Source organism: Alistipes sp. 56_sp_Nov_56_25 (assembly GCF_001915285.1).
GTDB classification, from domain to species: Bacteria; Bacteroidota; Bacteroidia; order Bacteroidales; family Rikenellaceae; genus Alistipes; species Alistipes shahii.
This window is the reverse complement of sequence record NZ_MNQF01000003.1, coordinates 1-57,671: the sequence shown is the minus strand read 5'-3', so window position 1 is coordinate 57,671 and position 57,671 is coordinate 1. Positions and strand designations below refer to the sequence as shown.

At 57.7% G+C, this 57,671-nt stretch carries 45 protein-coding genes and 3 pseudogenes (1 of these 48 running past the window's edge); 19 read left to right on the top strand and 29 right to left on the bottom strand.

The genetic code is table 11. The features are described 5' to 3' along the window. From BHV64_RS02010 to BHV64_RS01970, 9 genes are all read right to left on the bottom strand, one after another. A protein-coding gene (locus BHV64_RS02010; protein WP_288115528.1) for a glycoside hydrolase family 3 N-terminal domain-containing protein crosses the window boundary here: on the bottom strand, nucleotides 1-719 show its beginning. 1,498 nt of this gene lie to the left of the window's left edge; only the first 719 of its 2,217 coding nucleotides appear in the window; the start codon lies at nucleotides 717-719; the stop codon falls past the left edge of the window. Nucleotides 720-826: 107 nt separating this feature from the next. Continuing rightward, nucleotides 827-2,434 (bottom strand): BACON domain-containing protein, encoded by a 1,608-nt coding sequence (locus BHV64_RS02005; protein WP_138266063.1) that lies wholly within the window; start codon nucleotides 2,432-2,434, stop codon nucleotides 827-829. A gap of 39 nt (nucleotides 2,435-2,473) precedes the next feature. Next, nucleotides 2,474-3,955 (bottom strand): calcineurin-like phosphoesterase C-terminal domain-containing protein, encoded by a 1,482-nt coding sequence (locus BHV64_RS02000; protein WP_217727111.1) that lies wholly within the window; start codon nucleotides 3,953-3,955, stop codon nucleotides 2,474-2,476. A 51-nt stretch (nucleotides 3,956-4,006) separates the two neighbouring features. Then, nucleotides 4,007-4,489, bottom strand: coding sequence for a DUF1735 domain-containing protein (locus tag BHV64_RS01995; protein WP_118406482.1), 483 nt, complete (start codon nucleotides 4,487-4,489; stop codon nucleotides 4,007-4,009). 19 nt (nucleotides 4,490-4,508) lie between these two features. Further along, a complete protein-coding gene (locus BHV64_RS01990) occupies nucleotides 4,509-6,395 on the bottom strand; it encodes a RagB/SusD family nutrient uptake outer membrane protein (RefSeq protein WP_015546555.1) in 1,887 nt (628 codons plus the stop codon). 12 nt (nucleotides 6,396-6,407) lie between these two features. Then, on the bottom strand, nucleotides 6,408-9,431 hold the full coding sequence (locus tag BHV64_RS01985) for a SusC/RagA family TonB-linked outer membrane protein (RefSeq protein ID WP_276770780.1): 3,024 nt from the start codon (nucleotides 9,429-9,431) through the stop codon (nucleotides 6,408-6,410). Then, nucleotides 9,428-9,868 carry an STN domain-containing protein gene (locus BHV64_RS01980; protein ID WP_288115527.1) on the bottom strand — a complete coding sequence of 147 codons (441 nt, stop codon included), beginning with the start codon at nucleotides 9,866-9,868 and terminating at the stop codon, nucleotides 9,428-9,430. The genes BHV64_RS01985 and BHV64_RS01980 overlap by 4 nt, the downstream gene beginning before the upstream one ends. A 43-nt stretch (nucleotides 9,869-9,911) precedes the next feature. Beyond that, nucleotides 9,912-11,135, bottom strand: coding sequence for a FecR family protein (locus BHV64_RS01975; RefSeq protein ID WP_149887518.1), 1,224 nt, complete (start codon nucleotides 11,133-11,135; stop codon nucleotides 9,912-9,914). A gap of 116 nt (nucleotides 11,136-11,251) precedes the next feature. Continuing rightward, complete coding sequence (locus BHV64_RS01970) at nucleotides 11,252-11,836, bottom strand: RNA polymerase sigma factor (RefSeq protein ID WP_229028713.1); 585 nt, start codon at nucleotides 11,834-11,836, stop codon at nucleotides 11,252-11,254. A gap of 160 nt (nucleotides 11,837-11,996) precedes the next feature. On the opposite strand from BHV64_RS01970, the gene BHV64_RS01965 reads away from it, so the two are divergent. From BHV64_RS01965 to pnuC, 6 genes are all read left to right on the top strand, one after another. Then, entirely contained in the window at nucleotides 11,997-12,914 is a 918-nt protein-coding gene (locus BHV64_RS01965; RefSeq protein ID WP_118406485.1) for an endonuclease/exonuclease/phosphatase family protein, read from the top strand. 235 nt (nucleotides 12,915-13,149) lie between these two features. Continuing rightward, nucleotides 13,150-14,250, top strand: coding sequence for a redox-regulated ATPase YchF (gene ychF / locus BHV64_RS01960; protein ID WP_217727110.1), 1,101 nt, complete (start codon nucleotides 13,150-13,152; stop codon nucleotides 14,248-14,250). 41 nt (nucleotides 14,251-14,291) lie between these two features. Continuing rightward, the gene (gene gltX, locus BHV64_RS01955) at nucleotides 14,292-15,827 is read left to right on the top strand and encodes a glutamate--tRNA ligase (protein WP_022062594.1); all 1,536 of its coding nucleotides are present in this window, start codon (nucleotides 14,292-14,294) and stop codon (nucleotides 15,825-15,827) included. Nucleotides 15,828-15,973: 146 nt separating this feature from the next. Continuing rightward, a complete protein-coding gene (locus BHV64_RS01950) occupies nucleotides 15,974-17,029 on the top strand; it encodes an aldose epimerase family protein (RefSeq protein WP_015546551.1) in 1,056 nt (351 codons plus the stop codon). A 320-nt stretch (nucleotides 17,030-17,349) separates the two neighbouring features. Further along, nucleotides 17,350-19,638 carry a TonB-dependent receptor gene (locus BHV64_RS01945; protein ID WP_217727108.1) on the top strand — a complete coding sequence of 763 codons (2,289 nt, stop codon included), beginning with the start codon at nucleotides 17,350-17,352 and terminating at the stop codon, nucleotides 19,636-19,638. 189 nt (nucleotides 19,639-19,827) lie between these two features. Next, on the top strand, nucleotides 19,828-20,442 hold the full coding sequence (gene pnuC, locus BHV64_RS01940; RefSeq protein ID WP_015546549.1) for a nicotinamide riboside transporter PnuC: 615 nt from the start codon (nucleotides 19,828-19,830) through the stop codon (nucleotides 20,440-20,442). Between the two features lie 1,041 nt (nucleotides 20,443-21,483). Here the strand turns inward: pnuC and BHV64_RS01935 are convergent. Both BHV64_RS01935 and BHV64_RS01930 read right to left on the bottom strand, forming a co-directional pair. Beyond that, the gene (locus tag BHV64_RS01935) at nucleotides 21,484-22,122 is read right to left on the bottom strand and encodes a 3-keto-disaccharide hydrolase (protein ID WP_044054731.1); all 639 of its coding nucleotides are present in this window, start codon (nucleotides 22,120-22,122) and stop codon (nucleotides 21,484-21,486) included. Nucleotides 22,123-22,153: 31 nt separating this feature from the next. Next, nucleotides 22,154-22,537, bottom strand: a complete 384-nt coding sequence (locus BHV64_RS01930) for an MmcQ/YjbR family DNA-binding protein (protein ID WP_015546547.1) — start codon at nucleotides 22,535-22,537, stop codon at nucleotides 22,154-22,156. 85 nt (nucleotides 22,538-22,622) lie between these two features. On the opposite strand from BHV64_RS01930, the gene BHV64_RS01925 reads away from it, so the two are divergent. Beyond that, entirely contained in the window at nucleotides 22,623-23,261 is a 639-nt protein-coding gene (locus tag BHV64_RS01925) for a hypothetical protein (protein WP_195579383.1), read from the top strand. Between the two features lie 72 nt (nucleotides 23,262-23,333). Here BHV64_RS01925 and uxuA read toward each other — a convergent pair whose 3' ends face one another. From uxuA to BHV64_RS01885, 8 genes are all read right to left on the bottom strand, one after another. Continuing rightward, entirely contained in the window at nucleotides 23,334-24,512 is a 1,179-nt protein-coding gene (gene uxuA / locus BHV64_RS01920; protein ID WP_015546545.1) for a mannonate dehydratase, read from the bottom strand. Nucleotides 24,513-24,991: 479 nt separating this feature from the next. Then, nucleotides 24,992-25,804, bottom strand: a complete 813-nt coding sequence (locus tag BHV64_RS01915; protein ID WP_149887512.1) for an SDR family oxidoreductase — start codon at nucleotides 25,802-25,804, stop codon at nucleotides 24,992-24,994. A gap of 5 nt (nucleotides 25,805-25,809) precedes the next feature. Continuing rightward, nucleotides 25,810-26,883, bottom strand: coding sequence for a LacI family DNA-binding transcriptional regulator (locus BHV64_RS01910; protein WP_288115525.1), 1,074 nt, complete (start codon nucleotides 26,881-26,883; stop codon nucleotides 25,810-25,812). Between the two features lie 144 nt (nucleotides 26,884-27,027). Continuing rightward, complete coding sequence (locus BHV64_RS01905) at nucleotides 27,028-28,014, bottom strand: diacylglycerol/lipid kinase family protein (RefSeq protein WP_022061413.1); 987 nt, start codon at nucleotides 28,012-28,014, stop codon at nucleotides 27,028-27,030. 7 nt (nucleotides 28,015-28,021) lie between these two features. Further along, nucleotides 28,022-29,479, bottom strand: a complete 1,458-nt coding sequence (locus tag BHV64_RS01900) for an aminoacyl-histidine dipeptidase (RefSeq protein WP_217727840.1) — start codon at nucleotides 29,477-29,479, stop codon at nucleotides 28,022-28,024. Nucleotides 29,480-29,618: 139 nt separating this feature from the next. Then, on the bottom strand, nucleotides 29,619-30,590 hold the full coding sequence (locus BHV64_RS01895; protein ID WP_149887509.1) for a PhoH family protein: 972 nt from the start codon (nucleotides 30,588-30,590) through the stop codon (nucleotides 29,619-29,621). A 7-nt stretch (nucleotides 30,591-30,597) separates the two neighbouring features. After that, complete coding sequence (locus BHV64_RS01890) at nucleotides 30,598-31,194, bottom strand: porin family protein (RefSeq protein WP_217727847.1); 597 nt, start codon at nucleotides 31,192-31,194, stop codon at nucleotides 30,598-30,600. A gap of 11 nt (nucleotides 31,195-31,205) precedes the next feature. After that, nucleotides 31,206-32,357 carry an MFS transporter gene (locus tag BHV64_RS01885; protein ID WP_195285184.1) on the bottom strand — a complete coding sequence of 384 codons (1,152 nt, stop codon included), beginning with the start codon at nucleotides 32,355-32,357 and terminating at the stop codon, nucleotides 31,206-31,208. 441 nt (nucleotides 32,358-32,798) lie between these two features. Here BHV64_RS01885 and BHV64_RS01880 point away from each other — a divergent pair, with 441 nt between their 5' ends. From BHV64_RS01880 to BHV64_RS01870, 4 genes are all read left to right on the top strand, one after another. Then, nucleotides 32,799-34,892: a cation:proton antiporter gene (locus BHV64_RS01880; protein ID WP_015546622.1), complete on the top strand. Its 2,094-nt coding sequence runs from the start codon at nucleotides 32,799-32,801 to the stop codon at nucleotides 34,890-34,892. Nucleotides 34,893-35,125: 233 nt separating this feature from the next. Then, a complete protein-coding gene (der, locus tag BHV64_RS01875) occupies nucleotides 35,126-36,430 on the top strand; it encodes a ribosome biogenesis GTPase Der (RefSeq protein ID WP_195579386.1) in 1,305 nt (434 codons plus the stop codon). Between the two features lie 407 nt (nucleotides 36,431-36,837). Further along, nucleotides 36,838-37,137, top strand: a complete 300-nt coding sequence (locus BHV64_RS13250; protein WP_138265195.1) for a helix-turn-helix domain-containing protein — start codon at nucleotides 36,838-36,840, stop codon at nucleotides 37,135-37,137. Then, nucleotides 37,134-37,481 (top strand): hypothetical protein, encoded by a 348-nt coding sequence (locus BHV64_RS01870; RefSeq protein ID WP_118406282.1) that lies wholly within the window; start codon nucleotides 37,134-37,136, stop codon nucleotides 37,479-37,481. Before BHV64_RS13250 ends, BHV64_RS01870 begins: the two co-directional genes overlap by 4 nt. Nucleotides 37,482-37,642: 161 nt before the next feature. On the opposite strand, the gene BHV64_RS01865 is transcribed toward BHV64_RS01870, so the two are convergent. From BHV64_RS01865 to BHV64_RS01835, 7 genes are all read right to left on the bottom strand, one after another. After that, complete coding sequence (locus BHV64_RS01865; RefSeq protein ID WP_129649641.1) at nucleotides 37,643-38,722, bottom strand: UvrD-helicase domain-containing protein; 1,080 nt, start codon at nucleotides 38,720-38,722, stop codon at nucleotides 37,643-37,645. After that, nucleotides 38,719-40,347: an ATP-dependent nuclease gene (locus BHV64_RS01860; RefSeq protein WP_118406284.1), complete on the bottom strand. Its 1,629-nt coding sequence runs from the start codon at nucleotides 40,345-40,347 to the stop codon at nucleotides 38,719-38,721. Before BHV64_RS01860 ends, BHV64_RS01865 begins: the two co-directional genes overlap by 4 nt. A 134-nt stretch (nucleotides 40,348-40,481) precedes the next feature. Then, entirely contained in the window at nucleotides 40,482-43,619 is a 3,138-nt protein-coding gene (locus BHV64_RS01855; protein WP_217727849.1) for a helicase-related protein, read from the bottom strand. A 201-nt stretch (nucleotides 43,620-43,820) separates the two neighbouring features. Beyond that, on the bottom strand, nucleotides 43,821-45,734 hold the full coding sequence (locus BHV64_RS01850; protein WP_254886425.1) for an N-6 DNA methylase: 1,914 nt from the start codon (nucleotides 45,732-45,734) through the stop codon (nucleotides 43,821-43,823). A 190-nt stretch (nucleotides 45,735-45,924) separates the two neighbouring features. Beyond that, nucleotides 45,925-46,365 (bottom strand): DUF1896 family protein, encoded by a 441-nt coding sequence (locus tag BHV64_RS01845; RefSeq protein ID WP_141418257.1) that lies wholly within the window; start codon nucleotides 46,363-46,365, stop codon nucleotides 45,925-45,927. A 5-nt stretch (nucleotides 46,366-46,370) separates the two neighbouring features. Then, on the bottom strand, nucleotides 46,371-47,273 hold the full coding sequence (locus tag BHV64_RS01840; RefSeq protein ID WP_281520886.1) for a DUF4099 domain-containing protein: 903 nt from the start codon (nucleotides 47,271-47,273) through the stop codon (nucleotides 46,371-46,373). Between the two features lie 132 nt (nucleotides 47,274-47,405). Further along, nucleotides 47,406-47,636, bottom strand: a complete 231-nt coding sequence (locus BHV64_RS01835; RefSeq protein WP_138265192.1) for a hypothetical protein — start codon at nucleotides 47,634-47,636, stop codon at nucleotides 47,406-47,408. Between the two features lie 199 nt (nucleotides 47,637-47,835). Between BHV64_RS01835 and BHV64_RS01830 the strand changes: the two genes are divergently transcribed. After that, nucleotides 47,836-48,816, top strand: a complete 981-nt coding sequence (locus BHV64_RS01830; RefSeq protein ID WP_217727841.1) for an SMODS domain-containing nucleotidyltransferase — start codon at nucleotides 47,836-47,838, stop codon at nucleotides 48,814-48,816. Further along, on the top strand, nucleotides 48,809-49,675 hold the full coding sequence (locus tag BHV64_RS01825; protein ID WP_217727842.1) for an S-4TM family putative pore-forming effector: 867 nt from the start codon (nucleotides 48,809-48,811) through the stop codon (nucleotides 49,673-49,675). The genes BHV64_RS01830 and BHV64_RS01825 overlap by 8 nt, the downstream gene beginning before the upstream one ends. 64 nt (nucleotides 49,676-49,739) lie before the next feature. Here the strand turns inward: BHV64_RS01825 and mobC are convergent. The 3 genes and pseudogenes from mobC to mobA form a co-directional block, all read right to left on the bottom strand. Continuing rightward, nucleotides 49,740-51,749 (bottom strand): annotated as a pseudogene (gene mobC / locus BHV64_RS01820) (conjugal transfer protein MobC). A 21-nt stretch (nucleotides 51,750-51,770) separates the two neighbouring features. After that, the gene (gene mobB / locus BHV64_RS01815) at nucleotides 51,771-53,063 is read right to left on the bottom strand and encodes a conjugal transfer protein MobB (protein ID WP_217727843.1); all 1,293 of its coding nucleotides are present in this window, start codon (nucleotides 53,061-53,063) and stop codon (nucleotides 51,771-51,773) included. Then, a pseudogene (mobA, locus tag BHV64_RS01810) lies at nucleotides 53,048-53,473 on the bottom strand (conjugal transfer protein MobA). The gene mobB and the pseudogene mobA overlap by 16 nt, the downstream one beginning before the upstream one ends. A gap of 581 nt (nucleotides 53,474-54,054) precedes the next feature. Between mobA and BHV64_RS01805 the strand changes: the two are divergent. The 6 genes and pseudogenes from BHV64_RS01805 to BHV64_RS01780 form a co-directional block, all read left to right on the top strand. Then, nucleotides 54,055-54,828 carry a ParA family protein gene (locus BHV64_RS01805; RefSeq protein WP_149886025.1) on the top strand — a complete coding sequence of 258 codons (774 nt, stop codon included), beginning with the start codon at nucleotides 54,055-54,057 and terminating at the stop codon, nucleotides 54,826-54,828. Beyond that, a complete protein-coding gene (locus BHV64_RS01800; RefSeq protein WP_118406290.1) occupies nucleotides 54,821-55,201 on the top strand; it encodes a DUF3408 domain-containing protein in 381 nt (126 codons plus the stop codon). The genes BHV64_RS01805 and BHV64_RS01800 overlap by 8 nt, the downstream gene beginning before the upstream one ends. 2 nt (nucleotides 55,202-55,203) lie before the next feature. After that, nucleotides 55,204-55,941 (top strand): hypothetical protein, encoded by a 738-nt coding sequence (locus tag BHV64_RS01795; protein ID WP_217727845.1) that lies wholly within the window; start codon nucleotides 55,204-55,206, stop codon nucleotides 55,939-55,941. Between the two features lie 188 nt (nucleotides 55,942-56,129). Beyond that, nucleotides 56,130-56,399, top strand: coding sequence for a DUF4134 domain-containing protein (locus tag BHV64_RS01790; RefSeq protein ID WP_278808954.1), 270 nt, complete (start codon nucleotides 56,130-56,132; stop codon nucleotides 56,397-56,399). 3 nt (nucleotides 56,400-56,402) lie between these two features. Further along, nucleotides 56,403-56,717 (top strand): DUF4133 domain-containing protein, encoded by a 315-nt coding sequence (locus BHV64_RS01785; protein ID WP_217727846.1) that lies wholly within the window; start codon nucleotides 56,403-56,405, stop codon nucleotides 56,715-56,717. A 73-nt stretch (nucleotides 56,718-56,790) separates the two neighbouring features. Continuing rightward, nucleotides 56,791-57,537 (top strand): annotated as a pseudogene (locus BHV64_RS01780) (TraG family conjugative transposon ATPase); the annotation flags it as partial. Nucleotides 57,538-57,671 lie beyond the last annotated feature (134 nt).

Here is a 57,671-nt window from a genome sequence, read left to right as displayed (position 1 = left end):
AGCGCCGCCCGGTAAGGCGGCAGGTAGCTGTCGCGGAAAACCCGCTCGGACATATCGACCGCATGGTATTCGCGCCCGGCCTGCGGAGCGCCGTAGGCGGCGAAATGCTTCACGCAGGCAAGAACCGACGAAGGGTCGGACAAGTCGCCCTGATAGCCCCGCACCATCGCTTCGGCGACACGCGCGCCCAGATAGGGGTCTTCGCCCGCGCCCTCGGAGACACGGCCCCACCGGGGGTCGCGCGAAACGTCGCACATCGGCGAAAAGGTCCAATGGATGCCCATGGCCGAGGCTTCGCGAGCCGAAACGCGGGCCAGCGACTCCGCGGCGGCAGGGTCCCACGAGGCGGCGACGGCGAGGTTGATCGGGAAGATCGTCCGGAAACCGTGGATCACGTCGGCGCCGATCAGCAGCGGGATGCCCAGCCGGCTCTCCTCGACGGCGATCCGCTGCAACCGCTCGGTCTCCTCGAAGGACTTGATGTTGAATACGCTGCCGCAGCGCCCTTCGCGGACCAGCCGTTCGACGGAAAGTTCCGTCTTGTCGGGTCCCGTGACGGCGCCGCCTCCGTGCTGCTGGACCAGCTGGCCGATCTTTTCGTCGAGCGTCATGCGTTCGACCAGTTCCGCGGCGCGCCGCCGGTCCTGCGGGGTGACGGGCTGCGCCCCGGCGGGATACAGCACGAGGGCCGCCAATACGGTAAAGATGCTATTTTTCATCGGTAAAAGTTTGAAAAGACATGCGAAGGTAATGAAAATACCGCAAAAAAGGGCTTCGGAACGGAATAAACTCACTCCCGCCCGAAGCCCCCGCGATCGCAGCGGCGTCACTCCTTCACGCAGCGCATACCGTAGGCTGTGGTCATCTTCCGTTCGTAATAGGTCCCCTCGCCCGTGGCGTCGCCCGCCTTCCAGTCGTACATCGGGAGCGGCTTGCCGCCGGCGAGCGTCGACGAACAATAGGCTGCCGAACGCCCCGGATAGTGGATGCGGCCGTTATCGCCCTTGCGGAACATCGTCGACGGGCCGATGAGGGTTCCGCCCGAATTGAGCGCATACCAGCGGCTGTACGTGTCGCCCGAATCCTGGTTCTTGGCGGCGTTGCCGTCCACGTAGGCAAGCAGCGACTGCCATTCGGCCGCCGTCGGCACCCGGTATCCCACCGGGCAGGGATCGTTCAGCCCCTTGCCGCCCTCGGTCCAGCCTTCGGACATCGCTGCGGACGACCGGGTATAGAACGTCGTCGGATTGCCGTTTGCCGTTGCGGCGGTCATCTCCTCACCGCTGATCTGCCAGCCGGCGGTGCGGGAGGCGTTGAAAACCACCTCGCGCGTCATCGCGCCGAAAGCATCGGGATACTCCGCATGCCCCTCGTAATATTTGTTCTTCGAGAGGATCTTCGCGCCGATGAACGGCTCCTTGCGGCCCCACTGATAGAACAGTCCGTAGGAGCGGAAATCCTGCACACAGGCCTTCGGATCGGTCGAATGGTATTCGGCCCCGACATTGCGGTCCTGCCAGGCGATACCGCCGACGGTCACGTCCGAAGGCATCTTGTCCACGACCCAGACCAGCCACGACCAGACAACCGCGCCTTCGGCGTCGAACAGCGCGACCAGCCCGCTGCCCTGCTTCGACTTGGCCGCAGTGCAGGTGATTTCATTCCGGGAAGCGTCGTAGTCAAGCCCCGAAAGCAACTCTGCGTCGGTGGTCCAGACCCAGTCCGCCGCAACGCCCTTCACATACGCGCCGTCGGTGCGCCGCGCCGGAAACGCACGGGTTTCACCCGCCCGGACCACGACCGTATTCGCCCCGGTCGACCGCTGCACGACGGTCACCTGCTGCGGTTCGACGCCCTCCATCTCGGAGAAGACGGTCAGCGTCGCGCTGCGCGGACGCACGCCCTCGCCGTCGTCGGTCAGCAACAGTTTCACGACCGAACTTTTCGTCCCTTCGGACTGCGACACGGCGCACCAGTCGGTCGCGCCCTCGATTTTCCATGCCACGGATGCACGCAGGTTCAGGGCCGGTTCGCTCCCGGCGCCGTAGACGGTTATATCGGCGCCGTCCTCCGCCAGCACGAGGATCGGCTCGAACTTCTCCTGCGTCACGGTCACGGTGTGCTTCTCTTCGCCCGCGGCGTAAAAACGCACCGCGGTCGTGCGCTCCTCGGGCAGGAAACTCTGGTCGACCGTCAGAACGATCTTCTTCGTGTGCGAACCTTCAGCGACGTTGGTGCGGCACCAATCGTCGTCGCAGGAGACCGTCCACGGCGAATCGGCCGTGATTTCAAGGACGCTGCGCCCTCCGAACATATCGAACGTCACGTTATCCTCGAGCAGTGAAAGGTTGGATTCGGCGACCTCGGGATCGTCGCTGCACGCCGCACAGCAAACGGCTGCCGCGACGGTCAGAAAAAGAAAAAGTCTCTTCATCGTTGAAGTTGTATTTAAGGTTTTGTTCGAATGTCGTATTTACCAGGACACGGACGATTCGTAGGTATGCCCGAAACTGTCGGTGACCCGCACCATGCCGCCCCGTTCGCTGCCCGGATCGACCCGGAACATATGCCACGTATTGGTCGGCGTCCCTCCGCGCACACCCGTCGCCAGCACCTCCTCGTAATAGGGATCGGTGCGCTGCGTCCGCTCCATCGCCTCCGCCTGCCCGCCCGAAGCGGGAATCCACTCCACGGCGCTCCAGGCCGTGTCATAACCCCAGACATTGGCATAGACACAGGCCGAATTGGTGCGTCCGGGTGCATAGAGGCGCATCTGCATATCGCGCTTCCCGCCCGCCGGCTTGTAATACCACGAGAGCCGTTCGCCATCGACCTCGACCACGGCATAGCCGCGCGGCGTGCCGTCGCAGTTGACGTCGCCGTTGATGAACAGGTCGCCCGGCGTGCGGGCGATGCAGTGCATGACCTTGCGTCCGTCGTCGTAACGGTAAATGTCATGGTAGTGCTTGTGCCCCCCGAAGGCATGGACCTTATAGGGGCTTATCGCATCGAGGAAACGCTGGAAATTGCGGTGGTTGCGCGCTGCGGTGTTCTTCGTGTGATAGAGAATCGGGCAATGGGACGAGACGACGAGCGTGCTGCCCGCCGGAACGTAGCGCAAATCGGCTTCGATCCAACGGCAAATTTCGTCCGTAAGACCGATCGTATACTCCTCCCCGGCGGTCGGCGCATGGTCGAAAAGGATGTTGTCGAGGAACAGATAATGGATTTTCCCGATGTTCACCGAGTAGTTCGCCGGACCGAAATAGCGTTCGTAGCTCTGCAAGGCGAGCGAATCGGTCAACTCGGCCGGATCGTGATCGTGGTTGCCCGGCAGGCTGAAGGTCGTGAAGCCAAGCGTCTCCAGCCCCTGACGGTACTTCGGGAAAAGCGACATATCGTTCCAGACCAGGTCGCCCAGGCTGACTCCATAAACCTCCGTCGGAAGCCCCTGCACGGTTTTCAGCACATCGGGAACGACATGACCGAGATAGGAATCCACCGACGTGTTATCGGCAGCCAGCTGAATGTCGGCCATAACGATCAGCGAATGGCGGTCGGACGGAGTCTTGCGTCGTGTCAGCGTAAAATCGGCCCGGTTGACGGCCTGTTTGCGGTCGATTTTGCGGTAGAACCGCGGACAGCCCTGCGTGGCGGGAATCTCGCAGTCGGCAGGCACGGAGACAAAGACGAAATTGCGCCGCGCGAGGTCGGAGGCCAGATAGTAAATCCCCCGTTCGTCGGTCGCCGTCACCTCCAGGCCGTCGCTCACCACCACCCCGGCAATGCCATTGCCGGCGCTGTCCTTCACGATTCCCTTCACCGTCATTCCGGCCTTATCGGGAATCTGTCCGGCGGTCGGGCCGTCGTCACCGCCGCCCTCCGAGGAGGAGCAGGCCGCCAGGACAAGGGCGGCGAGGCACACCGACAGAAGCCGCATGTAGAATTTTGACATATTTTTTTGCATTGAGGATGCGGAGGAGGCCGGACCTCCTCCGCATCACGGTTATTTCATCACGACCCGGATGATTACGCTGTTCTTTTCGGGACGCACCTTGCCCTGATCATCGGCCCTGACGGAAAGCGGCAGCACATAGGAGGAATCAATGCCGTCGGCAAGCATCGAAGCGGCATCGAAGCGGATTTCGGCGCGGTCCATGACCCTGTCCCCCGACAAGCGCACTTCGGGGTCGAAGGCGAAATACCTGTCGGGCATCACCTTCAGTTCGAGTCCGCTTTCCACGTTATAGACATCGAGCACGGAGGGGTCGACCACCAGTTTCACGGTGATTCCGTCGTCATTGTAACCGCCCTTGTAAAGATAGAGATCGTAAACGCACGCCTGGCCCGAAGCGGCATCGTATTCGAGGACCTGGAAATCGTTCTTCGGGATGCAGACCATAGTGTCCACCGTCTCGTAGACGACGTAATCGTCGCCGCACCCTACGGCTCCCAGCAGAAGCAGGAGGCATATCGCAAGATTCTTCATCGCAATCGGATTATTAAGGTTAGTAACCGGGATTCTGCACGAGGTTGTAGTTGATATTGATTTCGCTCAACGGAATGGCCATCCAGTAGGTCTTGGGGGATTCGAACGTGCGGACGCCGCTCTCCTTCATCGTGGAGACCCGGTAGAAATCGGCCGCCGTCCTGCCGTCGAGATTCCACGCCTTGGGACGCCGGGACATCGCTTCGCCCGCCTCTTTCCAACGGCGCAGGTCGTGGTAGCGCATGCCCTCCATCAGCAGTTCGATCGAACGCTCCCGGTGCAGCACCTTGCGCAGTTCGTCGCCGGTGGGAATGCCCCCGGCCAAGGCCCACGAATCCTTGAAATCGGGCAGCCCCGAGCGGCGGCGGACCAGATTCAGGTAATTGAGGCTCGCGTCGCTCAACGACCCGTTGTATTCGAAATCGGCCTCGGCATAGCTCAGGTAGAGTTCCGCAAGGCGGATGTAAGGATAGGCGTACTTGCGGTAGGTCCACGACTTGGTGTCGTAGTTGAAGGCCGACTGGCGGTGAATCCACTTCTTGAGAATATAGCCCGTACAGCTCTGGTACTCCTTCGAGGCGTCGAGCACGCTGCCCTGCATCTCGCCGGCGCGGCATTTGAGAATGAACTCCTCGCCGTTGATGGCGTACTTGCCGCGGTCGTAGCCCACCGACGCATAGAAGCGCGGCTCCTTGTAGACATGAAGGTTGACAGTCTCCTTTTCGGCATTATAGGCATAGGGGTCGATATGCATGGTCTCGGGGTCTCGGTCCCACGGCAGGCCGTTGTGCGTGTAGTACATCTCCACGCACTCGAACGTCGGAACGATGTTGATGCAGAAGCCGTCGGTACTGTACGGCAGCTTCAGGCGCGCGCCTCCGTAACGCTGCAAGTGCCCGATGCCGGTCTGGTCGCCCATTGCCCAAAGGTACTCGGTCGTGTTCCAGAGCGGTTCGACGAAGCAGTCGTGGTAGTTGATCTCGCCGCGCTCGGCAGCGGTTGCAGCCGCAGTCGCGTTCGGGCTTTCGTAGAGCCTGTGCCCGTTGTCCTCGGCCAGCGTGATCGCTTCCTGGCAGGCGTCGAGCGCCCACTTCCACTTTTCGGGATTGTAGGTCTGGCTCATCAGCGGCGTGCCGTCGTTGTTGCGGAAACGCGCGTAGAACTCCGTGTTGCCGTTGCAGAGCGGACTGGCGGCATAGAGCAGCAGCCGGGCCTTCATCGCCTTGGCCGCCACCGAGGTGGCGCGCCCCAGGTCGGCATCGGGACGCGTCGGATACCCGTGCAGCAAATCGGCCGCGCGGTCGTAGGTCTCGGCGATGAACGTCACGCATTCGTCGAACGGACTGCGGGCCACATAGACCTGCTCCTCGGGAAGCCCCATGTCCAGCTGCCCCCTGACGAGGATGACCGGGCCGTAGTGAGTCAGCAGCACCCAGTGGTAATAGGCGATCAGAAAATAGGCTTCGCCCTTGAACTCGTCGGCCACGGACGGCGAGATGCCCGGGACTGCGTCGATATTGTCGATCATAATGTAACAGTAGCGGATGCCCTTGTACATGTCGTAGTTCGTGCGCCCGGACGGGGAAGAGGTCGTCGCGTCCCACAGACCGTAGTAGGTCTGGCTGGCGTTCTCCTCGTTGTAGAGCATGCTCTTGTAGGGGAAATAACGGGTCTGGCCGTTGGTGGCGGTGATAATGTCGTCGCCGGCGCAGAAGTCGGGCATGTAGCGGTAGGCCGCGATGTTGGGGGCGTAGGTGTAGAGCGTATTGAGGTACTTGCGGGCCTCCTTGGAGGTTTTGAAGATGTCCTCCTGCGTCGCCTGCCCCTCGGGAACCACGTCGAGGAAATCGCACGCGGCAAGCGCTCCGGCGCACGCAAACAGCAAAATGGATATGATTTTTTTCATGTCGCTCGAATTTTAGAAGTTATACTGAAGGCCGAGTTTCACCACGCGCTGCAACGGGTATTTCAAGCCGTTGCCGCTTCCCATTTCGGGGTCCCAGTATTTGAAGGGCGAAATGATGAACAGATTCGTGCCGGCCAGATAGGCGCGCAGGCTTTTGTACGTGAAACCCAGTTCGACGCTCTTCAGGCGCAGGTAGCTGCCGTTCTTGATCCAGAACGACGAGGTCTGCGTGTTGTTGGCGTTGTAGCGGTAATCCAGGCGCGGATAGGCGGCATTGGGATTGGGATCGGCTTCCGACCAGTGGTCGTCGGCAACGTACTGCGTCATGTTGAAGCCCGAATACTGATTGTCGCGGAACGGGTGCATGTCGTACATGCGCAGCGAGACGCGCGCCGTGCCCTGGAAGAAGAACGAGAAGTCCCAGCGTTTGTAGTTGACCGAGGCGCCGAAGCCGTACAAGATCTCGGGCACGGTGGGATAACCCAGCGACGTGCGGTCGTTGGCGTCGATCACGCCGTCGCCGTTCAGGTCGCGGTATTTGATGTCGCCAGGCAGATAATCGGGCATGAAGGTCTGCCGGGGCGAGTTGTCGATCTCCTCCTGCGAGGCGAAAAGGCCGTCGGCGACCAGTCCGTAAACCGAATTGACGGGTTTGCCCAGCACGGAGTTGTATTTGTTGGGCAGGTATTTCGCCTCGTCGCGGGCCTTCACCTCGTTGTGCGCATAGGTGAACGTTCCGCGCACGGAGACCAGCAGGTCCTTGTTGAACGCCTTGTTGTATTCGAGCGAAACATCGACGCCGCGGTTCTCCACCTCACCCAGATTGCCGTAGGGCGTGACGCCCGAAAGGCCCATCGTCGAGGGCAGCGAACGCCGCTGCATGAAGATGCCGGTACGATTTTCCTTGTAAACGTCGACGTTCAGCGTCAGGGCGTCGAACAGTCCCAGTTCAAGTCCTACGTTAAGTTTGGTGCTCTCCTCCCACGTGGCCAGGGGATTGCCCACGGTCTTGATCTCGTGTCCGGTCTGCTTGACGAAGTTGGGCGAAAACCACACGTAGAGCGCCTTGTTCATGTTGACCGTCGTGAGATAGGGGAAACGGACGATATTGTTGCTGCTGTCGGCCAGATAGTCGTTGCCCGAAAGACCGTACGAAGCACGGATTTTCAGCAGGTTCACCTTGCTGCGGATACCTTCCCAGAACGGTTCGCCCGACACGACCCACGCTCCGGCGATCGAGGGGAAAAACCCGAAACGACGACCCGATATGAAGTTCTCCGAGCCGTTGTAGCCGAAGTTGAACTCCATCAGGTAGCGGTTGTCATACCCATAGGTAAAACGTCCGGCGAGACCCTGCTCGCGGTAAGGAAGCACCTTGTACTCATCATTGGCGGGCTGATTGTCGACCTTCTCCTTCTGGTGGTAGACGAACAGGGCGTTGACGTCGTGTTTGCCGAACGTGCGCGAATATTCGATCTGCCCCTGCAACGAGATCTCACGGTAACCGTTCCGCCCCGTGGAGGTTCCCAGATAGGACGATCCGGGCGTGCCGATGCTTTGCAGGTTGTAGTCGAAAGTCCCGTCGCCGTTGTCGGTATAGTCGGTCATTTCGTAATAATAGGGAGAAAAAGAACGGTAAGTCGCCGCATAGGTCTTGTTGTAGAACGAGACCATGCCCCGAACCTTCAGTCCCTTGGTGACGAAATCGAGGTCCTGGTCCACCGAGAAGGTCGTGGTGATGTACTGCGTATGGCGCTGTCCGTATCCGCGGCTCAACAGGGCATAAGGATTGATGTCCGTAGAACCACCGTCCCACGAAGGGGCATTTCCGAAAATCGGGTCGTCGAGATCCTCCACGGAGCCTTTGGGATAGATGGCCGGGAAAGCGACCGGATTGGCGCGCATCGTATAGTAGAACAGGTCTTTCACCTCTTCGACGGGACGGTGCCAGAAAAGCAGTTGCGTGTTCATCTTCAGACTCACGCGGGTCGTTCGGGTGAGCTGCGCGCCGACGTTGGCCTGGAAAAGGTATTTCTGCGAATTGATGTTGGTGTTGAATTTCGACTCCGCGGGCTTCTTCAGGATACCGTTTTCGTTGAAGATCGAAGCATTGAGGAAATAGTCGACCACCTTGCCGCCGCCTCGCACATTGAGATTCATGTTCTCGTTGACCGTAAAATCCTTGAAAAGCATCGAATACCAGTCATTGTCGGGATAGACGTAGGGATTGAGCCGGTTGCGCGTGCCCGTGATCTTCTCGTCCGAAAAGTGCTGCACATAAGTTTCGCCCGCCGGGGTGCGGGTGCGCAGCGCCTCGTTGTAGTTCTCCATGTAAGTCACGCCGTCGGCGATGTCCTGCACGCGCGTCGGCATCGAAATGCCCGACTCGAGACGAACGTTGATCGCCATCTTCTCCGACTGGCGGCCGTTTTTGGTGGTAATGATCATTACGCCGTTGGCGCCGCGCGAACCGTAGAGCGCCGTGGCCGTGGCGTCGCGCAGGATCGAAAACGACTCGATCGCCTCGGGCGGAATGTTGTTGAGCATCTCCGAGACGATCTCCACGCCGTCGAGAATCAGCAGCGGCGATTTGTTGGCCCCGAAGGTCGAGATGCCGCGAATCCAGAAATTCGCACCGTCGGCGCCGGGTTCGCCCGACGACTGGGTCGAGATGACGCCGGCGATCTTGCCCGCGAACGAGGTCGAGAGGTTGCTCGACGTCACCTTGAGCGTACTGGGACGCACGACCTGCACGGCTCCCACCAAACTCTCCTTCTTCTGCGTGCCGAAGGCCACGACCACCACGTCGTCCATGACGTTCGACGCCTCGATCAGCGTCACGAGCTTGAACAGTTCGACATCGGCGACGGCGATCTTCTTGGTGTCGTAGCCCAGAAAAGCGAAGGTGACGTGTTTCGTTCCCGCCGGCACCTTGAGGGTGTAGTTGCCGTTGATGTCCGAGGTGGCGCCGACGGTCGTCCCCTCGACATAGACCGAAACACCGACGATGGGCTTGTTGTCGGCCGAAGAGATCACCGTCCCCTGCAGGACGATTTCCCTACCGGAATCCGCAGCCGGGAGGGGGGGGTGACGGCGGCGTTTTTCCGGGCGGGCGCTTTCGAGATGATCACCTGGCTTTCGCGCACCCGTCCGGTCAGCTCCGTTCCCTTGAGGACCGCGGACAGCAGTTCGTCGATGGTCGCAGACCTGACCGAAACCGAAACCCGGCGGTCGAGCAGCGGCCGCACGTCGTCGGTGTAAATGAAGGCGTAACGGCTGGTCCGCTCGACCTCGGCAAAGACGCTCGACAGCGTTGCGTCCTTCATCTTCACGGTCAGCGACGATTTGGCCCCGGCGTCCTGCCGGGAGGCCCGGACGGGCTGGAGATTCACCGGAAGCAACAGCATCACCGCCGCAAGAATCCGCAGCATACGGCATGTCGAGCCACTCCTCACAAAGAAAAGTTTCTTCATAAGTAACAGTATTAAGGTTAGTATTTAAGACTGGAATTGGTTGTCAGCGATATACGGCGTCGGCGCAATCGTCGGGGGCAGGCCTCACCGCCACCGAGCCGTCGGGCCCCCGGACGTAGGCGATCCGGAAAATGTCGGAGAGCACGTCGAGCGTGCCGTCCAGGTCGTCGAACAGGATCAGCTTGCCGGTACACTTCCGGCTCCCGATCTCCCCGAAGCAGGTTATTTCGATCTTGTAGAACGCAGCCACCTTTTGCAGGACTTCGAACAGCGTGTTCGAGGTGAAGAACAACAGTCCGTCCTTCCAACTGATGTATTTATAGGGATCGACCTCGTAGACCGAATAGCTGCCGTCCTTCATCGAGAAGCGTTCCGAAGGATTCAGCGTCACCGATTCGCCGTTGGCCACGTCGATGGCCACGGAGCCTTCGACCAGCACCACGGCCGACGAACCGTCGGCCCGGGGCGCGGTCGTCACGTCGAACGACGTGCCCAGCACGCGGGTCGCAAAATGGTCGGTGTGCACGATGAAGGGACGGTTCGCATCCTTCGCCACCTCGAAATAGGCTTCGCCCTCGACGAAGACGTCGCGCGTGTCCCCGAACGCCGACGGGAAACGGAGCACCGACGCCGAATTGATCCACACCCGCGTCCCGTCGGAGAGTTGCAGATGTGCGCGCTTGCCCTTGGGGACCACCAGTTCGCTCGTATGCACGCGCACCTCCTGCCGGGGCGTCCTGCGATCGGTCTCCGCCCCTTCGTTCTCCTTGCCGTCGATCAGGATTTCGCCCTTGGGCGTAAGGCTGATACGGGCGATGTCGTCATACACCTCGCGGCTGCCTTCGCGGGTCACGAGCGTGATGTTCTCATAGGCCTCGGCCGAAGGCAGTCCGGAACCCGTGAAATCCGCACTCCAGAACAGGGCCGCCACAACGCCGGCGACCAGCAGGGAAGCGGCGGCGAAGAGCGCCGTCCGGTTGCGGCGGCGGGGAGGGGCTGCAAAACGGCGCCGGGCGTAATGGTCGGTCAGGATGCGGTCGAGCAGCAACTGTTTCTCCACGGACGGCAGCGCGGGATGGGTCTTGCCCACACGGCGCACCAGGCTCACGGCGCGCTCGAATTCGAGCAGGTCCTGCGGATGGCGTTCGGTGTAACCGCACCAATAGCCGTCCTGCGCCCGCTCGGGATCGAGACACCACAAAACGAAGTCCGGGTCGGAGGTGAAGAACTCCGCCGTGTGCTTCTTAATATCGTCCGGTTTTATCATTGATTCCAATCGTAATCTTCAAACTGCATGCTGCGGCTGCGGCGCCGCGCTCTTCCCTATGACGGCGAATCCGCCGTTTTGTCCCCCTCGAACCGCAAAAAACAGCGTCCGCCGTGTCAAGTGGCTATTTTCATCGTCTTGCCGCACTCCCTGCCCTTCCGAAGTTTGCCCAGCCCCTTCGACACGAACTTGCGGACGGCGTGGGGCGTGGCGTCGAGTATGACGGCGATGTCGTCATACTCCATCTCGTAGACGAAGCGCAGCAGCAGCGCCTCGCGCTGCTTGGGCGAGAGCTGGTTGAGCAGCGACTCGATCGTTTGGCGGATGCGCAGCACGTGCTCCGATTCGATCATCGCGTCGAGCGAGGTCAGCGACACCCGCAATCCCGGCTCCCGGTCCGAAAGGTCGCATTTGTCCACCCGCGAACGGTGCAGGTCGACCAGGCGGTTGTGAACGATCCGGAAAAGGTAGGCCTTGATGTTGACGATGCGGCCCAGGTCGACCTGGCGGGTCATAATGTCGAGGAATATGTCGTGGATGACATCCTTGACCGTTTCGTTGTCGAAACCGAACCCCATGCCGTAGGCATAGAGCGCATCGGCGTAACTGTTATACAACATAACATATACGTCGGTCTCTTCGGCATACTGCCGGTCGATTCGTCGGGTGTCGTACTTGCGTTGCCGAAACATTCGGTTCATTGGTTTGGTCGGTCATTCGATATAACGGAAAACCGTCCGGTTTGTCCCCCTGCAAGCGGTAAAAATCGAATAAAAAATGCGAAATAGCAAATTTTCGCTCCCCGGGGGACAAAACCGGAAACAGTTCGTCTTAAATTCGAAACCAATCTCTTTCGGAAAAATGATACGAAAACCGTATTTCAGTCTGTTCCTGCTCTGCCTGCCGCTCTTCTCGCTGTGCAGTTCGGGAAACGACGATCCCGCACCCGCCCCTGCACCTGGAAAAGAGTGGCTCGATCCGATTCGCGTCGCCACCTACAACATCCAGTACGACAACTCTTCCGATCAAGACAACAAATGGACGACCCGCCGGGATTTGCTTCGCCAACTACTCCAGAGCGAGAAGTTCGACATCTTCGGAGCGCAGGAGCCTTATCTGACCCAGATCAAGGACATCGAGCCGTTCCTCGACGGATACACCTGGGTCGGAGAAAACGTCATCGGTGACAAAACGGCCCAACGACGCCACTACAACCCCGTTTTCTACCGCAAGGACAAATTCGAAGTATTGGATATGGGATCGTTCTGGTACTCCGAAACGCCTTCCGCCCCCGGGTCCAAAGGCTGGGACTCCTATTCGCCCCGCATGTGCAACTGGGTGCATTTCCGCATCCGCGCGAACGGACGGGAATTCTACCATTTCAATTCGCACTTCGACCACATAGGGACCACGGCCCGCGCCGAGAGCGCCAAACTGCTGGTGGCCAAGGTCCGGGAGATCGCAGGCGGCAAACCGGCCTTTTGCACGGGTGACTTCAATTCGAACCAAAACACCGAAGCCTACAAAACGATCGCCGGATCAGGCATCCTTGCCGACAGCTACGTCCGCTGTCCGTCCAAGACCAACGGAGACTGGCCCACCTACAACGGCTACAAATACATCTCGACGCCTCCCGCCGCTGCGTCGCGCATCGACCACGTCTTCGTCACGCCGAAGGACACGAAGGTCGTTTCGTGGCGCATCGTCAACAACAGTTACAACCGGAAATACCCCTCGGACCACTTCCCGGTCGTGATCGAATGGTCGCTGGCCGAATAGCCAGCCTTGCTGCCGGCAAATAAAACCTCTTCGCCAGTTGGCGAAGAGGTTTTATTTGCCAAGGGATAAACGGAACGGACAGAAGCGCTTTTTTCCGCGCCCAGAGCCGGAAACCATCCCCCTTTCCGCTTTTACCCGCGAGCGTCTCCGATTATTGAAAAGAAATTCGTATCTTTGTGGGCTTGTTTCACGATAAGCGCAATTTGTCTGACAGCAACATAAACGAAACGAATAAATGGCGTTACAATGCGGCATCGTCGGCTTGCCGAACGTGGGTAAATCGACCCTTTTCAACTGTCTGTCCAATGCAAAGGCACAGGCGGCAAACTTTCCTTTCTGCACCATCGAGCCCAATGTGGGCGTGATCACGGTCCCCGACCGGCGGCTGATCCGCCTCGCGGAGATCGACAACCCCAAGCGCGTGGTCCCGACGACGATCGAAATCGTCGACATCGCGGGCCTCGTGAAGGGCGCCTCGAAGGGCGAAGGTCTGGGCAACAAATTTCTGGGCAACATCCGCAACACGAATGCGATCATCCACGTCCTGCGGTGCTTCGACAACGGCAACATCACCCACGTCGACGGCTCGATAGACCCCGTGCGCGACAAGGGCATCATCGACACCGAATTGCAGCTGAAGGATCTCGAAACCGTCGAGAACCGGCTCTCCAAGACCCAGAAGCAGGCCACCTCGGGCGGCGACAAGCAGGCCAAGCGCGCCGTGGAGCTGCTCTTGCAGTACAAGGCGGTGCTGGAACAGGGGCTTTCGGCCCGCACCGTGGAACTCGACAAGGAGGACCGCAAACTGGTCGCCGACCTCAACCTGCTGACCGACAAGCCCGTGTTGTACGTCTGCAACGTCGACGAAAAGAGCGCCGCGACGGGCAACGCCTACACCGAGGCCGTCCGGGAGGCCATCGCCGGCGAGCAGGCCGAAATGCTCGTCATCGCCGCCGCCACGGAGGCCGACATCGCCGAACTGGAAGACTTCGACGAGCGGCAGATGTTCCTCGAAGACCTGGGACTGGAGGAGTCGGGCGTGGCGCGCCTGATCAAATCGGCCTACAAATTGCTCAACCTCGAAACGTTCTTCACCACCGGGGCCGACGAGACCCGCGCCTGGACCTACCTGCGCGGCATGAAAGCCCCGCAGACGGCCGGCATCATCCACACCGATTTCGAAAAGGGGTTCATCCGCGCCGAGGTCATCAAGTACGACGACTACACCGCTCTGGGTTCGGAGAAGGCGTGCCGCGATGCGGGCAAACTGTCGATCGAAGGCAAGGAGTATGTCGTCGAGGACGGCGACATCATGCACTTCCTGTTCAACGTCTGACGCCGCAACCCGGGATCGTAAAAAAATTAAAGAATACAGCTATGGAAAGACCAGTTCGGGTGCGCTTCGCGCCCAGCCCCACCGGGCCGCTGCACATCGGCGGCGTCCGTACGGCACTGTACAACTACCTGTTCGCCCGCCGGCACAAGGGAACGATGATCCTGCGCATCGAGGACACCGATTCGCAGCGGTTCGTCCCCGGAGCGGAGGATTACATTCTGGAATCGCTCAAATGGTGCGGCATCGAGATCGACGAAGGCGTGGGCGTCGGAGGGCCTCACGCCCCCTACCGCCAGAGCGAGCGGCGCGAAATCTACCTCAAATACGCCCTGCAACTCGTCGAGGCGGGCTGGGCCTACTACGCCTTCGACACGGCCGAGGAATTGGACGCCCTGCGCAGGGAGGCCGAGGCGCGCGGCGAGGCGTTCGCCTATAATTATGCGGTGCGCGAAAAGCTGGCCACGTCGCTGGCGCTGCCCGCCGAGGAGGTGAAGGCGCGCCTCGACCGCGGCGACCAGTGGGTGATCCGCTTCCGGATGCCCGAAAACGAAACGGTCGCGATGGACGACCTGATCCGCGGACACGTGGAGGTCAACACCTCGACGCTGGACGACAAGGTGCTCTACAAATCGGCCGACGCGCTGCCCACCTACCACCTGGCAAACATCGTCGACGACCGGCTGATGGAGGTGTCGCACGTCATCCGCGGCGAAGAGTGGCTGCCGTCGCTGCCGCTGCACTACCTCCTGTACAAAGCCTTCGGGTGGACGGACGTGCAGCCCCGGTTCGCCCACCTGCCCCTGCTGCTCAAACCCACGGGCGGCGGCAAGCTCTCGAAGCGCGACGGCGACAAGATGGGATTCCCGGTATTTCCGCTCTTCTGGACCTCTCCGACGGGTGAGACCGCCCACGGCTACCGCGAGGACGGCTATTTCCCCGAGGCGTTCATCAACATGCTGGCGCTGCTGGGCTGGAACCCCGGCACGGAGCAGGAGATCTTCTCGATGCAGGAGCTGATCGACAGCTTCTCGCTCGACCGCGTCTCGAAATCGGGCGCCCGATTCCAACCCGACAAGGCCCGGTGGTTCAACGCCCAGTACATGCACCACAAGACCGACGCCGAACTGGCGGCCCTCTACCAGCCCGTCCTGCGCAGCCACGGCATCGAGGTTTCGGACGCCGTGGCCGGCAAAGCCGCGGGCATTATGAAGGAGCGCGCGACGTTCACGACCGATCTGTGGGACCTCACGTCGTTCTTCTTCGAGGCTCCCCGGGAGTATGAGGAAAAGCAGGTGCGCAAGTACTGGAAGGGGCAGAATCCCGCCATTCTGCGGGAGTTGCGCGACGTGCTGGCGGGAATCGACGACTTCTCGCTGGAGAACACCGAACGCATCGTCCACGCCTGGATCGAGGAGAAGGGCTACGGCATGGGCCAGGTGATGAACACCCTGCGGCTGGCCCTCGTGGGCGCCGGAAAAGGCCCGGGCATGTACGACGTAACGTCGTTCATCGGCAAAGAGGAGTGTCTGAAGCGTATCGACAATCTGCTGACCAATCTAAAACCCGCAATAGAGTAAAGTCGCCCTTTTCAAAGGGAGATTCAGAGGGATTTTCAACATGAGCCCCGGCGTTAAAAACGCCGTAATATAAGTTCGATGGGGGTTCATAGACAAAATCGCTCCGATCTAAAAACAACCTAACCCCGTCGAACTTATATTAAACTATGGTACAAATCGAACAACACGTCTGGGGCATGACCCCGGAGGGCGAGGCAATCATTCGCTACACGCTGCGCAACGACTCGGGAGCCGAAGTGCAGCTCACGAACTACGGCGCGGCGATCGTCTCGGTGAAGATGCCCGACCGCGAGGGCCGCATGGCCGACGTGGTGCTGGGATACAAACACCCCGAAGGCTACTTCTTCGACGGAGCCGCCTCGGGAAAGAGCGTGGGACGCTGCGCCAACCGCATCGCCTTCGGGCAGATGACCGTCGAGGGCAAGGAGTACCGGCTGGAGGTCAACAACGGCGTGAACCACCTGCACGGCGGAACGAAGAACTTCGCCAACCGCATCTGGGAGAGCCGCGTGGAGACCAACCGCGTGGTGATGTCGCTCGTCTCGGAGGACGGCGACCAGGGCTATCCCGGCGAGCTGTGCGTCGAGGCCGTATTCGATTTCGACGACGACAACGCGCTGGAGATCACCTACCTCGCACGGACCGACAAGACGACCGTGGTGAACCTCACCAACCATGTCTATTTCAACCTCGCGGGCGAAGGCAGCGGGTCGGTGCTCGACCACGAACTGCGCCTGAACAGCTCGAAGATTCTGGAAATGAACGAACGCCAGATCCCCACGGGCAAGCTTCTGGACGCAGCCGGAACCCCGCAGGATTTTCGGGAATTCCGCTCTTTCCGCCCCGGCATCTCGTCGGAGTTCAACCACATCCGCGACTTCAAGGGCTATGACCATCCCTTCGTCGTCGACGGCTGGAAGCCCAACATCCTGGGCGAGGTCGGCACCCTGCGCGAACCCCGGTCGGGCCGTTCGGTGACGGTGCTCTCGTCGCAGCCCAGCGTGATGATCTACACGGGCAACTGGCTCGCGGGCGGATGCCCCGAAACCAAGTCGGGCGGCCGCTATGCCGACTACGACGGCGTGGCAATGGAGTGCCAGAACTACCCCGACGCCGTGAACCACCCCGAATTCCCCTCGCCGCTGCTCCGCCCCGGCGAAACCTACTGCCAGAAGATCGTTTTCCGCTTCGGAACGTTCTAAGGAATTAAAAATGAAAAATTAAGAATTAAAAATTACCTGCGGAAAATCGCACTGTGCGTTTCGACAAATTGGAGGACCGAACTTATTTTCGGCACCAGATACATCGAAATTTACGGGTATCCTTTCCGACAATTTTTAATTCTTAATTTTTAATTTTTAATTTTTATTACTTACCTTTGCACCCGATATTTCAAAGGGGTGCCTTACTGTCAGGCTGAGATTATACCCATTGAACCGGAGACGGGTAATGCCGAGACCGGGACGAAGCGTAATCAACAACACATACCCCTTTTCAGTCCATTAACTCAAAAAGTTTAACGATGAAAAGGATTTTTCTTTCACTTGCGGCCGCCGCGCTCTGCTCGGCCGCACAGCTGCGGGCTGAAGAGAAGCAGCCCGCCAACCAAAACGCCGGCGATTCGGTCAGAATGTACCGCTTGCAGGAGGTCGAGGTGACCGCCACGCGCGCAACCCCGACCACCCCCGTGGCCTACTCCGACATCCGGCGCGAAGAGATCGCCCGCAACAGCTACGGAACCGACATCCCCACGCTGCTGGCCCTGACCCCCTCGATGATCGCCACCAACGAAACGGGCATCGGCATCGGCGGCACGGCCGTGCGCCTGCGCGGCACGGACCCGACGCGTCTCAACGTCACGATCAACGGCGTGGCGATGAACAACCCCGACTCGCACTCGATGTACTGGTACGACACCCCCGACCTCGTCTCGGCCGTGGGAAGCATTCAGGTGCAGCGCGGCGCCGGCATCTCGACCAACGGCACGGGAGCCTTCGGCGGAGCGGTCAACATGTCGACCGACGCCCTGCAAACCGAGTTCGGCGGCGACGCGTCGCTCTCCTACGGCTCGTACAACACCAACAAGCAGGCCGTGCACATCTCCTCGGGCCTGATGGGCGGCCACTGGACCCTCGACGCGCGGCTGACGCACATCGGCTCGGAAGGCTACATCGACCGCGGAGCCACGGACCTCAAATCCTACATGTTCCAGGCCGGCTACTACAACGGCAGCACGATGCTCAAGCTGATTTCGTTCGGCGGCAAGGCCAAAACGGGACTCACCTACACGGGCGCGACGAAAGAGGAGATGCGTCTCAACGGCCGGAGGTTCCACACCGAGGGCATGTACTACACCTCGAACGGACCGCACTCCTATTATTATATGAAGGACGGCGAGCGGCAGCGCGCCACGGTAGACTATTACGACGATCAGACGGACAACTACCTGCAAATCAACAACCAGCTGGTGCTCTCCCACCGTTTCAACGAGAAGTGGACCCTCAACGCCACGGGATTCTACACCTATGGCTACGGCTTCTACAAGCAGTACAAGGACGCACGCACGCTCTCCGAATACCTCAATATCCCGACCGACGTCGCTGCCGGAAAGGAGGCCGACCTCGTCCGCGAGAAGATCATGCGCAACCACCTCGGAGGTCTGAACGCCTCGGCGGCCTACTCGGTGCGGAAGCTCGACCTCGCCTTCGGCGGTTCGTACAGCTACTACTCCTGCCCCCACTGGGGCGTGCTCGACTGGGTGGACGGACTGGAAGGCAGCCAGATCGGCGGCCGCTGGTACGACAACGACGTGGACAAGCACGACGCCAACCTCTTCGCTCGCGCCAACTGGTCCGTGGCCAAAGGGTTGAGGCTCTTTGCGGACCTCCAGTACCGCTATGTCAGCTATCAGGCCTGGGGCGTCAACGACAACTACGTTTCGGAGGAGGTCGGGATGCAGCCCATCAACGTGGACAAACAGTACCACTTCTTCAATCCCCGCGCCGGCGTGAGCTACACGCTCGCCGAGCGCAACAACTTCTACCTCTCGTTCGCCGTGGCCCAGAAGGAACCCACGCGCAGCGACTTCACCGACCGTTACAAGTTCGCGGCCGACGACACCTACCCCTCGTCGGAAAAGCTCTACGACTGGGAGCTGGGCTACCAGTACACGGCGCCGCGCCTCTCGCTGGGGGTGAATCTCTACTACATGAAGTACAAGGACCAGCTCGTGCCGACGGGCATGGTGAACGACGACAGCAACGCCCTCAACACCAACGTCCCGGACAGCTACCGCCGGGGCGTGGAGCTGTCGGCCTCGTGGCGCGCAACCGGGTGGTTCACCGTGGGGGCCAACGCCACCTTCTCGCAGAACCGCATCGAGAACTACGTCGACGCACTGAAGGATAGCCCCACCTACGGCAAGGAGCTGGGCGACATGACCATCGCCTATTCGCCCGACGTCATCGCCAACGCCTTCCTGAATTTCCACCACCGCGGATTCGAAGCCGTGTTCCACACCCAGCACGTCGGCAAGCAGTATTTCACCAACAACGAGAACGACGCCCTGTCGCTGGACGCCTACTGCGTGACCAACCTCAACCTCGCCTATACGTTCCGCACCCGTTCGGCGCGCAGCGTTCGGCTGGGCCTGCTGATCAACAACCTGTTCAATGCGGAATACGAGAGCAACGGCTACGGGTATTCGTACATGGACACGTGGAGCGGACCCGCGCCCGTACGCATCGACGAGGCCTACTACTTCCCGCAGGCGCCGCTGAACGTGCTGGCGAACGTCACGGTGAAATTTTAAAACGCGCGATTTCAACGTCGCTGAAACCGAATTTCAGCTCTGAAAACTAAATAATTGTACTTCGTGCATTGCGAGGCGTCGCAGATGCCGTGGCAATCCGGGCGAAAGTCGTGACCTTACAACGCTTCCAGCAGATTCCCACGTCGGACCTTCGGTCCTCTTCGGAATGACAATACGAATGTTGAAACAATGGACATAAAACTCCTCCTGCAAATCGCCGGCGTCCTGTTGGGATTGCTCTACCTCTGGCTCGAATACCGCGCCGACATCCGGCTGTGGATCGTGGGGCTTGTCATGCCTCTGATCCACGGGGCGCTCTACTACAAATCGGGGCTGTATGCCGACTGCTCGATGCAGGCTTACTACGTGCTGGCGGGGCTGTACGGGTGGCTCGTGTGGCGCAGGAGGGGCCGAAAAACGGACGCCGGGCTGACCGGCCCTGAAGATGCGGAGGGCGCAAAGCGGGCCGCCGCGCTGCGCATCGGCCACACGCCCCTGCGGACGGTCCCGGCGCTCGCAGGGGTCTACGCCGCGGCGCACATCGGGCTGTACCTGCTGCTGACCCGCTTCACGGACAGCACCGTACCCTTCTGGGACGCGGGGACCACGGCGCTGTCGGTCGTGGCGATGTGGATGCTGTCGCGCAAGCTGGTGGAGCAATGGCTCGTGTGGCTGGTCGTGGATCTGGTGACCGTCGGGCTTTACCTCTATAAGGACCTGCCCTACACCGCGGGGCTTTACGCCCTCTACTCGGCGCTGGCCGTGGCGGGTTACCTCCGATGGCGGCGGCAGGCCCGGGCTTAAAAATCCGTTTTACCTGCGAACGCGCGAACATGCGAACAAGGGGTGTTCGCCCCTGTTCGCGCGTTCGCCCGGTTAAGAACCGGGATTTGCATTGCGACTGGCAGCTTCGGCCCGCTCTCCGCCCGGTTCTGCGCCCGGTTAAGAACCGGGGTTTCAGGTTGCGAAAGGGGCCATTTTGCACCTCCTCCCGCCGCGTTCCGCGGCGAACGATTCCGGCCCGATGCCGGAGCCGTGAAACGAAGGCCCGGCTAAAAGCGCGAGCGCCGGCGTAAGACGCCGGTTTTAAGAGTGAGAGCGTCGTATCGGATATGATCCTTTCTGCGGCCCATCGCCCCTTAAACCCGCCTTTTAGGCGGGCGCCCGGAGCCAACGTTAGACGGGACGAAGTAGGCGAAGGCATCTGCCGGGGAGTTTTTGGGTACCTTTTTGCAGAAAAAAGGTACAAAACACCCGCGACGATGTCGCGGCTTTCTCTGTACTTTTGATGGCAACCGACGCACGCAGCACGAGCAGAGACCGCTTGCGGGCTATGCCATGCCAGAAGGAGGAAAACGAGCGTAGCGAAGTTAAAAGTACCAAAACCATCCGCATGTCGCTTTCGCGGGAACAACCTCCGGCCCGCGTTGAGCGGGCTTTCGCGGGAACAACCTCCGGCCCGCGTTGAGCGGGCGCAGCAAGAACAAGACTATGCAGCCTCCCGCTCCGGGCACGCGGGCTGTCGGTTGTTCTTGTTCCGCTGCAAGCGAGAATGCGGACTTTTCTCGCCGCGTTTCGCGGCGAACGACTCGCCAGTCGAAGACTGCGATCAGTACTTTTTGCGGAAAAAAGGTACAAAGAAGTCTTGCGGGCGAAGACCGCGGTTGTCCTCGTTCCGCTGCAAGCGATAATGCGGCGGTTTAAAACCGCTTCCAGGGGCGATGCCGGGATTCTGCACGAACACGCGAACATACGAACATGCGAACAAGGGCGAACACCCCTTGTTCGCATGTTCGCGTGTTCGGGCGTTCGCGACGAGAGCAAGCCGAAGCCGCCAGCCGCAACCTAAATCCCGCGTCTCAAGCGGGTCAGCCAGATGTTGCGGAACTCCACGGGACCGCCCTCGCTCTGAAGCGCGATATACCCGCTGCGGACCGATCCGGTGCACTCGTTCTGCAAAACGCCGTTGACACAGACCGCGATATGATCGCCCACGCAGACGATCTCGGCACAGTTCCATTCGCCTGCGGGCCGCTCGCACTCCCCGCCGCTGCGCGGCTTGATGAAGACCCTTCCGTTGCTCTCCGCCCCGGCGATCTTCGCGCCGCCCAGCCCCAGCAGGTCGCCCGCGCGCCCCGCCTGCAACTGACACTCGACAGCCTCGGGCCAAAGCCGGTCGCCGGCCTGCACGCGCTGGAAAATGCCGCTGTTCGTCGCCTCGCCGATCCAACGCCACTCGACGTGAAGCCGGTAATCGTCGTAGGTCTCCTCCGTGCGCATGTACCCGAACGGACTGCCCGCTATGCGGATATTCCCGTTCTGCACGGAGAAGGCATCCCGGGCGTCGCCGACGCCCTCCGGGTCGGTGACGCACACCCATCCGGCGAGGTCCCGGCCGTTGAAAAGTTCGGTCCGCGGTTCGCGGCTGCACGAACCCGCTGCCAGCGCAAGGGTCAGCGCCGCAAAAAGAAATCGCATTCTCATCGTCATCGTATCGTTTTCGGAGGTTGAAGGTTCATTCCGGCAGCCCGTGCTCTTCGACATGACGCAGAATCTCCTCGCGCAGGCTCCTGGGCGTGACGCTGCGCCGCACGACCAGCAGGTAGGAGTTGCGTATCTGCTCGCGGATGAAGGCGTCGGGCAGGTCGCCCGCGGTGCGGATGCCGTTCCAGTGCGTCTTGTTGAAATGGTAGGCCGGGCCGATCTCCTCGTACCGCTCGCGCAGCCGGACCGCCTCGTCGGGGTCGCACTTCACGGCCACCTGCCCGAAATCGTTCATATCCGCGCAGGCGTACATCTTCCCGCCGATCTTGTAGACCAGCGTCGTCTCGTCGAACGGCGTCGATTCCTCCGTGAGGGGCAGCGACAGGCAGTAGTCGCGGAAACTCAAAACATCCATAACGGGTTCTTTTCCTCAAAGATATGATTTTTTTGGCACATCTATTGCGTTCCGAAATGAAGTAAAACCAAAATCAGGGTAAAAAATGAAAAAAATTCTCCTCTGTGTACCTCTGCTGGCAATCTTCGCGGCAGGATTTTTCGGCTGCTCGCAGCAGCGGCAATGGAACCACGAACAGCGCAAGGCGATGCGCGAGGCGCTGCGCAGCTACCGCCAGATGGTGTACCTCGACGACCTGAACGACGCCGAGTTCGTGCTCTTCTCCGACGAAGTGGCCGGGCAGCTCGAAAACAGTTATCCCGTCTACATGGAGTTCGTCCAGATGCAGGGCGTCGACGACACGGTGGACATGGTGGTCGTCTCGACGATCGTCGACGAACTGAACGCCGACGCCCGCAACATGCGGCACATCTACCCCTACAACTACCTCGTAGCGCAGGGCGTGCTGCCCGCAGGGCTTGACCACGAGCAGCAGAAAGCCTTTTACAACTGCTTCGCGGCGAAGGTCAATGCGACGTACGCCACGATGGACCAGTTCTTCAACGCCATTCTGGCCGACACGAGCGACATGTCGCAGATCCGCCGGCTGGAGAGCCAGTGTGCGAACGACCTTTTCAGCTGGGTGGTGACCGAGGTGGACGTGATCGAGACCGTTCCGGCGACCCCGGCGGCCCCGAAAACCGCTGCCGGACAGCAGACCCCGGCGGCCCCGGCCAAAAAATAGCTCCGGAACCCGTTCTGACACAATCGGTGCGCCTCGTGAGGGGCGCACCGATTCGTCATGTGCAAGACTGCCCTATTTATCGGCAAACAGCGACCGGGCGATGCCCAGCTCCAGTCCCCGCAGTTCGGCCAGCCCGCGCAGGCGGCCCAGACACGAATATCCCGGATTGGTCTTCTTCTTCAGGTCGTCGATCATCTGGTGGCCGTGGTCCGGACGCATCGGGATCGAGATGCGTCGGCGCTGCTGAATCTCCAGCAGGGCTTTCATCACGTCGTACATCGGCACGTCGCCCTCCAAATGGTTGGCCTCGTAGAAGTTGCCCTCGGCATCGCGCTGCGTCGAGCGCAGGTGGACGAAATTCACCCGGTCGCCCTGCCGCAGCATCATTCCCGGCAGGTCGTTCGCGGCCGACACTCCGAACGAACCCGTGCAGAGGCACAGCCCGTTCGAAGGGTTGGGGACCGCCTCGACCAATTTCTGAAAGTCGGATTCGGTGGAGAGAATGCGGGGCAGACCGAGGATCGGGAACGGAGGATCGTCGGGATGGATCGCCAGCACCGCACCCGCCTCGTCGGCCACGGGAGCCACCTCGCGCAGGAACGCCACGAGGTTCGCGCGCAGCGTCTCGGCCGTGACATCCTTGTAACGGTCCAGCTCCCGCTGGAACTGCTCCAGCGTGAAACTCTCCTCCGAGCCGGGCAGGCCCGCGATCATGTTGCGGGTGATCAGCTCTTTTTCCGCGGCGTCCATCCGCCCGAAGCGGGCCTCGGCAGCGGCGCGCTCGGCCTCGGAATAGTCCTTCTCCGCGCCGGGACGCTTCAGGATGAAGAGATCGAAGGCCACGAACGCCGCACGCTCGAAGCGCAGGGCGCGCGACCCGTCGGGCAGCTCGTAGGCGAGGTTCGTGCGCGTCCAGTCCAGCACGGGCATAAAGTTGTAGGTAATTACTTTAACGCCGCATTCGGCCAGATTGCGGACCGACTGTTTGTAATTCTCGATATAGCGCTCGAAATCGCCCGTGCGGGTCTTGATATGCTCGTGGACGGGGACGCTCTCCACGACCGACCAGCGAAGGCCCGCGTCGGCGACCGTCTTTCGGCGTTTTTCGATCTCCCCGACGGTCCACACCTCGCCGTTGGGAATGTGATGGAGGGCGGTCACGATGTCGGTGGCCCCGGCCTGACGGATGTCCTGGAGGCTTACGGGGTCGTTCGGACCGTACCAGCGCCAGGATTGTTTGCAAAGATACATGGATGTATTGTTTTTAGGTTTTCAAATTTTTCACATACGGTGCTTTCTCCGCTGCAAGCGAGAATGCGGCGGTTTAAAACCGCTTCCAGGGGCGATGCCGGGATTCTCCGCGAACAAGCGAACAAGAGATGTTCGCCCCTGTTCGCATGTTCGCATGTTCGCGTGTTCGCTTCTTTACCCGGCCGAAAAGACGGAATTGCCGAGAAACGGGGCCGGTTTGCTTGCAAACCCGCGAATAGGCGCCCGTTTCGAACGTTAGACGGGACGAAGTAGGCGAAGGCATCTGCCGGGGAGTTTTTGGTACTTTTTGCGGTCAAAAAGTACAAAGTACCCCGCGGGCGAAGACCGCGGTTGTCCTTTCTCCGCTGCAAGCGAGAATGCGGCGGTTGCACCTCCTGCACGTTGCCGCTGGCCGCGAACGATCCCGGCCCGATGCCGTGCCCGTCAGACCCCGCCGAAGAGACGGCTCCCGCGGCGGATCAAATCGAGAAAGCGTCGAACCCGCCGTCGACGACGGCCAGCGCGCCCGTCACGAACGACGAAGCGTCGCTGACGAGGTAGTGAATCGTACCCAGCAGCTCCTCCGGCTCGGCGAAGCGTCCGGCGGGCGTGTGGGCGATGATCGTCCGCGCACGGTCGGTGTACGAACCGTCCTCGTTGGTCAGCAGCGCGCGGTTCTGGTTCGTCAGCAGAAAGCCCGGGACGATGGCGTTGACGCGCATCTCGGGGCTGAACTTCATGGCCAGTTCGGCGGCCATGTACTTCGTGTAGTTGGCGATGGCGGCCTTGGCGGCACCGTAGCCCACCACGCGGGTCAGCGGACGCAACGCCGACTCGGAGCAGAAGTTGACGATCACACCCTTCCTGCGGGCCGTCATGGCCTCGCCGAAGACCGTCGTGGGCAGCACCGTGCCGAACAGATTGAGGTCCACGACCTTGCGGAAAGCTTCGATCTCCAGGTCGAGGAACGACTTGTCGGGAGCGATCGTCGCACCGCCCATGTTGCCGCCCGCGGCGTTCAGCAGGATGTCGATCTGCCCCCAGGCCCCGAGAATCGCCTCGCGGTTCGACACGAGCACCTCGCGGTTCAGCACGTCGGTCGCGAAGAAGAGCGCATCGCCGCCCGCGGCGCGGATTTCGCCGACAAGCGCTTCGCCCGCCTTTTCATCGCGGTCGAGCACAGCGACGCGTGCGCCCTGCCCGGCGAGGTAAACGCAGATCGAGCGGCCCAGAATCCCGGCCCCACCCGTCACAACGACGACACGGCCCCGGATGTCAAAGAGATTTTTCATGTTTTTCAGATGATGTTGTTTTTATAATACGGTATATTCTCTTTCAGCAGGATGTCGATGGGCATGTTGTTGATCTTCGACGGAGCGCGGCCCTCGACGAGCCATTCGCACAGGGCCATCACCGCGCGGTAGCCCTGCGCCTCGGGACGCTGGGCGACGAGCGCCGTCACCACGCCCGCGGAGAGCATCTCCCCGTTGCGGCGGATCACGTCGTAGCCCACCAGCCGCACGCCATCGCGCCGCCGCGCCGCCAGATAGCCCGCAAGGATGTAACACGTCGAATTGAAGGTCACGGCCCCGGCAATCGACGGATTTTCGCGGAACATCTCATCCAGCACGCGGCCGTTGCAGGCTTCGTCGTCCAGCCGCAGCGCGGCGTAGTGCAGCCGGCCCCGGAAGGCATGCGCTTCGAGGTAACTGCGGAATCCCGCCTCGCGGTTGCGCCACTGGTTCGAACCGGCGTCGCCCCGGTGAACGATCCGGCCCACGACGATGTCCGCTCCCGGATAGAGGCGGTCGAACAGCAGCCGTGCGGCGACCGCCCCGGCGTCGAACGACGACGTGCCGAAATAGGCCAGCCGGTTGCAGGCGGGAATGTCCGAATCGACGAAGACATAGGGCACCCCCCGGGCGTCGAGTTCGCGGGTGAACGGCTCGACCATCTCCGCGAAGAGCGTGGCGATCACCGCGCCGTCGAACTCCTCGCGGCGCAGCGTCTCCAGCAGGCTTTCGAACGACGAACGGTCGTACTGGTCGAAGCAGAAACGGCGGACCGTGACGTTGTAACGCACGGCCTCGGCCTCGGCGCGGGCGATTCCGGCCTCGAAATCGGCCCAGTACTCTCCCGGGGCGAAACGGGGCATGACCGCGCAGAGCGTGTACCTGCGGCCCGACGCCAGCGAGCGGGCGATCAGGTTGGGACGGTAGTCGACCCGCCGCAGCACCTCATTGATGCGCGCGAGGTTCTCCTCCGAGACCTTGCCGCGGTTGTGGATCACGCGGTCGACCGTCGCCACCGACACCCCCGCCATGCGGGCGATGTCGACGATGCGGACCGTGGTATGTTCGTTGTCGGACATGGTTTGCGCTGTTCTTCGGCGTTACATCGGCAAAGCTATGCAAAATTTTCGAAAATAGCAAGTGTGTGCGCACACACCTGATGATTCGAGCCAAAAAAGACCGGACCCGAAGTGGGTCCGGTCCTCTCTTTTTCCGGCTGCGCGCTACCCGGCCGGGGTCTCCGCCCCGACGGCGGCGCACCGCTGGTAGAAATCGCGGGCCACGACGATGCGGATGGCCCGGTGGAGAATCGAGAATTCGAGCGGCGTATGGCCCAGCGGCTCTCCGTCGATCTCGACCGACACCTCGGGCGAAGATTCGATGCGGATGCGGCTTCCGCGCTCCTGGAGGATGTGGCGGATGCGGTAGATGCCGCCGTTGAACAGGTAGTGGAAGCGGAACAGCAGGTGCCAGAAGTGCACCGGGCGGATCAGCGACAGGTCGAGCATGCCGTCGTCGGCCACGGCCGCCGGCAGCTGCTGGATGCCCCCGCCGTTGAACTTGCAGATGCCGATGGCGGCCGACAGCAGCAGGTTGTTGTAGACCAGCCGGTCGTCGACCCAGACCTTGACGCCCGTGGACTTGTAGCGGAAGAAATTCTTCACCAGACACCACGTATAGCGCCAGCGGCTCCGGTGACCCTTCTTTTTCAGGTGCGAGAGCTTGCGCACGACATGCGCGTCGAACCCCGCCCCGGCGACGTTGGCCATGTAGCGGCTCTGGCGGTAGTGCGCCTCCTCGTAGGAGACCACCCCGACGTCCTGCAGGAAGGAATAACCCTCGCTGATGGCCTTCACGGCGTCCTGATAGCGGTTCGAGATGCCGAACGTGCGGACCCAGTCGTTGCCCGTGCCCACGGCCACCACGGCCACGAGCACCTCGTCGGGACACACCTCCTGCTGGATGAACAGCCCGTTCACCACCTCGTGCAGCGTCCCGTCGCCGCCCACGACGATGATCCGGCGGTAGCCTTCGCGCACGGCCGTGACGGTGAGTTCCGTGGCGTGGAACTTGTGCTCCGTGAAGACCGGTTCGCAGAGGATGTGGGCATCGCGCAGGTGTTTCGAAATCTGTGGAAAATGGTCAAGCCCGCGACCGCTTCCGGCCACGGGATTGACGATGACGAACCATTTTCCGGAATCGGCCGCCACGCTGCGATTATTTTTCGGGAACGTTGCGCAGCGTGTCGACCAGGAAGTCGTAGAACTTCCCGACCGAGGCGATCTCCACCTTCTCGTCGGGCGAGTGGGGGTAGCAGATCGTCGGGCCGAACGAAATCATGTCCAGCCCGGGATAGGCGCTGCCGATGATGCCGCACTCCAGCCCGGCGTGAATGGCCGTCACGGCGGGCTTCTTCCCGTACAGCGCCTCGTAGGAGGCGGTCATGGCCTTCAGGATCGGCGACTCCATGTCGGGGTTCCAGCCGTTGTAGGCGCCCGTGAGTTCCGTTTTGGCCCCGGCCAGCGTGAAGAGGGCGGCGATGGACTCGCCCAGCGCCTCCTTCTCGGTGTTGACCGAGCTGCGCAGCAGGCATTGGAGTTTCACCGTCCTGCCGTCCGACACCACGCGTGCGAGGTTCGTCGAGGTCTGCACCAGCCCGGGCATGGCCACCGACATCTGCTGCACCCCGTCGGGGCAGGCCGCAACGGCCTTGATCAGATTTCCGGCAACCTCCTTCGGCAGCATTTCAGCCGGTTTTCCGACCTCCGCGACCTTGACCGACACCGCGTCCTCGATGCCGGCGTACTCGGCCCTTACGGTCTCCTCGTAGGCTTTCACCGCGGCGGCGAACTCGTCGTAGTCCCCGGTTTCGACCAGCACCACGGCCTCGGCCTCGCGCGGGATGGCGTTGCGGAGTCCGCCACCGTCCACCGACGCCAGCAGCACGTCGCACGGCGCGGCATTCAAAAAGCGGAACAGCAACTTGTTGGCGTTGGCGCGCTGGCAGACGATCTGGATGCCCGAGTGGCCGCCCTTGAGCCCCTTGACGCTGATCTTCGCAGCGGTATAACCGCCCGCGGGCGTCGGCTCGGCCTTGTAGCCGAAGGTCATATTGGCGTCGAGCCCTCCGGCGCAGCCCACGTAGAGTTCGCCCTCCTCCTCGGAATCGAGGTTCAGCAGGATGTCGCCGTGCAGCAGCCCCTTTTCCAGACCGTTCGCACCGTCCATGCCGGTCTCCTCGGTGGCCGTGAACAGGGCCTCCAGCGGCCCGTGCTTCAGCGTCCGGTCCTCCAGCACCGCGAGGATCGCCGCCACGCCGATACCGTTGTCGGCGCCCAGCGTCGTGCCGTCGGCCGTCACCCAGCCGCCGTCGATGTAGGCGTCGATGGGGTCCTTGGTGAAATCGAACTCCTTGTCGTTGTTCTTCTGCGGAACCATGTCGAGGTGGGCTTGCAGGATCACGCCCTTGCGGTCCTCCATCCCCTTCGAGGCGGGTTTGCGGACATAGACGTTGTGCGCCGCGTCCTCCTTCGATTCGAGGCCCTGCGCGCGGGCGAAATCGAGAATATAGCGGCGGATCTTCTCCTCGTGCGACGAGGGGCGCGGGATGCGGACGATCTCCGCGAAATGTTTCCAGACAAGCGCCGGTTTCAGCGCGACCAAATTACGGTCCATAATATTGAAGTTTAAGTGTTATATATCCATATCGTTCAAATCTCTCTCTTTCTCCGTCTCTTCCGTTCCGGCGGCCGCTGTCGCAGCCGGTCAGCGGCCCCCGGGAAGGGACAGGTCCGCCGCTCCGGGCCGGTGGCGGTCAACGGTCTCCGGTCCCGTCCTTTTCGACACTCCTGTCGAACGCCTCGACGATGTGTTTCACGAGCGGGTGGCGGACGATGTCGCGTTTGTCGAACTCCACGATGCCGATGCCGTCGACGCCCCGCAGAATCTCCATCGTGCGCACCAGACCGCTGTCCGACTTGCGCGGCAGGTCGATCTGCGTCACGTCGCCCGTGACGATGAACCGCGCATTGCGGCCCATGCGCGTCAGGAACATCTTGATCTGCGACAGGGTGGTGTTCTGCGCCTCGTCCAGAATGACGAAGGCATTGTCCAGCGTGCGGCCGCGCATGTAGGCCAGCGGGGCGATCTGCACGGTCCCCTCTTCGAGGTGTTTCTGGAGCTTGGCCGGCGGGATCATGTCGTTCAGCGCGTCGTACAGCGGTTGCAGGTAGGGGTCCAGCTTCTCCTTCATGTCGCCGGGCAGGAAACCCAGCTTCTCGCCCGCCTCGACGGCCGGACGCGTGAGGATGATGCGCCGCACCTGCCGCTCCTTCAGCGCGCGGACGGCCAGCGCGATGGCCGTATAGGTCTTGCCCGAGCCGGCAGGCCCCACGGCGAACAGCAGGTCGTTCCTGTCGTAGAGTTTGACGAGCCGCTGCTGGTTGACCGTCCGGGCGCGGACGATCGTGCCGTTGTTGCCGTAGACGATCACGTCCTTGTCGACCGGGGCGTCGTCCTGCGCGATGCCGCCCGCGAAACACTGTTCGATGACCTCGGCCGAGACGTGGCCGTACTTGACATAGTAGGCCGCAAGCCCCTCCATGCGTTTGGAGAAACGCTGCGTGTCGGCCTCCGGGCCGAGGACCTTGAGCGACTGCCCGCGCGCGACGATCTTCAGCGTGGGGTGCAGCGATTTGATCTGTTCGAGGTAGACGTCCTGCGCCCCGTAGAGTTCGCGGGGATCGACGCCTTCGAGCATGATTTCCTTTCCGACAGTTTCCGTCATAGACCGATCAGAATAAATAGCCGAAGCTGAACGCCACGTTATACGTACGGAGTTTGTCGAGCTGCCGCCCGTCGGGCAGCACCACGTCGTGTTTCGAGCGGAACTGGCCGTTGTAGCGCAGGTCGATCAGCAGGTGGCGCATCAGCACGATGCCCGCACCCACGGTGTACGACACCGAGGGACGCACGCGGCCGAAGTCCAGCAGGTCGCCGCCCGACTTCTGCTTGCAGTCGTTCATCACCGTGAAGACCGGACCGGCGTAGATCCGCACGGGATTGAGCAGCCGCAGCGACGCCAGCACCGGAACGTCGATCGAATTGGACTTGAGGTTGATCTCGCTCCCGCCCTCGGGACGGATACGGAGGCCCTGGCGGACGTAGAGTATCTGCGGCTCGATGGCGAAGGCCCCGAGGTTGACGGCCGTCGTGATACCGGCCTGCCAGCCCAGCTTGTTCTTCACGTCGGTTTCACTCATATTGGTCGTGTAGTCGGGGATATTGATACCGCCGACCACGCCCCACTCCACCCGCGCGCGGGGCCGTTGTGCGGCGGCGCCCGCCGCAATGGCTGCAAACAAAAGGGTCAGTACGATTCTGCGAAGCATCATTTTAATTCTTAATTTTTCATTTTCAATTGTATCGACGCCCAGAGCATGTAGGCCACGCACGCGGCGACGAAGAGCATGCCCAGATGCGGATTGCCCCAGGCGCGGACGATCGCACCGCAGACGGGTCCCGAAACCGCCCCGGCCGAGATGGCCATGATCATCAGCCCGGCCACCTCGTTGGCGTTCTCCGGAACGGCCTTGGTGGCCACGGCGTAGAACGTGGCGAAGACGCACGCCATGGCGAAGCCCAGCACTCCCACGGCGGCGTAGATGGCGGCCTCGTTGCGCACGAACAGCAGCGCCGCGCACAACGCCAGCGCCCCGGTCATGTTCCAGGTCAGGTATTTCACGTCGGAGACCTTCACCAGCACCCACGCGCCGATCAATGTACCGACGATGCGGCAGGCGTAGAAGCCCGTGGTGGTGAGGATCGACGAGGGATTGTCGATCAGCCGCACCGACAAGAAGCCGATGCCCACGTCGGCGGCGATAAAGCACGCCACGCCCAGCGTCGAGAGCAGCACGGCACGGTTTTTCAACAGGCGGAAGCAGTCGGCGAGTCCCGCGGAGCGTTCTCTCTGCGCAGGTTCCGGCACCGGAGTCAGTTGCAGCCAGAGACCCCCGACCACCGTAAGGCCCGCATAGATCGGCAGCAGGAGCCGCCACGAACCCGTCGCGGCGACCAGCCCCGTGACGATCGGAGCCAGCAGCAGGAGCGAAGTGTTGCGGAATATCTGACCCACGGTGAGGTAGCTGGTCATCCGCTCGCCGGGAACGATGGTCGCCAGCAGGGGGTTGACGGCCACCTGGATCGCCGTGTTGCCGATGCCCAGCAGACCGAAGCCCGCGAAATACCACCCCAGAGCGCAGTCCGCGCCGGCGGCATAGGGCGTCATCAGCCCCGCGACGGTGAAGCCGTAGCCCAGAAGCGCCGTGGCCTTGCGGCCCCAGCGGTTCATCAGCGCCGCGACCGGAGTCGAGAGCACCAGAAACCAGAGGAAAACCATCGTCGGCAGGAAGCTCACGGCGGCCTGCTGTCCGGGCGGGAATTCGGCGGCGATGCGGCCCGTGATCGGGGCCACCATGTCGCAGAAACCCATGATGAAGAAGCCCGCAAGCACGGGTTCGAGCAATCGTTTGTCTACTTTGTCTACGCTCATCCGAGACGAAATTTCGGGTTCCAAATTTTTCAAAGTTACATTTTTTTCCGCAAAAAACGCGTTTCCGGCGGCGATTATTTCACAATTGCCTCTCTCCGCCGCGCGGCGGACACGATCCAATAAACAAAAAACGTGCGAGATACGCAGCGGCGGCGGAACCGGCCGCAACGGGACGGCCCGGCCCGCCCACCCGCCGCGGAAGCCGCCGCATCCATCGCCGCGGGGATGCCGCACGCACGCGAAAAAGCGGCCAACGAATCGACGGATCAGCCCGCCGCACGAGAAAACGCCGCGCACCGTTTGGACGGGAACGCAGATTTTATTATATTTGGTGTCGTTACGACACTTTATCCGTCGGAAAGCCCCGCCGAACCGCTTCGGATTCGGTTTTGCGCCTCCGGCCTTTACGTAGCCCCGGCTACAAAAAAACAACCTGCGCCCATGCTGCTCTTCGCACACATAAACCTGACGCTGCCGCTCGAAGACCCGATCCTGAAATTCCTGCTGATCCTGGTCATCATCCTCGCGGCTCCGCTCCTGCTGAACAAACTCAAAATCCCCTATCTGCTGGGGCTGATCATCGCAGGCGCGGTGATCGGCCCCCACGGCCTCAACCTCGTGCTGCGCGACAGCAGCATCATCCTCTCGGGTACGGCCGGACTTCTGTACATCATGTTCCTCTCGGGACTGGACATGGACATGTCCGATTTCCGCCGCAACAGCTGGCGGAGCCTCATCTTCGGAGGCTACACCTTCTGCGTCCCGCTGGCCTTCGGCATCCTGGCCGGCTATTACATCCTCGGCTTCCCGATCTATTCGTCGATCCTGCTCGCAGGGCTGTTCGCCTCGCAGACGCTCATCGCCTACCCCATCGTCAGCAAACTGGGCATCGCCCGCGACAAGGCCGTCACGATCGCCGTCGGCGGCACGGTCATCACCGACACGCTGGCCCTGCTGCTGCTCACCGTGATCGTCGGCATGGCCACGGGCAACGTCGACGACATGTTCTGGTGGCGGCTCGCAGGCTCCGTCTCGCTCTGCATCGCCATCATCGTCTTCCTCTTCCCGCTGCTGGCCCACTGGTTCTTCAAGCAGGTCAGCGACAACGTCTCGCAGTACATTTTCGTACTGGCGATGGTCTTCCTCGGGGCCTACCTCGCCCACATGGCCGGGCTGGAACCGATCATCGGCGCGTTCCTCTCGGGACTCGCGCTCAACCGCCTGATCCCCCGCACCTCGCCGCTGATGAACCGCATCGAGTTCGTCGGCAACGCCATCTTCATCCCCTTCTTCCTGATCGGCGTGGGCATGCTGATCGACTACCGCGCCTTCTTCCGCGACTGGGAGAGCCTCGAAGTGGCGGCCATTATGATCGTGCTGATCACGGCGGCGAAATTCGTCGCCGCATGGTTCACGCAGAAGACCTTCCGACTCTCGCCCGACCAGCGGACCGTCATCTTCGGCTTAAGCTCGGCCCACGTGGCCGCGACGTTGGCCGCCGTGATGGTCGGCTACAACATCATCCTGGGCCACACGCCCGACGGCGAGCCGATCCGCCTCTTGAGCGAGAGCGTGCTCAACGGCACGATCCTGATGATTCTGGCCACCTGCACCGTGTCGACCTTCGCCACGCAGCGCGGCGCCCACAACATCGCCATGCGCAGTGCCCAGGACACCGGAGACAGGCAGCCGCGGCAGGAGGACCACATCCTGATCCCCGTGGCCGACGAACGCACGGCCGACGAACTAGTATGGTTGAGTTCGATGCTCAAGCGCGCCAAGGAGCCGAACGGACTATACGCCCTGCACGCCATCGACAACAAGGTGGAGGACCCGAACGTCGAGAAACGCGCCCAGAAGATCCTCGACGCGGCGGCGACGGCGGCCGCGGCGGGAGACATCTACCTCCAGGAGCTGATGCGTTACGACGTGAACATCTCGAACGCCATCGTCAGCGTCGTCCGCGAACGGAACATCACCGACATCGTGATGGGCATGCACCACGCCTCCCCGGCCGTGCCGGGACTGACGGGCATCCCCGGGGCGTCGGGTCCCGGCATCGGCAAAATGGCCGCCGACGTGCTGGCACAGAGCAACGTCACGACCTTCATCTACAACCCCGTGCAGCCGCTGAACACCATCAAGCGCCACCTGATCGTCGTACCCGAAAAGGCCGAGCAGGAGGCGGGATTCCAGATGTGGCAGCGCCGCATCCGCCGCCTGGCCGAAAACTCGGGGGCCAGAATCATCGTGTTCGCCCCGGAGGCCACGCTGGAATACCTCCGCCCCAAAGGCCGCAAGCACCCGGCCAACATCGACTTCGTGCCCTTCGCGCAATGGGACGACCTGCCGTCGCTCGAACACGACATCCGCGCCGACGACTGCCTCTGGTTCGTGATGAGCCGCCGCGACCGCGTCTCGTACAACCCCGTGATGAGCCGTATCCCGGCCTACCTCGAACATTTCTTCTCCGGATACAGCTCCGTACTGCTCTATCCCGTGCAGGCGGGCGACACCGAAAGCCGCTATATCTGACGGTTCGGAAGTACAAAATACCCGAAAAAGTTTTTCCCTTCGCGGATTTGCGCTATCTTTGCAAGTGATTCATGGTAGCGGCATTCCGGTCAGAATCCCGGTCGCGATGCGACAAGTCCCCGCCAAGGCGGGGATTTAGGGTGGGTCCAATTTGTAAACGCGGCCATAGGCCGCGACTACAGCGGTCGGAGTTGTAAAACGGAGCAAACAGCAGAATAAGAAAAAGATAAGATATGAGCCTTGTAGCAATCGTGGGCCGTCCGAACGTCGGCAAAAGCACCCTCTTCAACCGCCTCGTGGGCGAACGGAAGGCCATCGTCGACGCGACGGCCGGAACCACCCGCGACCGCCATTACGGCAAGACCGACTGGAACGGCAAGGAGTTTTCCATCATCGACACGGGCGGGTACACCGTCAATTCGGAGGATATTTTCGAAGACGAAATCCGCCGTCAGGTCCTGCTGGCCATCGACGAGGCCGACGTGATCCTCTTCCTCGTGGAGGTACGCACCGGCATCACCGACCTCGACATGCTGATGGCCGACATCCTGCGCCGCACCTCGAAGAAGGTGATCCTCGTCTGCAACAAGGTCGACAACAACGACCAGATCTACTCCTCGCACGAGTTCTACGCCCTGGGACTGGGCGATCCCTACTGCATCTCGTCGATGTCGGGAAGCGGCACGGGCGACCTGATGGACGCCATTCTGGACGCACTGCCCGTGGAAACGGCCTCCGAGGAGGACGAAGACCTGCCCCACATCACCATCGTGGGGCGTCCCAACGTCGGCAAGTCGTCGCTCACGAACGCCCTGCTGGGAGAGGAGCGCAACATCGTGACCTCCATCGCCGGGACCACCCGCGACTCGATCTACACCCGCTACAACAAGTTCGGCATGGATTTCTACCTCGTCGACACGGCCGGCATGCGCAAGAAGGGCAAGACGATGGAGGACCTCGAATTCTACTCGGTGATGCGCTCGATACGCGCCATCGAAAATTCGGACGTCTGCATCCTGATGATCGACGCCCGGCAGGGACTCGAATCGCAGGACCTGAACATCCACAACCTGATCGTCCGCAACCGCAAGGGATGCGTGATCGTGGTCAACAAATGGGACCTGATCGAGAAGGACAGCAACACGATGAAGGAGTGGACCGAGTTCCTCCGAAAGAAACTCGCTCCGTTCAACGACATTCCGATCATCTTCACCTCGGTGCTGAACAAACAGCGCATCTTCGACGTGCTGCAAACCGCCATCCGCGTCTACCAGTCGCGCAAACGCCGCATCCCGACCTCGGAGCTCAACGACTACATGCTGCCGCTGATCGAGAACTACCCGCCCCCCGCAACCAAGGGCAAGTATATCAAAATCAAGTATGTGACCCAGCTTCCGACGCCGACGCCGCAGTTCGCGTTCTTCGTCAACCTGCCGCAGTACATCAAGGAGCCTTACCGCCGCTTCCTCGAAAACAACATGCGCGACCACTGGGATTTTTCGGGAGTCCCGGTGCAGATTTACTTCCGACAGAAATAGGTTCCCGGACGGGATTGCAGCCAGAACGGCGGCCAACCCCGAAAAATCCCGTGCTGACAACCACCCCAAACCCCTCCCCGACGGGGCTGACTGTTTTTGAGATACCGTTCTGTAAATCAGGACGGTATTTTTATTGAAAAGAGGAAGGGTTACGAATTGGTGACGGAAGTCTTACATTCTGTTGCACCCTTATACAATAAATCCAAGAACTCACGACAAAGATAGTTAAAATATTATACATAAGCAAATTAACGAATAGAAAAGCATTAAGTACTATTTAAGCATATCCAACTTGGATATGCTTTTTTGTGCTCCGAGCGGGTTGATTATTTAGTTGCCTGTTTTAACTAAATTATTGCTATCGGGATGTTTCCTATCATTGCATCGTCTAACCAACGATCACTGTAATGAAGCCATTAAAAGGTAATCCGACTCTGCGTTTGTTACGTCTGGTATTGCGACGATTCAATCGTCTCGAACTACTGATCCAAAACAATTCTCGACCTTTACCCGATGACCTGATCGACACTCCGGCAGTCCGCATGCTTACCCGGATGTCCGACCGTACCCTTTCCCGTCGTCGGAGCGACGGTACGATCCCTTATGTCAAGCACGGCGGCAAAATCTATTACAGCAGATCGCGCGTTCTCGAAGCCCTCCGGAATGAACCCAACACCACATCAACTAATAAAGTAAAGAAGTCATGAAAAAGATGATTCTTATCGAGCGAAGCAAATTCGCTCTGCTCGTTCGCAGCCACATGAAAGCCTCGAACATGCTCCTCGTATTGCAGCATGTCTGCCGGGAGCGCCGTATTTCTCTTTCGATGACGCAGGAGGAAGTCTGCGAGCTCATCCGACTCGATCCGGATTTCGTCGAGAAATACAAACGTCGCGGGAAACTCTGTCCCGTTGAGGATCAGGATGGCAAGCAATACTACAATGTACTGGATTTCATCAATCTGAAAGACATGCAGGAGAGTAAGCGTATCTTTTATCAGACAATGGAACAAGCGGTGCCGGATACCGCAATTATAATTAAGCGAGAATAATCTATTCTGAAGTATTTATTCAAAATACTGTCTAACAGATTTCTACCTCATTAAGAATTGCATATTCAAGAAAAGGCCTCGAATAATGGAAATTCGAATAAAGAGAAGTTGTCTAATGCATTCATAGACAGCTTCTTTTTGTCTAATGCAACCATGATTTATCATTTATATTTTGTTATTCCACATATATTTACATTGTCGTTATAATCATATAAAATGGCGACACTATATCGTGCCCGCGTTATAGCGACATATAACTTGCACTTACTTGTCGGTTTCAATTCTATTCCTCTGATAATCCAATCTAAAATAGGCTTTGTTGGATATATGAGAACTCTATCGAATGACAAACCTTTGGATACCCCGAAATTCAATGTCGGGTATGCAGGATGGGTATCGGTACTTTTACTCTGTCGTAACTGAATAGGACTGTATTTCTGTAAATATTCTTCCACATCTGTTTGCCGAAGAAAATATACCCCTTTATGCTCTATTTCAGATGTATTATCAGACGTTGTTGCAATCATATCAGGATATAGTTTATTTGAAAAATCACAGATTTCAGATACACACCGATGGTTTACATTCAAAGATTGTGAATCAATATCGAGGTTAAATTTCATTTTGCGACTTTTGAAATAATCCAATATATTAGACCGTCTGAATTGTTTGTGTTTAGCAGAACTATTTGTTGAGAAAGTTCCTTGACGAGGATCTCCTACTAATAGAATTTCCAGTGGAGAAAGAAATAACTTATCTAAAAATTCCAAATCATATCCGGCAAGATCTTGCACCTCATCAATGAAAATATGAGTATATATTTTGGATAATCGGGATATTACCGCTCCATTGGAGCGTTCGTCGCAGCGGCAGGCGAACTTGGCGATTTTGTCGGAATATATTTTTTTATCCCCAGTAAGATAATGACGTTCGACATTCGTTTCTTGACTACGCAAAGCGGATTGGCTGTTTACTAAAGATAACCCGACGATATTCTTGTCATATAAATATCCTTGATAGGGCCTGACCCCATGTTGTAACAGAAATGAGAACCATGTTTGAATGACGACATTGGATGGTATGCATCCGTTTCTTTCAAAAAAACGGGTTCGTATTTCCTTCTCATTTTCGTCTGTAAATGTAGTGATAAGTATAGTGGCATTCCGCAATAGGAGTGCCGTTTCTATAAGATGCGTCGTTTTGCCGGAACCCGCAGCTGCTATAATGACTTTGTTGTTCACAGAATAGCTTTATTTATGTATTCAGGAAATACCAACTCTTCGGTTGTATTGAAAATAGCCAAAGCACAATCCGTCTTATGTGCTTTCATGTATTTGTGCAAATCATCAATATTTTCATATGCAGTGCCCATTATGATATTCATTTTATCCAATGAGTTCGCTTTTACAATTTTAGGCTCCATCGTATTGTAGTTGAACGGCTTATCGCCAATACGCAAATCCCCGGCATCTATCGTGTCATCGAAACAGATGCAAATATTGGGTAAATCCTTGTATTCCTTGTATTTCTCATTCAAAGCATCAATGTTCCCGTCATTGTCTGTAACTACCGTCACCTGAATCGTAAGGTATTTGGCAATTTCCAAGAATCGTAAAAACGACAGATTGCCGACAGCTATTACGTCCACGCCATCTTCTATTGGTAGTTTTCCGTATTTCTTCAAGTAGGCTTTTTGCACGACCAATTCGTCGGAATCACCTTCTACCAATATTGCCTTTTGGCAGAGCAAAAGTCGCAGTGTATCGTACCCCGATAATTTCTCGAAATAATCAATCGTGCTTGGCGACAAATCATGCAGCCGCAATGTCTTTCGATCATGCAACAGAATCAAAGATTTCAGACCTAATTTGTTCGCAACGAAGCTGCTGTGTGTCGAAATGATAATCTGTTTCTCTTTGCAATGCTCCTTTATGGCAGCTATCAATTCGTTCAGTTTGGAATAAGACAGATGATTTTCCGGTTCTTCCATTAAAATTATACTCGCCTCTTTCGCTTTTTTATGGGCTAAAGCCAATTTGGTTTTGACGATACATTGCTCGCCTTTACCGATATAATTAAACGGGATTTTATCCAGATAGGTCATCAGACAATTTTCCCATGCGTTTTTCGAGGACAAATCGACGGATAATTCCACGTCTTTATTCGAGATTCTGCTGGCCCCTTTTAATCGAGTGTTGATATTTCCGATAGATTCTTCCCCCATGAACACCTCCTGCATTTTTCTGTACGCCTGAGTAATATCCACGATCTCTTTCGGTTCCAGACACTCTTTGACGATACGGGATATATAAACGTCCGACCCATTCTGATAGCGAGTATTGGACGAGTCTATCAGAGCCGACTTCAACGGAATATTGCGACTTGTTATCGAGCCGTCCCGTGCAAATGACGTCCAAACGACATCGTAATATTCAATGGGTAACGTTTTGACATCCTGTTTGATGAGTTCTTCGTAAACATCCCTATAACGTTCGTCAAAGGTTATCTTGTATGACAGTCCGCAGTCATCCTCTCTGTGGCTATTCGCGTTTCCACAAAACAGAGGACAGTCATCGCCCCCGATATACAACTCTATAAGAATATGCGGCAGAGATGCAGGGCGACCATTTTTAAGATTGTCCAGATACTCATTAACAATATCATTGTTAAACAGATATTGTGATAGCTCATTTTTAAGATACCGGCCATTAAGTATTCCGGTTAGGGCCAGATGTATTGCTTCTATAAGCGTAGATTTTCCTGCTTCATTATTGCCGACAAGAATATTTATACCGTCGTTCAACGATATATCGAAACAACCTTTGTAACTTTTGTAGTTTTCAATGTGTACTGATTTTATGTACATATTACATAATTAGGAAATTCATTAAAATCGCATTTGATGCAATTAAGATAATTGAAATATTCAACCTTTGCAAATCGAAATGAATTTAGTGTGAGCTTTTGTAATCAATATCCCGGCTTTGCCGGGATATTGATTTATATTTTCGGCCCTTTGGCCTTCATGTTCATCGCGGACTGCACGAGAAGAATATGATTGCGAATAAAGTCCGATTCGGGCGGAGACACGACGTGCTCCCGTTCTTCCGGCGGTTCTTCTTGGCTCCCGGATGCCGCAGAAAGCGGCTCTGCCTTCGACGGTCTGGCGGCCTCGTCCACCACCTCCGCGTTTTCGATCTTCGGCTCACTGCCGTTATCTGCTGTTTTCGCCTGCATCTCCTGCTGCTTCTGTGCGATGTCGAGCTGAATCTTCCGAGTCAGCGACTCTGCCTCGGCCTTGAGCCGCTTCAACTCCTCCTCTTTGGGCCATACGGCTGCGATCTGTTGCTCGAAGGTCGGAATGTCGCGGGTGAATTGCTTTTTCTCTTTCTCGTAGGTCGCCATCAGTGACGGTATCGTGTCGAGCGCCCGGATGAAGTTCGTCGCCGCGGTTTTCGGTTCCGCAGCCAGATGCCCGTTGTTGAACGTGTACTTGATGCCGTCCAACCCTTCGACCATGAACTTATTGACCGTGAGCGCCAGCCCGTCTTTCTGCATTCGCTCGGTGCGGACGAGAATGCGGAAATCGAACAGCGTGCCGATTTTCTGGTAATCGTCGCCGGTATTTACGGTGCGGTAGATCTCCACGAGGCGTTTGCCATGGGCGACAATATCCGCGGATTCCACGCCGTCGATCCGCAGGGGATTGGCCCGCTTGCCTTTGGCGTCCGGCGGCGCCACCTCGTTGATATAGTCCCAGTCGTGTTTCAGACGTTCGAGCATCGTATCCCGTCGTCCAATCTCCGCCGTGTAGCGTTGCAGTTGGCTCTGCGCCTCATGCCGGGTGCGCATGAAGATCGTCTGCTCGCTCTCCAGCGCCGCAATCCTGCCTTCGAGCTTGGCTTTTTGCAGCAGGTCGGTATTTCCCGACACCACGGCCATCCACTCCGCGAAGTTCATCCCCGAATCCTCGCTGATGGCGCCCTCGTCCAGCCGCCGCGCACCTAACCGGTTGCGCTTGAGCTGGTCGATGAACTGCTGTTTGTTGTGCAGCAGATTCAATTTGTAGGCATCGAGCGTGCGTAGAACGGCATAGACATAGGCTTTGACTTTATTGCCGGCATACTCCTTGGCGACTATGTTGCCTTTCCGTGCGCCGCGGCCGTTGCGCTGTTCCAGATCCATCGGCCGCCACGGAATGTCGAGGTGGTGCATGCAGACGATTCGTTTCTGGGCGTTGACTCCCGTTCCGAGTTTTTGCGTCGAGCCGAAGAGCACCCGGATTTTCCCGTCGTTCATGGCGTCGAACATCGCCTGCCGCACCTTGTCGCTCGCGGCTTCCTGTACGAAGCGGATCTCCTGCGCCGGAATACCGTGGTCTTCGACCAGTTTGCGTTTGATCTCCGAATAGACGTTCCAGATGCCGGGCTTATAGGTCGAGAGATCGCAAAAGACCATCTGCGTACCTTTCTGATCTTCGTATCGCCGGTAGTATTCAGCGATGTTGGCGGCACTGCGGCTGGCCTTGTTGCCCGGCGAATCCGCATACGCGGGACTTATCAGCCGCATGTCGAGCGAGAGCTTGTTGGAGTACATCGTCACCAACAGCATCAAGGCTTTGACCTCCCCGTCGCTCAGGTCGGCGCGTCCGATATGTTCGGGATCTCCCGTCTTGGCGAAGAGCACCAGCTTGTCCAAAAATGCCTGCTGATCGTCGGTCATAGGTATCTGGCATAGCTCCTCGTCCAGCTCGGGACGGTCGATTCCCACGTCTGCGGCCGTGCGGTAGTCGGTAATCTCGTTGTAGAACATGGCCAGCTCCGGAACCTTGATGAAATAGCGAAAACGCTCTTTGGAGATCACTTCGTTGGTCACCGAAAACTCGAACTCCGATGTTTTCTGCGCGAATACCGCGGCCCACGCATCGAAGCAGGGAATATCCTGCCGCTCCAGTTCTTTGGGACGCAGATACTTGAACAGCAGATATAGCTCCGTCAGGGAGTTGGCGATGGTCGTTCCCGAAAGGAACGTCGCGCCGAGATCGCGCCCCGTGCGTTGCTGAATGGTGCGGATGGCGTACAGCAGGTTCGTGGCCTTCTTACTGCCGTCGGTATTTCCCAGTCCCGACACGCGGCTGTGGCGGGTGTTGAACATCAGATTTTTGAAGTTGTGCGACTCATCGACGAACAGATGGTCTATTCCCATCTGCTGAAAATCCACCGTATCGTCCTTTTGCGCGTCGATTGTCTCCTGCAACTCGTGGAGCTTGGCATCCAGATTCTCTTTGCGCTTCTCCAGACCGCGCAGAATCCAGCCGTCCACATGTCCGCCCTGCTTTTCGTAGGACGCCAGATTTTCATCTATGTCGTCCATCTCCTGCCGGAGAATCTGCTGCTGCACCTCGGCCGACTGGGGTATCTTGCCGAACTGTTCGTGCGTAAGGATGATGCAGTCCCAGTTGTTGTTCTTGATGTCGCTGAAGATCCGCAGGCGGTTCTCCGGCGTGAAGTCCTCCTTGCCGGGATAGAGCAGACGGGCATTGGGATAGGCCGTGCGGAAGGTTCGGGCGATCTCGTGGATGTTGGCTTTGATACCGATGATCATCGGCTTGCGGGCCAGTCCCAGACGGTGCATCTCATACGCTGCGACGCACATAATGAGCGTCTTGCCCGTACCGACCTCGTGGTCGCAGATGCCGCCGCCGTTCTGCTTGATCATCCAGATCGCATCCTTCTGGCTGGGATACAGGTCGTCGATGCCCAGCCCCCGCAGGTCGAGCCCCGGAAACTGCTGGTGGCTGCCGTCGTAGCGTGGACGGACATAACAGTTGAATTTGCGGTTGTAGAGATCGGTCAGCCGCTCCTTGAAATCGTCGGGCTGCGCATGCAGCCATTCGACGAACGCCTGCCGGATTTCGGTGATGAGCGTGTCGGCCTTCTGCCGGGCCTCGAAGTCGGGAATCCGGATGGTCTTGCCGTGTTCGTCCTTGCCGCCGTCCTTGTTGATGTTGGGCAGCGTGTTGAGCATGGCATGATGCAGCAGATCCATACCGTCGTAAACCTCGAAGTCTCCTTTGACGACGTATTTCTGGGAGATCAGAGGGCTGTACCCGTGGTTCTCGATGCCGAAGGCATCCATCTTCGCCGAATAGCTTACCGATACGGGCACCTGAAAGAAATGCTCGCAGAAGCCTTCGTAAATATCGGTCGGTATCCATCGCTCGCCGAGGTTGAAATCCAGCTCCTCGAACTCGATGCGTTTGGGTGCGGCCTCACGAAGCAGCGCGAGCGAGCGGCGACAGGCATCGTCGTCGGGGTTCTCCTTGAGGTAATTTTCGATTCATTCGGCTTTGGCGACGACATTCCCTGCCGCGAGCCGTTCGCGGATTTCAAACCCCTTGACCATCGGATTGTAGAAAATGCGATCGCCCAGCTCGTCGATCAGCTCTTGCCGGGAACGCGATGCGAGCGACTCCATATAGGGAAACTCCACCCGTCCGAACTTGTTGAGCGAGGCGGCCAGCGCTTCGGCCGCCGTATCGACGTGTTTGAGCTCGTTAGGGTCGAACGATACGGGGCGTCGGAGGATGTCGGAGAGCTGTTTTCGGCCTTCGACGAAACGTTCGAGTCCCAGCACCTCCCGCCCGCCGGGATCGTTCAGGATGAAGGCGGCATTCTCCTTCTTGTTCAGATCGCCCAACAGAGCCGTGAAGTTCTCGTAACATCCGTTGAGTTTGCGCCGCAGGCCCTTGTATTCGATCTCGTTCTGCATTTCGAGCCGGTAGAGCAGCTGGTAGGTATCCCGCAGCGGGATATAGCGTTCGGCCCGGTATCGGGACAAGGTTCCCAGCTCTTCGGGATGGAACGTGCAGCCCTGTCGTGTCAGGCCGACCAGACGTCCGACCTGTCCTTCGAACAGAACCAACGACCGCTCTTTGTAGTGCGGAAGCATCGTGCCGGTAAAGGGCCGCGGATCTTTATTCTCCGAAGCCGGTGCAGCGATTGCTGCCGGGGCATCCGCAGCCTCCGCTGCCTCCGCCGGTTGTGCGAACAGATTCCCCTGCGTGAAGAGATCGGACATGCCGGTCGTATCCGTATTGCGCCCCGCTCGCCGCTGTCCCAGCGGACGGCGGGCGATCGGAACGGCGGCAGCGCTGCCGAAAAGCGATGCGGCCGGAGCCGATACTTCCGGAGTCGGTGCAACGGATGCCGGCTCCGGTGTCGGCACGGGCTGCGGAGCCGCGACCCGATTTTGCCTCCGGGCGGTCGGCGGCACGGTTTGCGCCTGCGGGATATGGAGCGGACGGAGATATTGTGTATATCGTTCGGTGTCGAGGCGGGCTGCGAAATCATTTGCGAGGATTCCGCGCAGCCGCTCGGCGATCCGTTCTGGGCCTCCGTCGTAGTGCAGGACGAGAGCGGATTGTCCATAGAGACTTTTTTCATGCGAAACCGTCGTATGGATCGCGTGCTTGAAATCCCGGTGGTAGTCGTTCAGGTAAATTCCGTTGCCGATCTCGGACGAACTGACGAAGCGTTGCTCGTCGGGGGTAAGCTCCCGCTTTTCGCTCCATTTCTGAAGGACGATGAGATCGCTGGCCACTTCCGTGCCGGCATACTCCGTAAAGAGGTTGTTCGGCAGCCGCACGGCCGAAACCAGCCGCGCATGCTCCATCAGATAGCGGCGGACGGGTTCGTTGCCGGGAGCGTCCATGACGCCTGCCGAGGTGACGAACGCCAGAATACCGCCTTCGCGGAGCGTATCCAGACCCTTGATGAAGAAATAGTTGTGAACGGCCTTGAGCGCTTGTCCTCGAACCGGGTCGTCGCTCTTCCGAAAGGCAGCGTCGAAAATCCGGGTATCACCGAAGGGAATATTGGACGTCACCACGTCGAAATAACTGTCATAGGCCGATTCGATGGTTTGGAAACCGTCGATGACGACCTGCTCTCGTTCCCGGGCCAGTGCAGAGAGCACTTGTCCGGTCAGCAGGTCTTTCTCGAAAGAGAGGATTTCGACTTCGCCGTCGGCGGCTTCCCGGAACGACGAAGGGAAAATCCCGGCCCCGGCGCTGGGGTCGAGCAGCCTGCGGGGAACGACTCCTGCATCCCGGAGCGCCTCGGCGAGTGCACGCACGATGGCCGGCGGTGTGTAGAATGCCGTCAGCGTAGAATTGCGCATGCTCTGCACGAAGTCTTTATACCGCTGTTCGCTGCCGGCACAATGGCGCAGCAGTTCGTGCAGCTCCCTCACCTGCGGGAAGAGTTCCCGGTCGGTCTTTCATTGCGCGAGGTCATCGTCCGCAGCGGCCGGCTGTAAGACGCATTTCAACGCTCCGAAGCCGCTGTACGCAGTCAAGGCTTCACGCTGCTGCGGGGTAAGTACCGTCGATGGAGCGAAAGCGATACGCAGGGCGGCGATGTTCGCCTCCAGATGTTTCCTTTTATTGTATGCCATGCAGTTCGATGTGGGTTTGGATGAGTCCGGTGAGTTCCAATAGAAGATTTTTATAGGACGGGCTGCTCTCGAAGTCGTCGGTCAGGTCGTACATCTCGAACGCCTCTTCGCAGACGGGAAGCAGTTTCAGGCAGAAAGCGGTGCGCTGCCGGGCTGCGACCTCCGGGAACCATTCCGACACGACCTCGAAGATCGCATCGTATTTCGAAAAACGCAGGTCTTGGTACAGAACGGCGTTCGAGAGTTCCAATGCCTCGTAGACGCTGTTGCCGTTGCGAACGGCACGTTCATAGGTCTGGGCCGCATGGTCGCTCCGCTCGGCGATGAAGTGTTTGTCGGAGAGCAGTTCGGGATGGCTTTCGCGCAAATAAGCGGTAAGAGTTGCCGCGAAGTACGGCAACTCGTTCTCTTCTACGTGTCGTTTCATAACGGCTAACCGATTTTCATGCCTTTGGGTTGTGCGCCGGGAAGCGACGGAAGACGCCGGCGGACGCGCTGGCGCGGACGCGGGTTCTCCTCGCCCAGACGCGAACGGTAATTGCGGGCGTTGTTGCCGAACAGGGGCCGGCCCGTGTCGCTGTAACGAAGGTCGGTGCTGATCGTCTTGCCGCCGACTTTCATGCCGGGAATGAAGACGACCTCGTGGTTGGCCAGTTTTGCCTGGATGTCTGCACTTACCTTGACTCCGAAAACCGTATCGTGGATGCGCAGATGCGGATTATTGTCGTTGCGGAACACCACGTCTCCGCGGTTGGCGTCCACGCGGGCATGGCCCGAGATGACCCGGCCGTCCTTGAGGTGGATGTCTTCGATGAAGATCTCCTTGCCGGAGCGCAGCGCCTCGATGTCGTCGCCGATCTCTTTGCCGTAGATTCGGGTGGGGAGCGTCAACGCATCGACCGGAAGCGTCGTCAGACGGTTCGTCGCCTCATGGACGCTGACATAACACTCGCACTCGCGGCCCGAGGTAAAATCTTTCATTTTCTTGGTGGAACCCAGATGTCCGTCGGTTTCGAGGCGCTCGATTTCCTTGTCCGTGAAGAGCTCCTTATACGGCGATATTTTGTACTGCGGCTCGTCCAGACGTGTGAAGATACGGAGTTGGACATTGCCTGCATCGTCGCGGATCGGCGAAATCGTGCCGAGGCCCAAATCGACCCAGCGGCCGTCCACCTTGTGTTTTAGCGGTACCAGTTTGTTGGGAATACGTCCCTTGAGGATGTCGCCCATGCTTTGATTCTCCAGCAGGATTTCTTTGTTCAGACCCAACGCCTGAATCTGATCCCACGGAAGTTCCCGTTCCTCGAACTTATAGCGGTCGGCGAACTTGGCGATACGCCCCTCGTTGTTGAGTTCGTAGTCGGAGACCTCTTTGGCCAGGGAGCCGTCCTGATCTTTGCCTTCGCGGACTTGGATGATGGAATCGAGGATACGGTCGAGTTTTTCGGTACCGATCCGAAAGAAACTTCAGCCCAGGTCGGACGGGCGTCCGTATTGGTTGCGAAGGTTCTCGAAAAAGGTTCCCAAAACCGTTCGGCTGTCGAACGAAAGGGCTCTGCGCCGATCGCCCGGAGCCGTGCTCACGGTGTTGAACTCTCCCGTTTGCTCGTTCATTTCGCTGACCAGACGCAGATCGTTCGTCTTTTTGTCGAGGACGGCCAGCACGTCCTTCGATAGCTTTTCCTGTTCTCTTGCCATAATGCCAATATTAAATGAGTAAATTGAATGAATGGTGAAAATCCGCCGGCAAGATAAGACCTTTTCCAGTTCATAACACCAAACGCGCCCCTTCTGGCGGGAAGAGGCGCGGAGTGGCAAATTTTGGCGAATTTAGTTATAGAAAAACTAAAAGTATTGATGATTATTTGTATATTAGCAATAAAATTTCATAAAGAATATGGCAATAACAGTTAATGCTGCATTTACAACTTTTAATCAAAACGTTGTAAACTTAGAACCTGATAGAACAACCCGTGCTCGGGCAAGCAGAGATTGGTTATACGATAGATTGGAAAATCTTCCCAATAACTATGGAAATTGTCCTAAAACCTACAAAGAGAAGCATATTAAATATGGCTCATTTGCACGAAATACCAAAATTAGACCATTAGATGATATAGATTTAATATACTGTTTGGCTGCCGATAATGCTACATATCAACGAATAAATTCAAAATTGTGTCATATCTATACGAATAACGCAAGTATTCGATTGCAAAATTTATCTGATAATGGATTATTGAATTCAAGAAAAGTAATTGAAGCAATAAAGGGTAGATTACAAGATATTGAACATTATAGTTCTGCTGAGATTCATAGATGTCAAGAAGCCATTACATTGAAATTGAATTCATATGAATGGAATTTTGATATTGTACCTGCATTTTATACTGTTCATGGATTTTATTTAATTCCAGATGGAAATGGTAATTGGAAACCAACGAATCCACCAATAGACCAAGATAGAATAATTGCTATAAATCAAAAACATAATGGGCAGATTAATCAAATTGTGAGAACATTGAAATATTGGAATCGCAGAGTTCAAATGCCAACTATTCCCTCATATCTTTTTGAAAATATTATTTTGAATTATTTTGCTTTACAAGCCAGTATAGATACGAATTTAAAATTGAACTTGCGCAATTTCTGGCATCATTTACAGTTTGGTATCTATGCACCAGTATTAGATCCTAAAGGTTTTGATGGCGATTTAAATTTATTACCACTGGCAGATAAAGATAAAATAGCAACAAAAGCATTAGAAGCCTATCAAAAAGCATGTGATGCAATAACATTTGAATTGAATTATGATCAAAAAAGTGCTATAGAAAAGTGGAGAGAAATATTTGGCCCAGAATTTCCAAATTATGAATAACATTGTACAATTGGAGAATAATACGTCGGCATTACAACTACTTGCTGCCCAAAGACGTTTATATCAATTAGCCAAGCGATTTGATACCTCCAACATAATAATATGTATAGCTTTAGTCGTCGCATTTTCCTATGTTGAAACAATAGTAGATATCTCAATTTTACCCTTTATTAGTTTGTACTATTTAATTGCTTTTATAATGGGGTTCATATTGGATCACTATAAAGATAAAAATATTGAACGAGCTGCAAAAATGCAACAAATGTTCGATACGACAGTTTTTGGGATGGAGTGGGATTATATTACAATAGGGAAACGATTGGATTCATCTTTTATTACAGAGTACGGTTATAATATAACAGATTCATTACGAAATTGGTATCCAGTTGAAATATCTAAATTAGAACTCAAACCGGCTATTTTAGTTTGTCAAAAAATTAATTGTATTTATGATAAAAAATTGAGATTATGCTATCGTAATGGACTTTTATTTTTCGCTTTTTTATCAGCCGTTTTAATAATTATTTTTTCGTTGCTTAATAACCACTCTCTTCATATTGTCCTATGTTCAATAATATTGCCAATAATGCCTATCGGACGATGCGCGTATTTGAAATGCAAGAGCTATAATCAGACTATCCGTAATCTCGAATCTCTCAATGAAATTATTGATGATTATTTGGATATGCCTTCTAAAATTACGTGGAAAGCGTTGAACGCAATTCAAAATAAAATATACTCTCATCGAAAAACCAATCAGCCAATTCCAACGTGGTTTTATCGTTTGATGAGACCCAAAGGAGAAAAACAGATGGGAGAATTAGTATCCAGATACATCGGGCAAATTGGAAAAGAATAACATTCTAATATTGTAAAATTTGATTTCTCTTGTTTTTATCAAGTACATCGTGTATTACTCTTTTTTATTCTTTCAATAACTTTTCCGCTAATTTTTCATCCTTCTCTATGCGTTTCATCTCGGCTTCGATAATGTCGAGTGCATCCTGCTTGATGCGGCGGTAATTCTCCTTGATTTTCTCCTGCATGATGTCCCGTCCGTCGGTGTCGAGGAACGACGATATTTCGGGTATGGGTTTGTACTCCGCCATTTCTTTTTTCACGGCGTCGTTGTCCACGACGATCCGGGCATGGAAAATCTTCTGCTCGATCTCCTCTCCGAAGTTGTCGCTCACAGCCCCGACGAACACGCCCTGCGAGAGCGTCGAGATTTTCGACGCAGGAATAAGACTGTCGAGCTGGGTGTTTATCGACGTCGAGGTATCGCTGCGGTTGATGCTCACGGACAGTCGTTTCTGCACGATCTTTCCGAATCGTTCGGAGAGTGTCCGGGCCGTTTCTCCTACGACCTGCCCGCTGAAGATATTGCCTACGGTATTCTGAATCACGGCGGCTTCCTTGTCTCCGTAGTCGCGCTTTAGCTGGCTGAAATCCTGAAAACCCAGACACACGGCAACCTTGTTGGAACGCGCCGTTGCGATCAGGTTGTCCAGCCCTCGGAAATAGATCGTCGGCAGCTCGTCGATCACCACGCAACTTTTGAGCTGCTTCTTGCGGTTTATCAGTTTGACGATGCGCGAATTATACAATCCGAGCGCCGCGCCGTATATGTTCTGCCTGTCGGGATTGTTTCCCACGCAAAGAATCTTCGGTTCCTCGGGGTTGTTGATGTCGAGTGTAAAGTCATCTCCCGACATGACCCAGTAGAGCTGCGGGGAGATCATGCGCGAGAGGGGAATCTTCGCCGAGGCGATCTGCCCCATCAGCTGCTCTGCGGCTCCACCTTTCCATGCATCCACGAAGGGCGAAAGATAGTTCTCCAACTCCTCGTGAGCCATCAATACGGTGAATAACTCCTCGTAGGGTTTGTTCAGCAGTTCGATGGCATGGGGAAAGGTACAGTATTTTCCTCCGTCGTAAATCTTCAGGAACCAGATGATCGCCGCGAGCAGCACGATCGGCGATTCGACGAAGAAATCTCCCTGCTTCTGTATCCACGAACGGTTGAGATTAAGCATGATGACATAGCTGGCCTCGTATGCGTCGGTAATGTCGGACATGAGATTCGGCGCGAGCGGATTGCATCGGTGCGAACGGCGCGGATCGTCGAAATTTATGACATAGAATCTCGGCGGCGTCGCTCCGTAAGCCTTGAGGTTCTTGCGCAAATGGTTGTAAGCGATAACCGACAGGTCGTCGAACTTGAAGTCGTAGACGTAGAGCGCATATCCCTTTTCGATGGCCTGCTTGATGTAGTTGTTGATGAGGGCATAGGATTTTCCCGAGCCGGGCGTTCCTAAAACGATACTCGCCCGGAAGGGATTCACGACGTTGATCCATCCGCTGTGCCTGCGTCTCCGGAAGACGAACTCGGTCGGGAAGTTGAACGAATCGTCGTTTTTCAGCAGGCGTGTTTCCTGCATGAAACTCTCGTTTTCGGCATTGAACGGATCATCCGTCATACGGTTTTTCAGCAGACGGCTGCTCCATAGCCCGGCCGCCAGCATGCCGAGGAATCCCGCCAGCAGCGTCGCCGTATAAAGCGCCGCCCGCAGGGTCGTAGCGACATTCATCCCGAGCAGCCAGCCGTTGCCATAGAATAGCAGTATGCCGATGCCGCCTGCCGCGGCGATATGCTTCCTCGATATTTTCTCGTCCTTCACGCCACGGTTTCCCATGCACGACAATGCGAGAAATACCGTGCAGAAGAGTTTGGTGCAGAGCGTCGATGAGAACAAGGCAGCCGTCCGCTGGAAATTTTGCAGGATGCGGTCTGCGACGGAAATCGTTCATCCTGTCTGCGCAAACCACTCGTAACAGAACCAGTAGATGTGAATGGCGAGAAACAGAAAGCTGATCGCCCGCATGAAATCCGCGACTTTGGCCAAGCCGCGCAGATCGTCTTCTTCTTGCATGATCGTAACGTATTGAGGTGGTTAAATTCTTTTCCGGATTTTCCGCCGCCGCTTCTTCCTGCGGGGGAAGAGCCGGTATTCGGGAGCTGTTTCCCACTCCTTCTCAGGCGTATATTCCATGAGTTCGCCTATTACGTCGGGCATCGAAACGTAATGGGTCTCGATGTACTTCTCGAACTCTTCGACCGAAGATAGTCCCGGCAGGGGCGGTTCGAGGGGCGGCAACGGCCGTAACTCTTCCGGCATGGGTGTGGACGACTCTTGCTCCCGAGCGTTGAACCACGCCTCGAAAGCGTTAGCCGCATACTCCTTTCCGAGCCGAGAGCCGTTGAACACCTGATGTGTCGTGCGGTCGATGAAGGTGACTCCGTAAATCCGCCCGGCGTCGTTCTCCCGGAAAACAGCGTCGATACCGTTCTCCCGAAGTTCGGCCGTGAACGCTTCGCGGTCACGGCCTCCGCTCCGGGCACGGTCGATCTCGCGGCGTGTGCGGTCGAGCGTTTCGGGATATTGCCGAAGCCGTTGTTTCGAGGCGTCGAATTTTTCTTCCAGCGCCTTCCATCCGAAGAAATCGCCCAGCCGGGACGCTTTGACCGCCGCTCCCGTGCGCTGCCCGTCATCATCGAGCACGTGGTAAACGAGCCCCCGATACGGTCGGCCTCGCACGTCGCCTCGGATCTCTTCGGCTGCGAGGCCATAGCGTTCGAGCAGCGTGTTGAACTCCGCGAGGGACTGGAATCCGTACTGCTGTTTGAGCGTCATCACGACATTGCGCAGCTGATGCTTCAGATCGCTCCGACGGTAATCGACCCGGTGCAATTCTTCCGGTTCCGCTTGCACGCCGCCGTCTTCGGGCACATGCAGCCCATGCTTCTGCTCCAAATCCCGGCATACGACGATGGCGCGCCGCAGTTCGTTGTTGTGGTCGATCTTCCGGCCCTGCTCGTCCACCCTCACCGAGACGACGTGCATGTGTCGCCGTGCGATGTCTTCGTGCAGAAAGACGACGTAGGGCTGGCGGCCATATCCCATGCGTTCCATGAACTCGGCGGCAAGTCGCGTGAGCTGCGCTTCCGAAAGCCGGTCTTCGGGCGAGGGGTTGAGCGAGAAATGCACGACCGGTTTTCGGACACGGGGATTGAGCGCCGTGTAGTACCCGAAAGCTTCCGCACACTCCTCGATACTGAACCTGCCGTCGCTGCGTTCGGGTATTCCCTGCATGTATAATATCCGGCCTTCGCCGGCTTCGACCTTAATGCGGTTATACTGGAGTACGCCGTAGACATTGGCCCCAGAGTTTACTTTCGGCACCATTGCAGCAGCTCCTTCGTAAGTTCGACGACCGCCTTCACGAGTTGTTCCAACCGTTGTGTTTCGAGCGTCAGGCGGTAGAGATAGGCCAACGCTTTCTTATCGCCGAAGGTCGTGTGTATGGCTTTGACGCACTGGTTGTAGTTCACCCCGACAGCCCGGAACTGGGCGTAAAATCCCGTCAGCCGGACATAGAAATCGTAGGTGTTCTTGTCCCTAACGACGACCGTAAAAGGTCATCCGAAGATGCGGTGGCAGATGAAATCGGCTTTATTCTTCATCCCGGACTGTTCGTACATGCGCAGGAAACGCTCGTTTTGCTCGCTTGTCAGGCGAACGTAATAGCGGTGTATGCGCGGGTCGTCGAGGGCTTTGCGGCCCGCAACGGAGGTCGGTTTATCGGCAGCATCCATAGGGCATCCGTGTTTTGAGGTTACGACTCGGGAGTAACCGTCCGCCGCGCCGCAGGTTGCGGCAGCATTTTCGGCGGCTCGGAATATTCCGAGCCGCTGAAAGTACCCCTTGCTATATGCGGGCGCATATAGAAATCCGGCCAAGGGCCGGATGAAGGTGCGCGCCTTCGGCGTCGCGGCGGGATTACTCTTTTCGGAGACAAAGGTAGAGCGTTTTATCTTATGTTGTATCGGATATATACCTGCCAACGGACGCCGATACGCGCCTTTGGGCGCCACCCGTTTTCGGAGCCGCCGAACGGGGGCGTTTTCTCATTTTCTTTGTGCGCGGATCAGTACTTACGAATCTACCTGCCCGCGTAGTCTCTTACTCCCGTACCTCCGTCATTGCGCGGCTATGCGGATACGGATATAGATGTCTGCATAGATGCCGAAGTTCGTATGTGACAGCTTATATCCGTATCTGCCGACAAAAGTATGTGAATCCGCAAAAGCGTATGAATCGCCGAAGATACGTGAATACGCAAGTACGTATCCGCGTATCGAAACAAGTTAAATATTAATCGCTTAATTATTCTCGTATGGAACAGAACCCGTTATGCATCGCTTTCGCCTCCCAGAAAGGGGGCGTCGGCAAATCGACCCTCACAGTACTGGCCGCCTCGTGGCTGCACTACCTGCACGGCATCCGCGTCGCGGTGGTGGACTGCGACTACCCGCAGCACTCCATCCTCAAACTCTCGAACCGCGACAAGGCCGTCGTGCAATCTTCGGCGATCTACGGTAGACTCCTCGTTTCGCTCGCCGAGAACAAAGGGGTGAAGCCTTATCGTATTCTCTGCTGCAAACCTTCCGAAGCAATGGCGGAATGGCGGAAATGGGCCGCCGTCGCCGAAGAACGATACGATGTCGTGCTGTTCGACCTTCCGGGAACGGTGGGCAACGAAGGCGTGCTCTCCACGATCGTCGAGTTGGACTACCTCTTTATTCCGATGAAGGCCGACCGCATTGTACTGGAAAGCACGCTCAATTTCGCCTCTGTTCTCAACGACCGCCTGATCAAGACGGGACGGGCGCATCTTCGGGAGCTGTTCCTGTTCTGGAACTTGGTGGATCGCCGCGAGCGGACGCCGCTCTATGAGCAGTACGAGAAAGTCCTCGATCAGTTGGGGCTGCGGCATCTGCGTACGCATATTCCCGTGCGGAGCAACTTCAACAAGGATATTCAGGAAGCGGGCGGCCCGGTGTACCGGTGTACGCTGCTGCCGCCCGACCGGGCTTTCGTCGCCGAGTGCGGTTTCGACCGCCTGATGACGGAGATCTGCGCCGTTCTGAAACTTCCGTGCCATGAGTAGGAAAGTGCCTGTCCGGCAGGAGCTCGACGAAGAATACCTGCGCAGCCTGATGGCCGGCCCCGAACCGGCTGCCTCGGCGTCAGATGCCATAGCCCCGGAGCCGACGGAAGCGTCTGCTTCGGAGCCGCGCGTTAGGCGTTCGGATGCGGAAGACTATGCGTCGCGGTTTCTGAAGAATACTCCTTCCGAAGCGCGGCAATGCGTCTACATCGACCGGCGGCTGCACCGCAAGATCACGACCCTCGTGGGCGTTGCGGGCACCCGGCGTTTTACGGTCGGGAACTTCATCGACAACGTATTGGAACAGCACTTCGAGCGGCACCGAACGGAAATACGGTCGCTCTGCTCCAAAGGACTCAATAAAATTCTGTAAGAATGACACCCGTTATGAAAATCACGGAAACTCTCGTCGTGCTGTTCCTCGTGCTGTTCTGCTACCTGTTTCTGGATAAGTTCCTCTTCCGGGGCGAGTTGGGCGAGATTTGCTTCGGGCCGACGTGCCGGGCGCTGGCGCGTTGGTATCGGCGGCAAGCCGACCGTCTCGACCCGCCGCGCCGCCGCAGGCGTCGGACGGCGGCCGTTACCCCTAAAGACGATGCGCTGGTCGTCACCCGGGATTACGGCGCCGGTCAGCGGACGCCAGCACGCGCCGTGTCACGCCACTCCCGGCGCAAAGGGAACAATTCAGACAAAAGCGACCATACATTTGTACCGGCAAGCGACGGCGATAAGGAACATCGCGCCGTGCAAGCGACCGTTCAGGGATGGATGCATAAGGAACCTACGGCGCTCACCGCGGAGGAAGAGAACACCCTGACGCGCGAAGCTGCGATCGAAGAGGTGATGGACATAGGATGCGAAACGACGGCCCCGCCTGCCGGGACGCAGAGTTTCACTCCGCAGCAGTTGGATTGCATCCTCGCCTTGTGCAAGGGGCAGGCCGTGCCTGAAGAGCAGCGGCAAACCCTGGCCGGAGTGCTGCGTGACATCCGCCATACGGAAGTGCAGCGCACACTCATGGACGCCATCTCCGGCGCCAGCCCGATCATCGCCCGTTATCTGGACGATGCCGAGAAGGAAGCGGCGCAGCGTATGGCTGCCGCTCCGAAATAGATTGTTCAACTTAAAAAATGCGAAGCTATGAAAGCTCCCGGATACTACGATTCAGGCTGACGGCAGGATGAGCAGCACGCATGAATCACGGGCCCAGCGCCCGGAGAGAGAATCTGAAGTCGAATTAAAAAACACAATCATCCATGAAAAGAAAACTCATTTTCAGTTCGGCATGAATCGCCGTATGACTGCTCGCCACGGCGCAGCACGCTGCAGCGCAGCAAGGCAACGGCATGGCCGGCATTCAGGAGGCTACGCAGATGGTCACATCGTATTTCGACCCGGCGACCAAGCTGATCTACGCCATCGGCGCCGTCATCGGCCTGATCGGCGGAGTCCGGGTCTATCAGAAGTTCAGTTCGGGCGATCCGGATACGTCTAAAACCGCTGCGAGCTGGTTCGGAGCCTGTATCTTCCTGATCGTCGCCGCCACGATTCTGCGTTCGTTTTTCCTTTAGACGATGGCCGAATATCCAATCAATAAAGGCGTGGGCCGCCAGGTGGAGTTCAAGGGTCTGCGGGCGCAGTACCTCTTCCTCTTCGCCGGCGGCCTGCTCGCCGTTTTCATTCTCGTAATCGTACTTTATATGGGCGGGGTCGATCAGGTGGCGTGCCTTGTCGCGGGCGTGGGGCTGGGTGGCGCACTTGTGGCGCTGACCTTCCGTCTGAACCGCAAGTACGGGTCTTACGGACTGATGAAGCTCCTCGCCGCACGGCGGCACCCGCGATGTATCGTCTCCCGAAAAAGTGTGGCAAGAATTCTAAACCGACATTAAAAACATGAAAAACACCCTGAAAACCGAAACCCTCGAACGGAAATTCCCGATCTGAAAGGTCGAACACGATTGTATCCTCTCTAAAGACGCCAACATCACGGTGGCGTTCGAGGTTACGCTTCCGGAGTTGTTTACCGTCTCTTCGCAGGAATATGAAGCGCTGCACGGCGTATGGCTCAAAGCGGTGAAGGTGCTTCCGGACTATACCGTGGTGCACAAGCAGGATATTTTTGTTCAGGAGCAATATCGTTCCGACATCGGGAAAGACGATTTGAGTTTCTTGAGCCGGTCGTTCGAGCGGCATTTCAACGAACGACCTTTTCTGCATCATACCTGCTACCTGTTCATTACGAAGACAACCCGTGCGCAAAGCCGCCGTCAGAGCGATTGCAGTGTGCTGTGCCGGGGTACGCTCGTCCCGAAAGAGTTGCAGGACAAAGATACGACGACGCGCTTTCTGGAAGCTGTGGAGCAGTTCGCCAGCATCGTCCGCGAGAGCGGCCATATCCGGCTGCGGCGTCTCGGAGCGGACGAGATTGCCGGGACTCCCGAATCTTCGGGAATCCTCGAACGTTATCTCACGCTGTCACCGTCCGGGAAGACCCCGTTGCAGGACATGCGTCTCGATCCCGACCGGATGTGGATCGGCGACAAGGCGTTGTGCCTGCATACGCTTTCCGATCTGGACGACCTCCCCGGCAGCGTTCGTACGGATGACCGCTACGAACGCCTCTCGACGGAGCATTCCGATTGTCGGCTTTCATTCGCCGCTCCCGTAGGATTGCTGCTCTCATGCAATCACATCTACAATCAATATGTGCGACAAGAGGTCGTGTAAGTAATTGTTTAACAATTAAATGAAGTAACAAATATCATTCAGATCAGATTAAACCTATTGTTCCGTCAATAGTAGCCTACGGTCACGTGCGTCGCTCAAAAGGCGGGGTGCGAAGC

What these genes read in the sequence shown, in the direction of transcription:
- BHV64_RS02005 (WP_138266063.1), bottom strand. Translation starts at nt 2,434, where the DNA reads ATGAAGAGACTTTTTCTTTTTCTGACCGTCGCGGCAGCCGTTTGCTGT.
- BHV64_RS02000 (WP_217727111.1), bottom strand. Translation starts at nt 3,955, where the DNA reads ATGTCAAAATTCTACATGCGGCTTCTGTCGGTGTGCCTCGCCGCCCTT.
- BHV64_RS01995 (WP_118406482.1), bottom strand. Translation starts at nt 4,489, where the DNA reads ATGAAGAATCTTGCGATATGCCTCCTGCTTCTGCTGGGAGCCGTAGGG.
- BHV64_RS01990 (WP_015546555.1), bottom strand. Translation starts at nt 6,395, where the DNA reads ATGAAAAAAATCATATCCATTTTGCTGTTTGCGTGCGCCGGAGCGCTT.
- BHV64_RS01980 (WP_288115527.1), bottom strand. Translation starts at nt 9,868, where the DNA reads ATGAAGAAACTTTTCTTTGTGAGGAGTGGCTCGACATGCCGTATGCTG.
- BHV64_RS01975 (WP_149887518.1), bottom strand. Translation starts at nt 11,135, where the DNA reads ATGATAAAACCGGACGATATTAAGAAGCACACGGCGGAGTTCTTCACC.
- BHV64_RS01970 (WP_229028713.1), bottom strand. Translation starts at nt 11,836, where the DNA reads ATGAACCGAATGTTTCGGCAACGCAAGTACGACACCCGACGAATCGAC.
- BHV64_RS01965 (WP_118406485.1), top strand. Translation starts at nt 11,997, where the DNA reads ATGATACGAAAACCGTATTTCAGTCTGTTCCTGCTCTGCCTGCCGCTC.
- ychF (WP_217727110.1), top strand. Translation starts at nt 13,150, where the DNA reads ATGGCGTTACAATGCGGCATCGTCGGCTTGCCGAACGTGGGTAAATCG.
- gltX (WP_022062594.1), top strand. Translation starts at nt 14,292, where the DNA reads ATGGAAAGACCAGTTCGGGTGCGCTTCGCGCCCAGCCCCACCGGGCCG.
- BHV64_RS01950 (WP_015546551.1), top strand. Translation starts at nt 15,974, where the DNA reads ATGGTACAAATCGAACAACACGTCTGGGGCATGACCCCGGAGGGCGAG.
- BHV64_RS01945 (WP_217727108.1), top strand. Translation starts at nt 17,350, where the DNA reads ATGAAAAGGATTTTTCTTTCACTTGCGGCCGCCGCGCTCTGCTCGGCC.
- pnuC (WP_015546549.1), top strand. Translation starts at nt 19,828, where the DNA reads ATGGACATAAAACTCCTCCTGCAAATCGCCGGCGTCCTGTTGGGATTG.
- BHV64_RS01935 (WP_044054731.1), bottom strand. Translation starts at nt 22,122, where the DNA reads ATGAGAATGCGATTTCTTTTTGCGGCGCTGACCCTTGCGCTGGCAGCG.
- BHV64_RS01930 (WP_015546547.1), bottom strand. Translation starts at nt 22,537, where the DNA reads ATGGATGTTTTGAGTTTCCGCGACTACTGCCTGTCGCTGCCCCTCACG.
- BHV64_RS01925 (WP_195579383.1), top strand. Translation starts at nt 22,623, where the DNA reads ATGAAAAAAATTCTCCTCTGTGTACCTCTGCTGGCAATCTTCGCGGCA.
- uxuA (WP_015546545.1), bottom strand. Translation starts at nt 24,512, where the DNA reads ATGTATCTTTGCAAACAATCCTGGCGCTGGTACGGTCCGAACGACCCC.
- BHV64_RS01915 (WP_149887512.1), bottom strand. Translation starts at nt 25,804, where the DNA reads ATGAAAAATCTCTTTGACATCCGGGGCCGTGTCGTCGTTGTGACGGGT.
- BHV64_RS01910 (WP_288115525.1), bottom strand. Translation starts at nt 26,883, where the DNA reads ATGTCCGACAACGAACATACCACGGTCCGCATCGTCGACATCGCCCGC.
- BHV64_RS01900 (WP_217727840.1), bottom strand. Translation starts at nt 29,479, where the DNA reads ATGGACCGTAATTTGGTCGCGCTGAAACCGGCGCTTGTCTGGAAACAT.
- BHV64_RS01895 (WP_149887509.1), bottom strand. Translation starts at nt 30,590, where the DNA reads ATGACGGAAACTGTCGGAAAGGAAATCATGCTCGAAGGCGTCGATCCC.
- BHV64_RS01890 (WP_217727847.1), bottom strand. Translation starts at nt 31,194, where the DNA reads ATGCTTCGCAGAATCGTACTGACCCTTTTGTTTGCAGCCATTGCGGCG.
- BHV64_RS01885 (WP_195285184.1), bottom strand. Translation starts at nt 32,357, where the DNA reads ATGAGCGTAGACAAAGTAGACAAACGATTGCTCGAACCCGTGCTTGCG.
- BHV64_RS01880 (WP_015546622.1), top strand. Translation starts at nt 32,799, where the DNA reads ATGCTGCTCTTCGCACACATAAACCTGACGCTGCCGCTCGAAGACCCG.
- der (WP_195579386.1), top strand. Translation starts at nt 35,126, where the DNA reads ATGAGCCTTGTAGCAATCGTGGGCCGTCCGAACGTCGGCAAAAGCACC.
- BHV64_RS13250 (WP_138265195.1), top strand. Translation starts at nt 36,838, where the DNA reads ATGAAGCCATTAAAAGGTAATCCGACTCTGCGTTTGTTACGTCTGGTA.
- BHV64_RS01870 (WP_118406282.1), top strand. Translation starts at nt 37,134, where the DNA reads ATGAAAAAGATGATTCTTATCGAGCGAAGCAAATTCGCTCTGCTCGTT.
- BHV64_RS01860 (WP_118406284.1), bottom strand. Translation starts at nt 40,347, where the DNA reads ATGTACATAAAATCAGTACACATTGAAAACTACAAAAGTTACAAAGGT.
- BHV64_RS01855 (WP_217727849.1), bottom strand. Translation starts at nt 43,619, where the DNA reads ATGGATGCCTTCGGCATCGAGAACCACGGGTACAGCCCTCTGATCTCC.
- BHV64_RS01845 (WP_141418257.1), bottom strand. Translation starts at nt 46,365, where the DNA reads ATGAAACGACACGTAGAAGAGAACGAGTTGCCGTACTTCGCGGCAACT.
- BHV64_RS01835 (WP_138265192.1), bottom strand. Translation starts at nt 47,636, where the DNA reads ATGGCAAGAGAACAGGAAAAGCTATCGAAGGACGTGCTGGCCGTCCTC.
- BHV64_RS01830 (WP_217727841.1), top strand. Translation starts at nt 47,836, where the DNA reads ATGGCAATAACAGTTAATGCTGCATTTACAACTTTTAATCAAAACGTT.
- BHV64_RS01825 (WP_217727842.1), top strand. Translation starts at nt 48,809, where the DNA reads ATGAATAACATTGTACAATTGGAGAATAATACGTCGGCATTACAACTA.
- mobB (WP_217727843.1), bottom strand. Translation starts at nt 53,063, where the DNA reads ATGGTGCCGAAAGTAAACTCTGGGGCCAATGTCTACGGCGTACTCCAG.
- BHV64_RS01805 (WP_149886025.1), top strand. Translation starts at nt 54,055, where the DNA reads ATGGAACAGAACCCGTTATGCATCGCTTTCGCCTCCCAGAAAGGGGGC.
- BHV64_RS01800 (WP_118406290.1), top strand. Translation starts at nt 54,821, where the DNA reads ATGAGTAGGAAAGTGCCTGTCCGGCAGGAGCTCGACGAAGAATACCTG.
- BHV64_RS01795 (WP_217727845.1), top strand. Translation starts at nt 55,204, where the DNA reads ATGACACCCGTTATGAAAATCACGGAAACTCTCGTCGTGCTGTTCCTC.
- BHV64_RS01785 (WP_217727846.1), top strand. Translation starts at nt 56,403, where the DNA reads ATGGCCGAATATCCAATCAATAAAGGCGTGGGCCGCCAGGTGGAGTTC.